The organism is Kitasatospora sp. NPDC087315 (assembly GCF_044744345.1).
GTDB lineage: Bacteria > Actinomycetota > Actinomycetes > Streptomycetales > Streptomycetaceae > Kitasatospora.
The window spans coordinates 274221-325169 of sequence record NZ_JBIUYD010000006.1; the positions used below are offsets into that span (position 1 = coordinate 274221).

General features: G+C 72.9%; 36 protein-coding genes, 1 tRNA gene and 2 pseudogenes (1 of these 39 cut by a window edge). 14 read left to right on the plus strand and 25 right to left on the minus strand.

What is annotated here, in order from left to right; genetic code table 11:
• The 3 genes from ACIO5D_RS11515 to metH all read right to left on the minus strand — a co-directional run.
• Window positions 1-1286 carry the 5' portion of an ABC transporter substrate-binding protein gene (locus ACIO5D_RS11515; protein WP_363608786.1) on the minus strand. It extends 325 nt beyond the left edge of the window, so only the first 1286 of its 1611 coding nucleotides appear in the window; it begins with the start codon at window positions 1284-1286; the stop codon falls past the left edge of the window.
• Between the two features lie 359 nt (window positions 1287-1645).
• Window positions 1646-2344 carry an HAD family phosphatase gene (locus tag ACIO5D_RS11520; protein ID WP_363608787.1) on the minus strand — a complete coding sequence of 233 codons (699 nt, stop codon included), beginning with the start codon at window positions 2342-2344 and terminating at the stop codon, window positions 1646-1648.
• 144 nt (window positions 2345-2488) lie between these two features.
• The gene (gene metH / locus ACIO5D_RS11525) at window positions 2489-5992 is read right to left on the minus strand and encodes a methionine synthase (RefSeq protein WP_400653616.1); all 3504 of its coding nucleotides are present in this window, start codon (window positions 5990-5992) and stop codon (window positions 2489-2491) included.
• Between the two features lie 257 nt (window positions 5993-6249).
• Between metH and ACIO5D_RS11530 the strand changes: the two genes are divergently transcribed.
• From ACIO5D_RS11530 to ACIO5D_RS11540, 3 genes are all read left to right on the plus strand, one after another.
• Complete coding sequence (locus ACIO5D_RS11530) at window positions 6250-7224, plus strand: hypothetical protein (RefSeq protein ID WP_400653617.1); 975 nt, start codon at window positions 6250-6252, stop codon at window positions 7222-7224.
• 157 nt (window positions 7225-7381) lie between these two features.
• Window positions 7382-8209: an SGNH/GDSL hydrolase family protein gene (locus ACIO5D_RS11535; RefSeq protein WP_400653618.1), complete on the plus strand. Its 828-nt coding sequence runs from the start codon at window positions 7382-7384 to the stop codon at window positions 8207-8209.
• Window positions 8210-8458: 249 nt separating this feature from the next.
• Entirely contained in the window at window positions 8459-9412 is a 954-nt protein-coding gene (locus tag ACIO5D_RS11540) for a PAC2 family protein (RefSeq protein ID WP_363608795.1), read from the plus strand.
• A gap of 123 nt (window positions 9413-9535) precedes the next feature.
• On the opposite strand, the gene mshC is transcribed toward ACIO5D_RS11540, so the two are convergent.
• From mshC to ACIO5D_RS11570, 6 genes are all read right to left on the minus strand, one after another.
• Window positions 9536-10765: a cysteine--1-D-myo-inosityl 2-amino-2-deoxy-alpha-D-glucopyranoside ligase gene (mshC, locus tag ACIO5D_RS11545; protein WP_363608797.1), complete on the minus strand. Its 1230-nt coding sequence runs from the start codon at window positions 10763-10765 to the stop codon at window positions 9536-9538.
• A 211-nt stretch (window positions 10766-10976) separates the two neighbouring features.
• Window positions 10977-11849 (minus strand): carbohydrate-binding protein, encoded by an 873-nt coding sequence (locus ACIO5D_RS11550; protein WP_400757502.1) that lies wholly within the window; start codon window positions 11847-11849, stop codon window positions 10977-10979.
• A gap of 129 nt (window positions 11850-11978) precedes the next feature.
• Window positions 11979-12887, minus strand: a complete 909-nt coding sequence (locus tag ACIO5D_RS11555) for a helix-turn-helix domain-containing protein (protein ID WP_363608801.1) — start codon at window positions 12885-12887, stop codon at window positions 11979-11981.
• 203 nt (window positions 12888-13090) lie between these two features.
• Window positions 13091-13888 carry an SCO1664 family protein gene (locus ACIO5D_RS11560; protein ID WP_363608851.1) on the minus strand — a complete coding sequence of 266 codons (798 nt, stop codon included), beginning with the start codon at window positions 13886-13888 and terminating at the stop codon, window positions 13091-13093.
• 44 nt (window positions 13889-13932) lie between these two features.
• Complete coding sequence (locus ACIO5D_RS11565; protein WP_363608803.1) at window positions 13933-14508, minus strand: DUF3090 domain-containing protein; 576 nt, start codon at window positions 14506-14508, stop codon at window positions 13933-13935.
• Window positions 14509-14713: 205 nt separating this feature from the next.
• Window positions 14714-15415: an MSMEG_4193 family putative phosphomutase gene (locus ACIO5D_RS11570; RefSeq protein ID WP_400794847.1), complete on the minus strand. Its 702-nt coding sequence runs from the start codon at window positions 15413-15415 to the stop codon at window positions 14714-14716.
• 133 nt (window positions 15416-15548) lie between these two features.
• Here ACIO5D_RS11570 and ACIO5D_RS11575 point away from each other — a divergent pair, with 133 nt between their 5' ends.
• Window positions 15549-16541 (plus strand): magnesium and cobalt transport protein CorA, encoded by a 993-nt coding sequence (locus ACIO5D_RS11575; RefSeq protein WP_363608807.1) that lies wholly within the window; start codon window positions 15549-15551, stop codon window positions 16539-16541.
• 67 nt (window positions 16542-16608) lie between these two features.
• On the opposite strand, the gene ACIO5D_RS11580 is transcribed toward ACIO5D_RS11575, so the two are convergent.
• Window positions 16609-17655, minus strand: a complete 1047-nt coding sequence (locus ACIO5D_RS11580; protein WP_363608809.1) for an LLM class F420-dependent oxidoreductase — start codon at window positions 17653-17655, stop codon at window positions 16609-16611.
• Window positions 17656-17876: 221 nt separating this feature from the next.
• Between ACIO5D_RS11580 and ACIO5D_RS11585 the strand changes: the two genes are divergently transcribed.
• Window positions 17877-18857, plus strand: coding sequence for an aldo/keto reductase (locus ACIO5D_RS11585; RefSeq protein ID WP_363608811.1), 981 nt, complete (start codon window positions 17877-17879; stop codon window positions 18855-18857).
• A 175-nt stretch (window positions 18858-19032) separates the two neighbouring features.
• Window positions 19033-21300, plus strand: a complete 2268-nt coding sequence (locus tag ACIO5D_RS11590; protein WP_400653622.1) for an ATP-binding domain-containing protein — start codon at window positions 19033-19035, stop codon at window positions 21298-21300.
• A 488-nt stretch (window positions 21301-21788) separates the two neighbouring features.
• Here the strand turns inward: ACIO5D_RS11590 and ACIO5D_RS11595 are convergent, their stop codons facing one another.
• On the minus strand, window positions 21789-22394 hold the full coding sequence (locus ACIO5D_RS11595) for a hypothetical protein (RefSeq protein WP_363608815.1): 606 nt from the start codon (window positions 22392-22394) through the stop codon (window positions 21789-21791).
• A gap of 418 nt (window positions 22395-22812) precedes the next feature.
• Here ACIO5D_RS11595 and ACIO5D_RS11600 point away from each other — a divergent pair, with 418 nt between their 5' ends.
• On the plus strand, window positions 22813-23022 hold the full coding sequence (locus ACIO5D_RS11600) for a DUF5703 family protein (protein WP_363608817.1): 210 nt from the start codon (window positions 22813-22815) through the stop codon (window positions 23020-23022).
• 243 nt (window positions 23023-23265) lie between these two features.
• On the opposite strand, the gene ACIO5D_RS11605 is transcribed toward ACIO5D_RS11600, so the two are convergent.
• The 3 genes from ACIO5D_RS11605 to ACIO5D_RS11615 form a co-directional block, all read right to left on the minus strand.
• The gene (locus ACIO5D_RS11605) at window positions 23266-24159 is read right to left on the minus strand and encodes a chaplin (protein ID WP_400653623.1); all 894 of its coding nucleotides are present in this window, start codon (window positions 24157-24159) and stop codon (window positions 23266-23268) included.
• A gap of 295 nt (window positions 24160-24454) precedes the next feature.
• Window positions 24455-24697 (minus strand): chaplin, encoded by a 243-nt coding sequence (locus ACIO5D_RS11610; RefSeq protein WP_400653624.1) that lies wholly within the window; start codon window positions 24695-24697, stop codon window positions 24455-24457.
• A gap of 278 nt (window positions 24698-24975) precedes the next feature.
• The gene (locus ACIO5D_RS11615; RefSeq protein WP_363608823.1) at window positions 24976-26319 is read right to left on the minus strand and encodes a M20/M25/M40 family metallo-hydrolase; all 1344 of its coding nucleotides are present in this window, start codon (window positions 26317-26319) and stop codon (window positions 24976-24978) included.
• Between the two features lie 292 nt (window positions 26320-26611).
• Here ACIO5D_RS11615 and ACIO5D_RS11620 point away from each other — a divergent pair.
• Both ACIO5D_RS11620 and lysS read left to right on the plus strand, forming a co-directional pair.
• Window positions 26612-26699 (plus strand) — tRNA-Leu (locus ACIO5D_RS11620).
• Between the two features lie 734 nt (window positions 26700-27433).
• Complete coding sequence (gene lysS, locus ACIO5D_RS11625; protein ID WP_400653638.1) at window positions 27434-29107, plus strand: lysine--tRNA ligase; 1674 nt, start codon at window positions 27434-27436, stop codon at window positions 29105-29107.
• A 439-nt stretch (window positions 29108-29546) separates the two neighbouring features.
• On the opposite strand, the gene ACIO5D_RS11630 is transcribed toward lysS, so the two are convergent.
• The 6 genes and pseudogenes from ACIO5D_RS11630 to ACIO5D_RS11655 form a co-directional block, all read right to left on the minus strand.
• Window positions 29547-30824 carry a TIGR02679 family protein gene (locus ACIO5D_RS11630; protein WP_363608825.1) on the minus strand — a complete coding sequence of 426 codons (1278 nt, stop codon included), beginning with the start codon at window positions 30822-30824 and terminating at the stop codon, window positions 29547-29549.
• Entirely contained in the window at window positions 30821-35053 is a 4233-nt protein-coding gene (locus ACIO5D_RS11635) for a TIGR02680 family protein (RefSeq protein WP_400653639.1), read from the minus strand. The genes ACIO5D_RS11630 and ACIO5D_RS11635 overlap by 4 nt, the downstream gene beginning before the upstream one ends.
• Entirely contained in the window at window positions 35050-36393 is a 1344-nt protein-coding gene (locus tag ACIO5D_RS11640) for a TIGR02678 family protein (protein WP_363608829.1), read from the minus strand. The genes ACIO5D_RS11635 and ACIO5D_RS11640 overlap by 4 nt, the downstream gene beginning before the upstream one ends.
• Window positions 36393-38135, minus strand: coding sequence for a TIGR02677 family protein (locus ACIO5D_RS11645; RefSeq protein WP_400653640.1), 1743 nt, complete (start codon window positions 38133-38135; stop codon window positions 36393-36395). The genes ACIO5D_RS11640 and ACIO5D_RS11645 overlap by 1 nt, the downstream gene beginning before the upstream one ends.
• 133 nt (window positions 38136-38268) lie before the next feature.
• A complete protein-coding gene (locus tag ACIO5D_RS11650; RefSeq protein ID WP_400653641.1) occupies window positions 38269-41013 on the minus strand; it encodes an AAA family ATPase in 2745 nt (914 codons plus the stop codon).
• Between the two features lie 70 nt (window positions 41014-41083).
• Window positions 41084-42193 (minus strand): annotated as a pseudogene (locus ACIO5D_RS11655) (2-isopropylmalate synthase); the annotation flags it as partial.
• A gap of 312 nt (window positions 42194-42505) precedes the next feature.
• Here ACIO5D_RS11655 and ACIO5D_RS11660 point away from each other — a divergent pair.
• From ACIO5D_RS11660 to ACIO5D_RS11675, 4 genes are all read left to right on the plus strand, one after another.
• Window positions 42506-43396, plus strand: a complete 891-nt coding sequence (locus tag ACIO5D_RS11660) for a UbiA family prenyltransferase (RefSeq protein WP_400653642.1) — start codon at window positions 42506-42508, stop codon at window positions 43394-43396.
• 147 nt (window positions 43397-43543) lie between these two features.
• Entirely contained in the window at window positions 43544-44638 is a 1095-nt protein-coding gene (locus ACIO5D_RS11665; RefSeq protein ID WP_363608837.1) for a sensor histidine kinase, read from the plus strand.
• Window positions 44610-45311 carry a response regulator transcription factor gene (locus ACIO5D_RS11670; protein WP_363608839.1) on the plus strand — a complete coding sequence of 234 codons (702 nt, stop codon included), beginning with the start codon at window positions 44610-44612 and terminating at the stop codon, window positions 45309-45311. Before ACIO5D_RS11665 ends, ACIO5D_RS11670 begins: the two co-directional genes overlap by 29 nt.
• A gap of 144 nt (window positions 45312-45455) precedes the next feature.
• Window positions 45456-45818: a zinc ribbon domain-containing protein YjdM gene (locus ACIO5D_RS11675; protein ID WP_363608841.1), complete on the plus strand. Its 363-nt coding sequence runs from the start codon at window positions 45456-45458 to the stop codon at window positions 45816-45818.
• A 342-nt stretch (window positions 45819-46160) separates the two neighbouring features.
• On the opposite strand, the gene ACIO5D_RS11680 is transcribed toward ACIO5D_RS11675, so the two are convergent.
• From ACIO5D_RS11680 to ACIO5D_RS11690, 3 genes are all read right to left on the minus strand, one after another.
• On the minus strand, window positions 46161-46868 hold the full coding sequence (locus ACIO5D_RS11680; RefSeq protein WP_400653643.1) for a DUF2278 family protein: 708 nt from the start codon (window positions 46866-46868) through the stop codon (window positions 46161-46163).
• A gap of 214 nt (window positions 46869-47082) precedes the next feature.
• Window positions 47083-47775 (minus strand): TetR family transcriptional regulator, encoded by a 693-nt coding sequence (locus tag ACIO5D_RS11685; protein WP_363608853.1) that lies wholly within the window; start codon window positions 47773-47775, stop codon window positions 47083-47085.
• 132 nt (window positions 47776-47907) lie between these two features.
• The gene (locus ACIO5D_RS11690) at window positions 47908-49059 is read right to left on the minus strand and encodes an acyl-CoA dehydrogenase family protein (RefSeq protein ID WP_363608845.1); all 1152 of its coding nucleotides are present in this window, start codon (window positions 49057-49059) and stop codon (window positions 47908-47910) included.
• Between the two features lie 234 nt (window positions 49060-49293).
• Between ACIO5D_RS11690 and ACIO5D_RS11695 the strand changes: the two genes are divergently transcribed.
• Window positions 49294-49728, plus strand: coding sequence for a hypothetical protein (locus ACIO5D_RS11695; protein WP_363608847.1), 435 nt, complete (start codon window positions 49294-49296; stop codon window positions 49726-49728).
• A gap of 78 nt (window positions 49729-49806) precedes the next feature.
• On the opposite strand, the gene ACIO5D_RS11700 is transcribed toward ACIO5D_RS11695, so the two are convergent.
• The gene (locus ACIO5D_RS11700) at window positions 49807-50769 is read right to left on the minus strand and encodes an electron transfer flavoprotein subunit alpha/FixB family protein (protein WP_400757479.1); all 963 of its coding nucleotides are present in this window, start codon (window positions 50767-50769) and stop codon (window positions 49807-49809) included.
• 83 nt (window positions 50770-50852) lie between these two features.
• Window positions 50853-50949 (minus strand): annotated as a pseudogene (locus ACIO5D_RS11705) (electron transfer flavoprotein subunit beta); the annotation flags it as partial.

Below are 50949 nucleotides of genomic sequence, written 5' to 3' on the forward strand. Positions count from 1 at the left end.
TACGCCTGGTACTTGGCGTCCGCCCAGCCCTTCTTGAAGACGTCCCAGTCGGCCTCGTGCTGGACCGTCACCTGGAAGACGCCGCCGGCCTCCAGCTGCTTCTTGAGCATCTCGCTCTCGGCGCCCTCGGCGCGCGAGCGCGACCAGGTGAGGGTGAGCTTGACCGGCATCTGGACCTTGGCGGTGTTCAGGATCGCCTTGGCCTTGGTGACGTCCTGGTCGCCGTACTTGTCGAAGAAGGCGGTGGTGTGGCCGGTGATGCCGGCCGGGACCATCGAGTACAGCGGCTGGACGGTACGCGCGAAGACGTCGCGGGCGAGCGCCTTGCGGTCGATCAGCTGGGCGGCGGCCTGCCGGACGGCGACGTTGCCGCCGGTCGCGTCCTTGGTGTTGAAGACCAGGTAACGGGTGTCGGTGCTGTCGCCCTCGACGACCTGGAGGTCGGTCTTGCCGCCCTGCTGCTCGGACCGGACCTGGGCCGCGGTGTTGGGCTCCAGGCTGTTGTCGGTCAGGTCGATCTCGCCCTTGTCCAGCGCGTCCTTCAGCTCGCCCGTCTTGTCGAAGTAGCGCAGGGTGAACTTCGTGTTCCGGACCTTGGCGTCACCGCTGTACTTGTCGTTGGGCGACAGCACGACCTTGCCCGGGATCTTCGGGCCGCCCTCGATGGACATGGTCTCGATCGAGTCGATCTTGTACGGGCCGGAGCCGACCAGCTTGTCGTTGGGCAGCGCCTTGTCGGCCGGGTAGACCTGGTGGTCGACGATGGCGCCGGCCGGGCCGGCCAGTTTGGCCGGGAGCGTGGCATCGGCCTTGGTGAGCTGGAAGACGACCTCGTTGTCGCCCTTGGCCTCGACCGACTTGATCGAGTCCAGCAGCCCGGCCGGGCCGTTCTCCGCGGCGATCTTCCGGGTGCGCTCGATGGAGTACACCACGTCGGCGGCGGTGAGCGGGTGGCCGTTGGAGAACTTCAGCCCGGGGCGCAGGGTGCAGTGGTACTGGACCGCGTCGTTGCCGGTGAACTCGCAGGACTGCGCGGCGTCCGGGCTGGGCGCGCTGGAGGCGGCCGGGTAGGACAGCAGCGACTGGAAGGTGTTGCGCAGCAGCAGCCAGGAGCCCAGGTCGTAGGCGACGGCCGGGTCCAGCGCACTGGTGACCGAGGTGGTGCCCATGGTGATCGCCTTGCCGCCGTCCCCCTTGACCGCTTCGGTGACCGAGCCGCAGCCGGTCACCGAGACGGCGACCAGGCCGGCGCAGCCGAGCACTGCCAGTCGTTCAGCTGAAGTCATCACGGATCGCGTCCTTCTGGGTGCGGTCCGGCCGAGGGGGCCGGTGGCCCGCGATGGGGTGCGCCTCCGGGGTTGCTGAAGGCACGCGGGCCGGGCGCCGTGCCACCGCGGGCAGGACGGGGTTGCCCGTCAGCGGCGGTGGCAGGGCTCGGGGTGGGGAACGAACTGGAGTAGCGTGCCATATCGAACACACCCCACCGATACCCGCACAGGTGACAGTTGGGACACGAGGGGACGGTGCGGGACGGGTCCACCGACGAGTTGTCAGTCAATGACCGTTTTCTCCCCGGACACCCGGGTCGACTGGCCGGTTCCGATCGCTTACCGGCCGGTAAGCCCCATGTGCAATGAGACGACAATCACACTCGCGAGGTGACCAGCGAGCGGAGCAGTTCAAGATCGATGTGCTCCAGCGAGGGCAGCACCAGCCGCCCGGGGGCGGGCTCGATCACCGCCACCGAGGGCACCGCGATCACCGGGCAGCCGGCCGCCTCGGCCGAGCGCACCCCGGTCGGCGCGTCCTCGACCACCACACAGCGGCCCGGCTCCGCGCCGAACCGCCGCGCCGCCTCCAGGTACGGGTCCGGGTACGGCTTGGTGCGCGGCACCTCGTCCCCGGCGACCGTGAAGGCGAAGTGGTGGGCGCCCAGCGACCGCAGCACGATGTCGATGATGTGCCGCTGCGAGGCCGACACCAGGGCGGCCGGAACCCCGTGCGCGGCAAGGGTGTTGAGAAGCCGTTCGGCGCCGGGCATGAGCGGTACGCCGCCCGCCAGCAGATCCACGAAGCGCTGGTTGATCAGGACGGTCAGGTCGGCCGGCGAGAGGTCCACGCCGGTGGCGGCCAGCAGGTAGTCGATCACCCGGGTCATCGGGCCGCCGACCACATGGGCGCGGTCGTTCTCGTCCAGCGCGTAGCCCAGCTCGGCGAAGAGCGAGGCCTCGGCCTGCCACCAGAAGTCCTCGGTGTCCACCAGGGTCCCGTCCATGTCCAGCAGCACCGCCTGCAGGCCCCGGCCGTGGTCGAGGGCGCGGGTGGTGGTGGAGATGGTCGTCATGGCGGGGATCCTTCCGTCCGTGCCCCGGGGCAGGCCCCTGGGGATGGCACGGGCCGGCCCGCTGGTGAGCGGACCGGCCCGTTCAGGATGATCCAGGATACGCCCCGCCCACCCGAAAAGAGCGAACGCTGCGCAGCCTCCGGGTTACCGGGCGTTGAAGTACTTGGCCTCGGGGTGGTGGATCACGATCGCGTCGGTGGACTGCTCCGGGTGCAGCTGGAACTCCTCGGAGAGCACCACGCCGATCCGCTCCGGCCGCAGCAGCTCGGCGATCTTGGCGCGGTCCTCCAGCTCCGGGCAGGCCCCGTAGCCGAGCGAGAACCGGGCGCCCCGGTACTTCAGCGCGAACATGTCCTTGACGTCCTGCGGGTCCTCGCCGGAGAAGCCCAGCTCGTAGCGGACCCGGGCGTGCCAGAACTCGGCCAGCGCCTCGGCCAGCTGCACGGAGAGGCCGTGCAGCTCCAGGTAGTCCCGGTAGGAGTTGTTGGCGAACAGCTCGTTCGCCGCCTCGGAGATCCGGTTGCCCATGGTGACCACCTGCAGGCCCACCACGTCCTTGACGCCCGACTCCTCGGGGCGGAAGAAGTCCGCCAGGCAGAGCCGCCGCCCGCGCCGCTGGCGCGGGAAGGTGAAGCGGGTGCGCTCGCTGCCGTCCTCGTTGAAGACGATCAGGTCGTCGCCCTTGGAGTTGGCCGGGTAGTAGCCGTAGACCACGGCCGCCTCCAGCCAGCCCTCGGTCTGCAGCCGGTCCAGCCACATCCGCAGCCGCGGCCGGCCCTCGGTCTCCACCAGCTCCTCGTACGAGGGCCCTTCGCCGCTGCGCGCCGCCTTGAGGCCCCACTGGCCCTTGAACAGCGCGTCCTCGTCCAGCCAGGAGGCGTAGTCGGCGAACGGCACGCCCTTGACGATCCGGTCGCCCCAGAACGGCGGGGTGGGGACGGTGTTGTCGACGGCGACGTCCGAGCGGACCTGGCCGAGGTTGGTCTCGGGCTCCTCCACGACCTCGGTGCGGGCGTGCCGGCGCTGCTTGAGCTCCGGCAGGGTCGCGCCGGGCACACCGCGCTTGACCGCGATCAGCGCGTCCATCAGCCGCAGGCCCTCGAAGGCGTCCCGGGCGTAGCGGACCTCGCCCTCGTAGATCTCGTGCAGGTCCTGCTCGACGTAGGCGCGGGTGAGCGCGGCGCCGCCGAGGATCACCGGGTAGTCGGCCGCCAGCTTGCGCTGGTTCAGCTCCTCCAGGTTCTCCTTCATGATCACGGTGGACTTCACCAGCAGGCCGGACATCCCGATCACGTCCGCCCGGTGCTCCTGGGCGGCGTCCAGGATCGCCGAGACCGGCTGCTTGATGCCCAGGTTGACCACGTTGTAGCCGTTGTTGGACAGGATGATGTCGACCAGGTTCTTGCCGATGTCGTGGACGTCGCCCTTGACGGTGGCCAGCACGATGGTGCCCTTGCCCTCGTCGTCGGACTTCTCCATGTGCGGCTCCAGGTGGGCCACCGCGGTCTTCATCACCTCGGCGGACTGCAGCACGAACGGCAGCTGCATCTGGCCGGAGCCGAACAGCTCGCCGACCACCTTCATGCCGGCCAGCAGCGTGCTGTTGACGATCTCCAGCGCCGGACGCTCCGTCAGCGCCTCGTCCAGGTCGGTCTCCAGGCCGTTGCGCTCGCCGTCGATGATCCGGCGCTGGAGGCGCTCCTCCAGCGGCAGCGCCGCCAGCTCCTCCGCCTTGGACGCCTTCATCGAGGTCGAGGAGACGCCCTCGAAGAGCTGGAGCAGCTTCTGCAGCGGGTCGTAGCCCTCGCTGCGGCGGTCGTAGACCAGGTCGAGGGCGACCTCGCGCTGGTCCTCGGGGATCCGGGCCATCGGCAGGATCTTGGAGGCGTGCACGATCGCGGAGTCCAGGCCCGCCTCGACGCACTCGTTCAGGAAGACCGAGTTGATCACCATGCGGGCGGCCGGGCTCAGCCCGAAGGAGATGTTGGACAGGCCCAGGGTGGTCTGCACGTCCGGGTGGCGGCGCTTGAGCTCACGGATCGCCTCGATGGTCTCGACGCCGTCCCGGCGGGACTCCTCCTGGCCGGTGCCCAGGGTGAAGGCCAGGCAGTCGACCAGGATCGAGCCCTCGTCGATGCCGTACTCGGTGGTGAGCTGGGCGATCAGCCGCTCGGCGATGGCGACCTTGGTCTCGGCGGTGCGGGCCTGGCCCTCCTCGTCGATGGTGAGGGCGATCAGGCCCGCACCGTGCTCGCGGGCCAGCGAGGCGATCCGCCCGAACCGGGTGTCCGGGCCGTCGCCGTCCTCGTAGTTGACCGAGTTGAGCAGGGCGCGGCCGCCGAGCGCCTCCAGGCCCGCGCGCAGCACGTCCGGCTCGGTGGAGTCCAGCACGATCGGCAGGGTGGAGGCGGTGGCCAGCCGGCCGGCGATCTCCTTCATGTCGGCGACGCCGTCGCGGCCGACGTAGTCCACGCAGAGGTCCAGCAGGTGGGAGCCGTCGCGGATCTGGTCGCGGGCGATCTCCACACAGGCCTGCCAGTCGCCGGCCAGCATCGACTCGCGGAACTTCTTCGAGCCGTTGGCGTTGGTCCGCTCGCCGATCGCCAGGTACGAGGTGTCCTGGCGGAACGGCACCGCCTGGTACAGCGAGGCCGCCGAGGGCTCCGGGCGCGGGTCGCGCGAGGCGATCGGACGGCCCTGGACCCGCTCGACCACCTGGCGCAGGTGCTCGGGCGTGGTGCCGCAGCAGCCGCCGACCAGCGAGAGGCCGTACTCGCGGGTGAAGACGTCGTGCGCCTCGGCCAGCTCGGCCGGGGACAGCGGGTAGTGGGCGCCGTCCTTGCCCAGCACCGGCAGGCCCGCGTTCGGCATGCAGGAGAGGCCGATCTTCGCGTTCTTGGCCAGGTAGCGCAGGTGCTCGCTCATCTCGGCCGGGCCGGTGGCGCAGTTCAGGCCGATGTAGTCCACGCCGAGCGGCTCCAGCGCGGTCAGCGCGGCGCCGATCTCCGATCCCAGCAGCATGGTGCCGGTGGTCTCCACGGTCACCTGGACCAGCACCGGCAGATCGAGGCCGGCCTCGGCGAGCGCCCGCTTGGAGCCGAGGATGGCGGCCTTGGTCTGGAGCAGGTCCTGGCTGGTCTCCACCAGCAGCGCGTCGGCACCGCCGGCGATCAGGCCGGCCGCGTTCAGCTGGAAACCGTCCCGCAGCGTCTCGTACGGGGCGTGGCCGAGCGTCGGCAGCTTGGTGCCGGGGCCGATCGAGCCGAGCACCCAGCGGACCCGGCCGTCGGTGTGCGCGTCGGCGGCCTCACGGGCGATCCTGGCGCCGGACTCGGACAGCTCGAAGATCCGGTCGGGGATGTCGTACTCGCCGAGCGCCGAGAAGTTGGCGCCGAAGGTGTTGGTCTCCACGCAGTCCACGCCGACCGCGAAGTACGCGTCGTGGACCGAGCGCACGATGTCGGGGCGGGTGACGTTCAGGACTTCGTTGCAGCCTTCCAGGTTCTGGAAGTCCTCCAGGCTCGGGTCCTGCGCCTGGAGCATGGTGCCCATCGCTCCGTCGGCTACCACCACCCGGGTGGCGAGCGCCTCGCGCAGCGCGTTCGCGCGGCTCTGCTGAGTGATGGACGGGTCGGCTGCAGTGGCCATGGGGCTTCTCCCTGGGTGCGACGGCTGTCGGCTTTGCGGCCCCGCTGACTCGGGGACGCACGTGGCCAGGGTATCCGGCCCACGGCGCGAGCCGGTGGGCATTCCGTATCCTGAGCGCTCTGCCGCAAGGGGGGAGCAACTGCATGGCCAAGTTCCGGACAGGCATTCGGCGGGCGGGAACAATCCTGGGGGTACCGTTCCGGGCCCTCCGGACCAGGTGGCGCGGCTGGTCGCGGTGGCGCAGATCACTCGCGGTGGTGCTGGTCGCGCTGACCGTACCGGTGGCGTCGATCGGCGCGGGGGCGCTGGCCCTGCGGCTGCAGTACACCGGGGACGCCTCCCCCGAGGCCCGCACCCGGGGCCGGGACGCGGTCTGGCTGGGGCACGCCTGGGTGGACGGCCGCAAGACCGAGGAGGACATCACCGCACTCGCCGCCCGGCTCGCCGGCACCGGCATCCGCGACCTGTACGTCCACACCGGCCCGCTGGAGCACGACGGCACGCTGCCGCCGTCCGTCCACCCGAGGGCCCGCTGGTTCACCGACGCCGTGCACCGGGCGATGCCGCGGATCCGGCTGCAGAGCTGGCTCGGCGACGAGGTCAAGCCCGAGAAGGACGCCCTGGACCTGGAGGACGCCGCCACCCGGGACCGGGTCACCGCCTCCGCCCGCCAGGTGCTCGACCTCGGCTTCGACGGGGTGCACTTCGACATGGAGCCGATCCGCCCCGGCTCGGCCGGCTGGCTCTCGCTGCTCGACCAGGTCGGCGAGGTGACCTCCGGGCGCGGCGCGCAGCTGTCGGTCGCCGCCCCGCAGATCGACCCGGTACCCGGGCTGCACACCGCCGGGATCCTGCTCACCGACCACGGCAAGTGGTGGGACCGGGCCTACTTCGCCGAGACCGCCCGCCGGGTCGACCAGATCGCGGTGATGACCTACGACTCCAGCATGCCGACCGAGCCCCTGTTCGGCGGCTACGTCGCCCTGCAGACCGAGCTCGCGCTGGAGGCCACCCCGGAGGACGTGGACCTGCTGATGGGCCTGCCGTTCTTCTGGGAGGACAAGTGGGGCCACTGGGGCAAGGCCGAGACGGTCGACGCCGCCGTGCGCGGCGTCCGGCTCGGCCTCGGCCGGCAGGACCTGCGGCGGCAGAACTTCGGCGTCGCGCTGTACGTGGACTTCGCCGCCACCCCGGAGCACTGGGACTCCTACCGGCGCGGCTGGGTGCGCTGAACCGCGCCCGCCCCGGCCGGCGGTGGATCGTGGCGCCCCCGACCGGGAGGTGGCGCCACCAGGGCGGGATGTGACGATGCGTCATGATTCGGCTACGATCCGTGCCTGACGGGTCGAGGCGGACCGCGCCCGGCCGTCGGACCCCCGGAGAACCGCCGTGCAGCGCCACCGCCCGCCGGCCGCCCTGGCCGCCGCCCCGCTCCTCGCCCTCTGTGTCGCCGTGCCCGCCCACGCGGCCGACGGGTACACCGTCGACACCCCGCCCCGGTACGCCGCACTGGGCGACTCCTACGCCGCCGGGGTCGCGGCCGGCCCCTACGAACAGGACAGCGGCGACTGCCACCGCAGCGCCCGCGCCTACCCCGCGCTCTGGGCCGCCGACCACGGTGCCACCGACGTCCTGGCCGCCGCGTGCGCCGGGGCCACCACGGCGGACGTCCAGCGCGACCAGCTGCCGAAGGTCGGGGCCGACACCACCGTGGTGACCCTCACCGTCGGCGGCAACGACCTCGGTTTCGCCGACGCCGCCGGGAGCTGCCTGCAGCCGCTCACCACCGACGGCCGCTGCGACAAGGCGCTGGACGAGTCCGAGCGCCGGCTGCGCGAGGAGCTGCCCGACCGGCTCTCCGCCCTCTACGACGGCGTCCGGGCCGCCGCCCCGGCCGCCCGGGTGGTGGTCACCGGCTACCCGCACCTGCTGCGGACCGGCACCACCTGCCTGATCGGCACCGACGCCCGCCGGCAGCGGTTCAACGCGCTCACCGACGGGCTCGACGAGCTGATCAACCGTCAGGCCGAAGCCCGGGGCTTCGCCTTCGCGGACGTCCGGGCACCGTTCGAGGGCCACGGCGTCTGCGCGGGCGCGGGGCGGGAGTGGATCACCGGAATCGTGCTGACCAGGCTCTGGGAGTCCTTCCACCCCACCTCCGAGGGACAGTCCCTCGGATATCTCCCGGCCGTCACGGCCGCCACCGGGCCCCGGTAGACACGGCGGCCGGCGGCTGCCGTCGGCGCCCTGCGGATATCCGCTGGATCATGGCGCCCCGCTCCCCCAGACTGTCCCGGTGCCCGGCCGTGCCGCGCATCAAAGCCCGTAGGCTGGGCAGGTAGGGACCATGGAGCGAGGCGTTCCATCGGTGACGAGAGGTTCGACAGTCGGCAGCCGGCCCGTCGGCGCCCCGGCAGGCCAGCCGGGGCGGTGCACGGCCGTCCGCCGACCGGAGGGAGACACTGGGTGATCGAGCTGGAAGATGTTCCCGAGTTGATCGACCCGGTGATGGTCTGCGCCTTCGAGGGCTGGAACGACGCGGGCGACGCCGCCTCCGCGGCTCTGGCACATCTGGACGAGACCTGGGGCGGCAAGGTGTTCGCCGCCCTGGACGCGGAGGACTACTACGACTTCCAGGTCAACCGGCCGACGGTCTGGCTGGACGGCGGCATCCGCCGGATCACCTGGCCCACCACCCGGCTCTCGGTGATCCGGGTGACGGAGCCCAAGACCCGGGACATCGTCCTGGTGCGCGGTATCGAGCCCAGCATGCGCTGGCGCTCGTTCTGCAACGAGCTGCTCGGCTTCGCGCACGAGCTGGGCGCCGAGCTGGTGGTGATCCTGGGCGCGCTGCTCGGCGACACCCCGCACAGCCGCCCGGTGCCGGTCAGCGGGGTGACCTCCGACCCGGAGCTGGCCCGCCGGCTGGACCTGGAGGAGAGCCGCTACGAGGGGCCCACCGGGATCGTCGGGGTGCTGCAGGAGGCCTGCGCGCACGCCGGTGTGCCGGCCGTCACGCTCTGGGCGGCGGTGCCGCACTACGTCGCGCAGCCGCCGAACCCCAAGGCGACCCTGGCGCTGATCAACAAGCTGGAGGACCTGCTGGACCTGCGCATCCCGCCGGGCGAGCTCGGCGAGGACGCCCGGGCCTGGCAGCTCGGCGTGGACCAGCTCGCCGCCGAGGACAGCGAGGTGGCCGAGTACGTCCAGCAGCTGGAGGAGGCGCAGGACACCGCCGAGCTGCCGGAGGCCTCGGGCGACGCGATCGCCCGGGAGTTCGAGCGCTATCTGCGCCGCCGGGAGAACGTCGGCCCGACGGGCGAGAAGCCCATCGCCGGGCACGCGACCACGGCGGAACGGCCGAACGACCCCGAGGCGCCGGGCGCGCGGGAGAGCCAGGACGGCGGCGAGGACGACTGACGCGTCCGCCCGGGTGGACGGGTGGACGGGCTTACGGCATGCCGAAGGGGCGTCAGGACCAGTGGTCCTGACGCCCCTTCGACCGTCGCGGCCGGGCCGCGCCTACGGCTTGTCCGGCACGCCTCAGAGCGCGACGCCGAGCAGGGCGTCCACGGTGCGCGAGACCAGGCCGGGCGCGCCGATGTCCGTCCCGCCCTCGGCGTCCTGGAGGGCGGCCCAGCGGTCGACGGCGGCCAGCGCGGCGGGCGCGTCCAGGTCGTGCGCGAGCGCCTCGCGGACCGCGGCGAGCAGCGCCTCCGCCGGCGGACCGTCCGGGCGGGAGACCGCCGCGCGCCAGCGGGCCAGGCGCTCCACGGCCTCGTCCAGGGTGCCCTTCGTCCACTCCCAGTCCTCGCGGTAGTGGTGCGAGAGCAGGGCGAGGCGGATCGCCGCCGGGTCGACGCCCTCACGGCGCAGCGCCGAGACGAAGACCAGGTTGCCGCGGGACTTGGACATCTTGTGCCCGTCCAGGCCGACCATGCCGGCGTGCACGTACGCCTTGGCGTACGGGTGGTGGCCGGTGGCGACCTGGGCGTGGGCGGCGCCCATCTCGTGGTGCGGGAAGGAGAGGTCGCTGCCGCCGCCCTGGATGTCGAAGGACATGCCGAGGTAGCGCAGGGCGATGGCGACGCACTCGATGTGCCAGCCGGGGCGGCCGTGGCCGAGCTCGGTGTCCCAGGCGGGCTCGCCCGGGCGGGCGGAGAGCCAGAGCAGGGCGTCGAGCGGGTTGCGCTTGCCCGGGCGGTCCGGGTCGCCGCCGCGTTCGGCGAAGACCGGCCGCATGGCCTCGGGGGTGAGGCCGGAGACCTCGCCGAAGTGCGGGTCGGACTCGACCGAGAAGTAGATGTCGCCGTCCACCTCGTAGGCGGCTCCGCTCGCCAGCAGCTTCTGGACCAGCGGGACGATCCACGGGATCGACTCCACGGCGCCGATGTAGTGGGCCGGCGGGAGCAGCCGCAGGGCGGTCATGTCCTCGCGGAACAGGGCCGTCTCGCGCTCGGCGAGCTCCGTCCAGTCCTGGCCGGTGGCGACGGCGCGCTCCAGCAGCGGGTCGTCCACGTCGGTGACGTTCTGCACGTACAGGACGTCGTGGCCGGCGTCCTTCCACACTCGCTGCGCCAGGTCGAAGGCGTTGTAGGTGGCGGCGTGGCCCATGTGGGTCGCGTCGTAGGGCGTGATGCCGCAGACGTAGATCCGGGCGGTGCCGTCCTGCGGCACGACCTCCCGGATACAGCCCGCTGCGGTGTCGTGGATACGAAGGGGGAGCCCCTGACCAGGCAGGGCGGGAACCTCGGAGGCGGGCCAGGCATGCATGGAACTGACTTTAACCTCGCGAACATTTGAAAGCCTAACCAGTACGCAAGATCGACTGGATTCGCTTCCAGGCGTTGCCTGAGCGCTTCCCGACTGATACGGACCGGCTCTTGACCCGGTCCGAACGGGGCCGTACACCCCGGCGGTGAGCGCCCGGCCGACCCTGCCGCCGACCGGGCGCCCGGCTCCTCGGGGAAGGCGGCCGGAGCCGCTACAGCCGCTTCCAGAGGGCCGGCACGTTCGGCGGCTCCCAGCCGGTGACGGCGGTGTGCCCCTGGAGGCACTGGTAGGAGACGCCGGAGTAGGTGACGCGGTCGCCCGCGTTGTAGAGCGTGCCCACGGTCCAGCTGCCGCCGGGCGGGGTGGTCGGGGGCGTGGTGGGCGTGGTGCTGGGGCCCGGGCTGGTCGGCGGGGTGGTGGGTGTCTGCGGGACGTTCAGGACGAAGTCGTAGGTGCCCTCCTTCGCCGAGCCGACCTGGCGGACGTTCATCAGCAGCCGCGCGTCGTAGATGGTGTCGGTGCTGTTGCGCGGCTCACCCGGGAAGTAGAGCTGGGTGGTGAGCACCGGGCGGCCGGGCGCCTGGAGCTTCACGTGGATGTGCCGGGTGCGGCCCGGGTAGAGGCCGGGGACGATGGTGGTGAGGCTGAACGCGCCCTGGGCGTCGGTGAACTGGTGGCCGCGGAAGGTGAACCCGACGTTGTCGTAGGCGCCGTTGACGTCGGCCTGCCAGAAGTCGAGCAGGACGCCCGCGATCGGCAGGCAGGCCCGGCCGAAGACGTAGCCGCTGACGGTCAGCCGGGTGCCGGGGGTGCTGTTGGTGATCAGCGAGGTCCGCAGCGGGGAGTTGGGCTTGAAGTAGGGGCCCTCGGTCTGCTCGATGGTGGGATCGTCGCCGTCGTGGCAGGCGGGGGTGAGGCCGGGCGCCTCGCCGGTGCCGGCCCGGTCGCGGGCCAGCGCGGCCCCGCCGCCGACCAGTAGCGGGGCGGTGCCGAGCACCGCGGCGGCCCTGAGGACCGTCTTGCGGCTGATCCGGCGGTCGATCAGGCCCTCCGGCCCGGGGGTGGGCTCTTCGGATGCGGGCATGCGCCGACTCCTTCGTGGGGGTGGGACTGGAGATGGGTGGGCGGTCCTTGCCATGGTGGGGGCATGACAAGGACCGGGCCGGCGGTCGCCCGGACGGACCGGGCCGGCCACCGGCGGCCAGCAGTCAACCTACGGGGCGTCCGGGGCCGCGGCGATGGACGCGATCCGGGGATCGTGGTGATTTCCTCCGACCCGGGCCCGGAACTCCCCCGGCGTCATCCCGGTCTCCCGGCGGAAGAAACGGCAGAAGTAGGCCGGATCACCGAAGCCGGCCTCCCGAGCGACCTGACGAATCGTCAAATCTGTGCAGGCCAGCAGCCGTTTGGCCTCCAGGGTCTGCTGCTGGCGGATCAGCCGGCCCGGCGTCCGGCCGGTGACCTGCTTGACCAGAGTCTGCAGATGGCCGGGCGAGACGCCCAACTCCTGCGCACAGGAGGCCACCGAGCGCTGCTCCCCGCCCGGCAGACCGATCAACCGGGTGAAGGCGGAGGCCAGTTCGGCCGACCGGCCGGGCGCCGCACCGCCCTCGCCGGGGACCGCGGCCCGCAGCGCGCGGACGATCAGGATGTGCAGGCTCGCCCGCAGCACACCCGCGTAACCGGGCGCCCTGGTCCGGTACTCGTGCTCCATGTCGGCCAGCAGCGCGCCGATGGCGCCGGCCTGTTCACCGAGCCGCAGACCGGGCCGGGCGGCCAGGGTGCGCAGCGCGGTGAGGTCCTTCGGCTGCGAGAACAGGAAGTCCTCGTTGAACAGCACGACCTGTCCGGTGAGACCGTCCGCGTCCGCCCAGTAGTGCACCTGGCCGGGCGCGATCACGCACAACTGGGGCGGCCGCAGCGGCCGGTGGACCAGGTCGAGCACGTGGGCACCGCGGCCTCCGGTGACGAGGACGATCTCGTAGAAGGAATGCCGGTGGGGGAAGCCCGCGCGGGAGAGCGGGCCGATGGTGTCGAAGCTGCCGATCGCGAAGGGCAGCAGGTGCGGCAGCGGGACCTGGAGACGGTGCATCGGCAGGTCCAGCGTGCGGGTGTCGCTCATCGGCCGGTCCGGTGGGGCGCGGTCGGCGGGTTGGGGGTGGTCCGTCGCTCGTCCATCGGAGCAGTCTGCGGCCGCTCGCGCCACCGGTCCAGACCACTGGGGTGCCGTCCGGCCGGTCGTGCGCCCGGCGGCACCGGCCTGGCCGGGCCCGGGAGATCATGCGCCCGGCGGGACGGGCCGGACCGGGCCCGGGGCACGGGCGGTCAGATCGGCGGCCAGGGGATGGACGGCCACTCCTCGGACGGCAGCGGGTGCCGGCCGGTGCGACGGAGTTCGGCCACCCGGGCGCGGGCGGCGGCGAGTTCGGCCGCGGTCAGGTGCGGGGCGAGCCGCTCGCCGAGGGCACCGTCCAGCTGCTCGGCGAGCCCGGCCAGCACCTCCAGCGCCTCGTCGGGCAGCGGCTGCCCGGCCCAGCCCCAGAGCAGGGTACGCAGCTTGCCCTCGGTGTTGAAGGTGACGCCGTGGTCGATGCCGTAGATCCGGCCGTCGGCGGCGGCGATCAGATGACCGCCCTTGCGGTCGGCGTTGTTGAGGACGGCGTCCAGCACCGCCATCCGGCGCAGCCGCCGGTCGTCGGGGTGGACCAGCAGCGCGGTCCGGCCGTCGCCGACCTCCGCGCGGACGATCGGCAGCCAGCCGGCCTCCGGGCCCCGCGGATCCTGGAGGGCGAGCAGCGGATCGGCGCCCGGGTCCGGCTCGACCCAGAGCTGCACCATGCCCGTCCCGTACGGGCCCTCGCGCAGCACCGTGGGCGGTATCAGCGCCCAGCCGGTGGCGGCGGCGAGCTCGTACGCGGCGACCTCGCGGCCGGCCAGCGTGCCGTCCGGGAAGTCCCAGAGCGGGCGTTCACCGGCGACCGGCTTGTAGACGGCCTGCGCGGTCAGCGAGTCCAGCGTGACGCTGCAGTAGAGCGCCGCGTTGGAGGCGTCGGTGAGCCTGCCGTGGACGGTCAGCTCGCCCTCGCGCAGCAGCAGCAGAGCGGTGGGCACGTCGGCGGCCAGGGCCGCGGCGGCGGCCGGGTCGGCCTCGGGCGGGGTCTCGGTGTTCAGCGCCGGTAACCGTTCGCGCGCGGGCACAGATGGCCCTCCGGGTCGAGCGGCAGGTTGCAGAACGGGCAGGGCTTGCGGCCGGCCGCGACCAGGTCCAGCGCCCGCTTGGCGAACACCCGGGCCATCGCGCCGGAGAGCCGCACCCGCAGCATGTCGGGGCCTTTCTCGTCGTCCTCGAAGACCGCCTCGGCGGCGTCCCCGCCGTCCTCCTCCTCGTCCTCGATCACCGCCTGCGCCTCGACCACCAGGCAGCCGTCGATGCTGTCCCAGGCCAGGGCCATGGTGCCGACCCGGAACTCCTGCTCCAGCGGCAGGTCGAGCGGCGCGGTGTCGAGCAGGTCCTGCGGGGCGGCGGCCGGGATGGCGGCGTCGCCGCCGCTGCGCCGCAGGGCCTCGTCGAGGACCTCCTCGATCCGCTCCGCGAGCGCGGCGACCTGGGTCTTCTCCAGCAGCACGCTGGTGATCCGCCCCCGGGCGCTGGCCTGCAGGTAGAACGCCCGGGCGCCGGGCTGGCCGACGGTGCCGGCCACGAACCGTTCGGGCTGGTCGTAGAAGAAGACCTGACGGGGCACGCTCTCGCTCCGGATCGTGTCGATCGAGTCGATCGTATGGATCGTTATGACGTCATGGGTTGGGCTGTGGCGGGGCTCGCTAGTCACCCTACGACCTCCCGGCCGGGGCCGGGGAGCCGAGTCGGTGACCGGCGGGTGGCCGGGCGGTGGCGGCCGGGTCGCCGCGGGCGGACCCGGCCACGGCGACCCGGCCGCGGGACCGGCCTCAGGCGGTGCCGGTGGCGCCGCCGACCACCGCGTCCCCGGCCGGAGCGCCCTGGCCGCCGCCCGTTCCGGGGGCGAGCGAGGAGAGGTCGCCGGTGTCGCCCATTCTCAGCACGAAGGGCCGCTGCGGGGTGTAGCGGATCGCGGTGACCGAGCAGGGCTCGACGCTGATCCGCTGGAAGTGGTCGAGGTGCAGGCCGAGGGCGTCGGCCACCACGGCCTTGATCACGTCGCCGTGCGAGCAGGCGATCCAGACCGCGTCCCCGCCGTGGTCGGCGGCGATCTTCTCGTTCCACTCGCGGACGGCGCTCACCGTACGGTGGCTCAGCTCACGCAGCGACTCCCCGCCGGGGAAGGCGGCCGCGGCAGCGTGGTCCTGGACGGTGCGCCAGAGCGGCTCCCCGGCCAGCTCGGCGAGCGGGCGGCCGGTCCACTCCCCGTAGTGGCACTCGCCGAGGCGGTCGTCCTCGGTGGGCGCGCCCAGCTCGGGCCGGGCGGCGAGCAGCGGCTCCAGGGTCTGCCGGCAGCGGTCCAGCGGGCTGCTGACCGCCCGGGCCAGCGGGATGCCGGCGAGCCGGCCGGCCAGCGCGGCGGCCTGGGCGCGCCCGGTGTCGTCGAGGTCCACCCCGGGCGTCCAACCGGCCAGGATTCCGGCGGTGTTCGCGGTGGAGCGGCCGTGGCGGACGAGCAGCAGGGTGGGCATGGGGCCTAGCGTACGACCTCCCGGCCGGGATCCGCTCCGGGCCCGGACCGGTACGACGGGCGGGGACGGCCGGGGCCGGACCGGTACGACGGCCGGGGCGAGGTGGCCCCACGACGGCCGTGCAGGGGTCAGAATGTCCCGCATGATCGTCCACTGCGCCATCTACCGCGACGGCCTCCGGATCGAGGCGCCCGCCGACCACACCGGCGCCCTGGCCGCCGCGCGGGCGGCCGGCCGGGGCAGCTTCGTCTGGATAGGCCTGTTCGAGCCGACCGCCGAGGAACTCGACCAGGTCAGCAAGGAGTTCTCGCTGCACCCGCTGGCCGTCGAGGACGCCGTCAGCGCGCACCAGCGCCCCAAGATCGAGGCCTACCAGGGCTCGCTGTTCGTGGCGCTCAAGACGCTCGGCTACCACCCCGGCGGGCACGCGGTGACCAGCGGCGAGGTGATGGTCTTCGTCGGCGAGGACTTCGTGATGACGGTCCGCCACGGCACCGACAGCCCGCTCAGCGGCCTGCGGGCCCGTCTGGAGGAGCAGCCTGAGCTGCTGCGGTACGGCCCGAGCGCGGTGCTGCACTCGGTCTGCGACACGGTGGTGGACGGGTACGCCGACGTCGCCACCGGGCTCCAGGCCGACCTGGACGAGCTGGAGGCCGACGTCTTCGCCCCCGGCCGGGTCGGCCGCGACAACGCCGGGCGGATCTACGGCTACAAGCGCCAGCTGATGACGGTCCGCCGGGCCACCGGCCCGCTGCTGGAGCCGATGCTGCGGCTGGAACGCGGCGGGGTGCCGTTCATCACCCCCCGGGCGCTGCCGTACCTGCGGGACGTCGCCGACCACCTGGCCCGGGCCAACGACCAGGTGGACGGCATGGACCGGCTGCTGTCGGACATCCTGAGCGCCAACCTGGCGCAGGTCAGCGTGCAGCAGAACAACGACATGCGGAAGATCTCGGCCTGGGCGGCGCTGGCCGCCGTGCCGACCATGATCGCGGGTGTGTACGGGATGAACTTCGCCGACATGCCCGAGCTGCGCCAGCCCTGGGGGTACCCGGCGGCGCTGTCGCTGATGGTGGCGGTCTGCGTGGTGCTGCACCGGGTGTTCAAGCGGCACGACTGGCTGTAGCGCGCGGCCGGCCGGGCCCGCCCCGAGTCCCCGGGGCGGGCCCCGGCCGGCGCCGGGGCGGTCGGGCTCAGGCCAGCCCGGCGCGCTCCAGGGCCGCGACGCCGGTGCGCAGCGCCGTGATCCGCTCGTCCAGGCCGAACCCGGACGGGGCCAGGGTGAGCGTGGTGACGCCCGCGTCGGCGTAGGCCTGCATCCGGTCCGCGATCCGGGCGGTGTCGCCGATCAGCGAGGTGGCGTCGATCAGGTCGTGCGGGACGGCCGCGGCGGCGCCCGCGTAGTCCTTGGCGAGGTACCTCTGCTGGATCTCGTCCGCCGCCTGCTCGTAGCCCATCCGCCGGGCGAGCTGGTTGTAGAAGTTCTTCTCCTTGCTGCCCATGCCGCCGATGTAGAGCGCGGCGTACGAACGCTGGGCGTCGACGCCCGCGGCGACGTCCTCGCCGACCGCGATGGTGACGGTCGGGCAGAGGTCGAAGCCGTCCAGGCTCTGACCGGTCCTGGCGCGGCCGGCCCGCAGCGGGTCGACGGAGAGCGCGGCGTGCTCGGGCGAGAAGAAGATGCCGAGCCAGCCGTCGGCGATCTCGCCGGTCTGCTCCAGGTTCTTCGGGCCGATCGCGGCGATGTACAGCGGGATGTGCTCGCGCACCGGGTGCACGGTGAGCTTGATCGGCTTGCCGGGCCCGCCGGGCAGCGGCAGCGTCCAGTGGGCGCCCTCGTGGACCAGGCGCTCACGGGACATCGCCTTGCGGATGATCTCGACGTACTCGCGGGTGCGGGCCAGCGGCTTGTCGAACTTCACGCCGTACCAGCCCTCGGAGACCTGCGGCCCGGAGACGCCCAGGCCGAGCCGGAACCGGCCGCCGGAGAGGGTGTCCAGGGTGGCCGCCGTCATCGCGGTCATCGCCGGGGTGCGGGCCGGGATCTGGAAGATGGCCGAGCCGACGTCGATCCGTTCGGTCCTGGCCGCGACGAACGACAGCACGGTGGCGGCGTCCGAGCCGTACGCCTCGGCCGCCCAGCAGACCGAGTAGCCCAGCCGGTCGGCCTCTTCGGCGACCGCGATGTTGTCGGCGTCCATGCCGAGTCCCCAGTAGCCGAGGTTGATGCCCAGTCGCATGTGCCATGCCTTCCAGTCGGGTTGTCCGCGAGGGTAGCCGTGCGCCCGGCGGTCATGCTACTGGCCGGTAGTCGTGGGCCTGGTCACATTCGGGCGAGCCGGGCGAGTAGTGATCGTTCTGCGGGTCGGCCCATCTGTCCGGGCACCGGCCGCTACGCTCAGCCGACGTGGAGAAGCCTCTCCCCACCTGCACGTTTACCGGCCAGTGGAGGGCCCGTCCGATGGAAAAGCGTCACCTCGGCCGTACCGGGCTGCAGGTCTCCCGGCTCGGCCTCGGCACCATGGCCTGGGGCCGCGACACCGACGAGCACGAGGCCGCCGAGCAGCTCAAGGAGTTCGTGGACGCCGGCGGCAACCTGGTCGACACCGCCGATGTGTACGCCGACGGGGGCGCCGAGTACCTGCTCTCCCGGCTCACCGAGAACCTGATCCCCCGCTCCGAGCTGATCATCGCCACCAAGGCGGGCAGCGTCCCGGAGTCCGGCCGCCGCTTCGACGGCTCCCGCGGCCACCTGCTCACCGCCCTGGACGCCTCGCTCCGCCGCCTCGGCACCGACTACGTGGACCTCCTCCAGGTGCACGCCTTCGACCCGGCGACGCCGATGGAGGAGACGCTCAGCGCCCTCGACATCGCCGTGGCCTCCGGGCGCGCCCGGTACGTCGGCGTCTGCGACTACAGCGGCTGGCAGCTCGCCAAGGCCGCCACCTGGCAGCACGCCCACCACGGCCGCACGCCGCTGGCCGGGGCGCAGCTGGAGTACTCGCTGCTCCAGCGGGGCATCGAGCGCGAGGCACTGCCCGCGGCCCGGGACGCGGGCGTGGGCGTGCTCGCCTCCTCGCCGCTCGGGCGGGGCGTGCTCACCGGCAAGTACCGGCACGGCGTGCCGCAGGACTCGCGCGGCGCCTCGCCGTACCTGTCCGGCTTCGTCCAGCCGTACCTCGGGGAGCGCTCGCGGCGGATCGTGGACGCCGTCGCCACCGCCGCCGACGGGCTGGCCAGCAGCCCGCTCGCGGTGGCCCTGGCCTGGGTCCGGGACCGGCCCGGGGTGGCCAGCGCGCTGGTCGGCGCCCGGACGGTGGCGCAACTGCAGGCGGCACTGTCGGTGGAGGCGCTTACGCTTCCGGGTGAGATCCGTGGTGCGCTCGACGACATCTCGTCGCCGGTGCACCGGTACCCGGACCAGGGGTGGACCGAGCTGTAGAACGGCCCGGGTGCGGTCCGCCTGTTCCCGGCCGCTCACCGACCAACTGAATCGACCGATCGACCGACCTGACCGACCGGGCCGCCGCGCGCGGCACGGCCGGCCCGACCACGCCGGCCGCGCCTGCGGCGGAGGCCCGGCGCCAGCAGTGGAGTGACCTTTCTTGGAGCGAACGATGAGTGACACGGAGAACGGCGCTCAGGAGGAGACCTCGGCGGGCGTGGACGGCGGCGACCAGGCGGGCGCGGACCGCGGCGACAAGGCGGCCGCCGTCGCGGCGGTGGCGGCGGCGATCCGGGCGATCGGGGCGACCGGGAAGCAGCAGATCGGCCCGGCGTCCGGAATCCCGGCACCGCAGGCCCCGGCACCGCAGGCCTCCTCCTCGCAGGCCCCGTCCTCGCCGAGCGCGGCGCCGCAGAGCACGGCGGCCCAGGGCACGGCGGCCCAGGGCCCGTCGTCCCCGACTCCGGTGGCGGCGGCCCCGGCCCCGGCCGGTGGAACCGCGCCGGCGGAGGCGGCCGGGCCGACGCCGCCCCGGGCGCACGCCGTGACGGACGAGCAGCGGGCACAGGCCCTGCGGGCCACCGCCGAGGTGCTGACCGCGGGCGGCGCACCCGCCGATCTCGCGTCCGCCGCCGTGGCCGAGTTCGGCGACGGCGCCGCCGAACAGCTGCGTGCCGATCCGTGGGCGGTGCTGTCCCTGCCCGGTGTCCGCCCCGAGCACGCGGACGGCTTCGCCCGCGGCCTGCTCGGCCCCGCCGCCGGCCCTGGCGACCCCCGCCGGGCCCAGGCGCTGGTGCCCTGGCTGCTGGAGCAGTCGGCGCTGCGCGGCCACTCCGCCGTGGAGATCGGCGAGGTCGCGGCCGGGCTCGACCGGCTCGGTCTGCCGGACTCCGCCACCGCGCTGCAGTCGGCGGTGGTGGACGGCCGGGCGATGGCCTTCCAGGAGGAGCTGACCGGGCCCGAGGCGCAGGCCGCCGTCGGCGGCGACGAGGACGACGAACCGCCGACCCGGACGCTGCTCACCCTGGAGCGGCTGGCGCTGGCGGAGGAGAGCCTGGCGGACGGGCTGGTCCGGCTGATGTCCACCTTCGCCCCCGGGGAGGACGTCGACGTCGAGGCGGAGGCGGGCGAGGCGGAGGCGGAGGCGGGCGAGGCAGCGGAGGCCCACGAGGTGGCGGAGGACGCGCCCGAGGAGGGCGCGCCGGAGCCCGTCGCCCCCGGCCCGGCCGCCTGGGAGGCGGCCGCCGAGGCGGCGCCCTCGTCCTCCGCGACCGCCCTGATCCGCGCGGCGGCCGAAAGCGCCCTGGTCACCCACACCGGCGGCGAGGCCGCCCGGGCCGAACCCGCCGCCCTGCTGAACGCCGCCACCGGCCTCGGGCTGCGCGCCTGGGCCGCCACCTGGACCGACCAGGGCCGGGACAGCTTCGCCGCGCTCGTCACCGCGACGGGCGGCACGGCCGACGGCGCGGCCGACCACCCGCCGGTGCCGGTCGCCACCCTGGCCGAGCTGCTCTCCGGGGTGTCCGGCCCCGGCCGCTCCTCGGACGGCGCGCTCGCCCTGGACGTACTCGTCGTCCTGGACGCGCCGCTGCTGGACGTCGAGCTGGCCGCCACCCTGCTGGAGTCGCTGGCCGACGGCACCCGTCTGGTCCTCAGCGGTGACCCGGGTCAGCTCTGGTCGGCCGGCCCGGGCCGCTTCTTCGCCGATCTGCTGGCCGCCCGGGTCTGCCCCTCGACGGCCTCCCGCACCCCGGACTTCGGCCCGATCGGCGAGCTGGTCTCCGGCGTCGGCATCGGTGAACTCCAGCCGGTGGAGGCGCCCGACAAGGAGGTGGTCATCCTGACCGCCAAGGACGGCGGCGAGGCCGTCCATCGCGCCGTCCAGCTGCTCACCGACTCCATTCCGCGCGCGCTCGGCATCCCCGCCGAGCAGGTGGTGCTGCTCACCCCCGGCCACGGCGGCACCGCCGGCACCCGGGCGCTCAACGCCGCCGCGAAGGCCCGGCTCAACCCCGGCCCCGGCCGCTTCGGAGGCTTCGACCCGGGCGACCGGGTGGTCGACTCCCCCGCCCCCGGCATCACCCGCCCGGCCCGGGTGCTCGACGGCGACGCCGCCGGCCTGCACCTGGAGTACGCCGACGGCGCCCGGCGCACCGTCCCGCCCGCGGAGGCCGGCCGGCTGCGGCACGGTTGGGCGCTGACCGTCCACCAGGCGGCCGGCCGCCGCTGGCCGGGCGCCGTGGTCGTGCTGCCCGACGACGCGGCCCAGGCGCTCACCCGGCAGTGGGTCTACACCGCCTTCGGTCGCGGCGAGCGCCATCTCTCCGTGGTCCACGCGGCCGGTCCGGCGCTCCCGCAGGCCGTCGCCGAGCGCCCGGCGCTGCCCCGGACGACCCGCCTGCGCGCGATCCTCGCCGAGAACGCCGCCCAGACGTACTGACCGTCGCTCACCACACCACGGGCGGGGCCCACGCGGGCCCCGCCCGTCGGCATGCCCGCCCCGGATGCGGGCCGGGGCGGGACTGTCGCCGGGGCGGGACTGTCGCCGGGCCGGGGCTCGGGGCTCGGGGCTCGCCATAAAGCAGGCTCATGGCAACGGTGGATCGAACCTTGGACGCATGACCCAGACCGGCGGAGCACTGCGCCGGCTCTGACGCCGCCCGCGTTGCGAAAGAAACGTCCGAAACCACGCGCCCCCGCAGAAACGTTCGGGCACCATCGCGGCCGGCCTCGCCGGTCTGCTCGTCGCCGGAGCTGTCGTCGGCACCGCCCGAGCCGCCGCCGCGTCGCGTGCCTTCCGCTTCGAACGCCTTGTCGGATCCTGGCCGCGCGCTGTCGGACGAACGGCCGGGGGCGGTACCCGGACCTTCCGTCCCGGTACCGCCCCCGACCGTGTGGCAGGCGCAGGCGCACCCGCGCCCGCCCCGGTCAGTCGTCGGGGTCCTCGTCGTCGTAGACCTCGCTGACGTCGAACCGGCAGATCAGCAGCTGCGGGTCGGCGTGCTCGAACGGCTCCGGCAGCCACTCCCCCGGCTCGGTCGGCTCGGCGGCGGCGACCCAGAGCGTCGAATCGGCCTCCTCCAGGCCGAACTCCTCGCTTCGGGCGGCGATCTCGTCCGGCTCGTACTCGCCGAACAGCACACCGATCGCGGCGTTCACCCCGCTCGTCCCGCCCCCGCCCGGGGTCAGCGAGTCGTCCAGCCGCTCGGCCTGGGCGCGCAGCCGCTTCGAGTCGACGATGTGGTAGTCGCGGCGGATCAGCACGCTGATCGCCTCGGGCTGTTCGGGGCCATGGAAGCCGCCCGGGCCCTCGTCACCGGGGACCTCGAAGGGGGTCACCTCGTCGTAGACCTCGTAGAGGAGTTGGTCGTAGGCGATGGCCGCCGTCGCGAGCTGCTCGTAGGCGGCGAACACAGCGGGATCGTCCGCTGCGCTGGGGCTTGACACCGCTTCCAGATGACGGTCGATGGCGGCCTTGACCGCCTCGGCGGCGGCGCGTACCTCGGCAATGGTGGGCTGCGCGGCATCAGACATGGTGCAGACGCTATCTCCCCTCGGCGTCACCACGCACAGCGGTTGTCACCTACACCCGCGATTTCACCGCAACTTCCCCCCTGATGTCCGATCCGCGTGCTTCTGTGCCCGCGCACGCCCTGTGCGAGGGGCGCGAAACGGCACTGCGGGGTCCGCCCGGTGCCGCTTCGCGAGCCGTGTTCCGGGTATCCCGTCAGCAGGAGAAGCAAAGCTGACGAACAGTCAGGCGGGCGGGTGGCCGACGGACGGAAAGCGGCCGGCAGCGGGCCGGCCCACGGACGGCTGCGGGCCCGCTGCGGGCCGACGGGCTCCGGAGGGAGCGCGCGAGGGGCGCGTGGGGAGCGAGGCCGAAAATACCCGGCCGGTTGTCGGAGGCAGGCCGTAGGCTTGCCCGCAGGTGTCCCTCAGGAGGAGCGTTTTGACCCCACCGAAGCCGGTCCGGCAGCCGGAGTACGAGTACCAGTCGCTGCGCATGCCGCGCGGCACCAGCCGCAACGCGGCACGCCAACTGCTCACCGAGCACGCCGAGTACGGGCACTGGGAGCTGGACAGACTACGCCTGTTCCCCGACGGCAGCCGGACGGTGCTGCTGCGGCGGCGGATCATCCGGCAGGTCAGGAGCTGGTGACGGGCGCACCGCCCCGAACCTTTCCCACCCCGGGCACTCCCCCCGGGCGTTCACGGTCTGGGTGTCACTGCCCGGCCGCCCTGCCCCAACCCTTCCGGCCCCGGCCCGTCCGACGCCGACTTCCCAGGTGCCGAGCCCGTCCTGAGGGCTCCCTGAGCATTCACGCGCCCTGCGGCCGTCCGTTCTGTCCGACGGCCGCGGGGCGCGCGACATCGACCGCCGCCTCCGATCGAGGCGCCCGGCTCAGCGCGCGCCGGCGCGGGAACGGCGGTAGAGGACGCCACCACCGAGCAGCAGCGCCAGACCGGCCGCGCCGAGCAGCTCGGTGCTGCCCGCGCCGGTCGCCGCCAGCTGGCCACCACCGGGCGTGGAGCCCTTGGTGACGCCCGAGACCGGAGTCGCCGAGCCGCTCGGGCTACTGGCCGGGGTCGTGCGCGTGCCAGGGGTCACCGGCGGGGTGGGAGTGGGGGTGACCGACCGCGGAGTGGGCGGCGGGGTCTCCCCGGTGGGCGGAGAGGTCGGCGTGCACGGCTGGCCGGGGCAGGGCGTCGGCGAGGGCGAGACGCACTCCTCGGAGCACTCGTGGTGCGGCGGGGCCACCGGGGCACTCACATTGCCGCAGCCGTTGCCGAACGCGGGGTTGCCGACGCCGACCACGTCGACGGTGTTGCCGCAGGCGTTGACCGGGATGTCCACGGGCGCCTGGACGCTGTTCCCGGAGAGCACACCGGGCGAGCCGGCCGCCGTTCCGGAGGCCGACGCCCCGGAGGCGGTCTGGCCGGAGGAGGCCTGGCCCGCGCCCGCGCTGCCCGAACCCGCGTGACCGGAGCCCGCGTTGCCCGAACCCGCGGTGCCCGAACCCGCGTGGCCGGATCCGGCCCCACCGGGGTGCCCGCTGACGTTGGCGCAGTGGTTGCCGTACGCCGGGTTCAGCAGGCCGATCACGTCGACGGTGTTGCCGCAGGCGTTGATCGGCACCTCGATCGGCACCTGCACCGAGTTCCCGGAGGCCACGCCCGGCGAACCGGCCGCGACCCCCTGCGCGTCGGCGCCCGCATAGGCGTAGCCGGCGGCCGAGGCCAGAACGCCACCGGCGGCCACAGCCGTGAGGAGCCCCTTCTTGGCTACATTCCTCATATTTTCCCCTGACATATTGAGACGACAGGACGACCTGCTGAAAGTCGGAATTTCCGAATGGATAGCAAGGTCTCCGCGTGCACACGGAATAACGAAGGTCCGGCGGAGAAGTTGGGAGAAACAAACCTCTTTCACCCGATCGAGGGATGACCCCGACCACCCCTGAGGGAACCCCGCCCGGCCCTGAGCAGGCAAGCGCCCCCGGTGCGGCGTTTCCGCCACCCGGGGGCCGAGCGAGTCGATCCGATGATCAGCCGATCATGCGGTCAATCGGGCGCTCAGAAGCCTGCGCGACTCAGAAGTTGGCGCAGTGGTTGCCGAACGCCGGGTTCAGCACACCGATCACGTCGATGGTGTTGCCGCAGAGGTTCACGGGGATGTGCACCGGGACCTGGATCTGGTTGCCCGAGACGACGCCCGGGGAGCCGGCGGCCACACCGTTGGCGGCGGCGCCACCGTGAGCGGACGCGATACCGGCGGCGGCCAGCACCAGGCCGCCGGTGGCGGCGGCAACGGCGGCGATCTTCTTGACCTTCATCATTCCTCCTGTATGGATAACGCGACCCGTTCGGCGGGCTGCATAGGAGTGAACGAGAGTGTGGCAAACGGGGTACGGAGCGCTCCGCCCATTCACCCGCAACGGTGATTCACCGCACAGATGATCGACCCGAATAGTCAAGCAGAATCGTTTCTGTCGATCTCCTCCTCGCTGTCCCAAATCATTAGCTCGGACAATGCGGTCGGCCCGCCCCCGGCACTCCGGGAACGGGCCGTCCGGTCACTGCGCCCGGCTCGCGCCGGCCCGGCGGACCTCGGTCAGCAGGCGTCGATGAACCGGTCCAGCACCCGAACGCCGAACTTCAGACCGTCCACCGGCACCCGCTCGTCGACACCGTGGAACATCCCCGCGAAGTCCAGCTCCGGCGGCAGCTGGAGCGGCGCGAAGCCGAAGCAGCGGATGCCGAGGTCCTGGAACGACTTGGCGTCCGTGCCGCCGGAGAGGCAGTACGGCACGGCCCGCGCGATCGGGTCCTCCGCCCGCAGCGCGGTCTGCATCGCCTCGACCAGCGCCCCGTCGAAGCTGGTCTCGATCGCCTTGTCCGAGTGCAGGCTCTCGCGCTTCACCCGCGGGCCGAGCACGCTGTCCAGCTCGGCCAGGAACTCCTCCTCGTAGCCGGGCAGGAAGCGCCCGTCCACGTGCGCCGTCGCCTGCCCGGGGATCACGTTCACCTTGTAGCCGGCGCCGAGCATGGTCGGCTGGGCGGTGTTGCGCAGCGTGGTGCCGATCATCTTGGCGATGCCGCCCAGCACCCGCAGCGTCTCGTCCATGTTCTCCGGGTCGAGCTTGACGCCGAGCGCGTCCGACAGCTCGTCCAGGAAAGCCCGGACGGTCTTGGTGATCCGCAGCGGGAAGGTGTGCCGCCCGAGGCGGGCCACCGCCTCGCACAGCTCGGTGATGGCGTTGTCGTCGTTCTCCATCGACCCGTGCCCGGCCCGGCCCTCGACCGTGAGCCGCATCCAGTGCATGCCCTTCTCGGCCGTCTCCACCAGGTACAGCCGGACCTGGTCGTTGACGGTGAAGGAGAAGCCGCCGACCTCGCCGATGCCCTCGGTCACGCCCTCGAACAGGTCCGGGTGCTTGTCCACCAGGTACCGGGCGCCGTACGTGCCGCCCGCCTCCTCGTCCGCGACGAAGGCCAGCACCAGGTCACGCGGGGGCTTGCGGCCGGTGCGCAGGCGGTCGCGGACCACCGCCAGCGTCATCGCGTCCATGTCCTTCATGTCGACCGCGCCGCGCCCCCAGACACAGCCGTCCGCGATCTCGCCCGCGAACGGGTCGTACGTCCAGTCCGCGGCATTGGCCGGCACCACGTCGGTGTGGCCGTGGATCAGCAGACCCGGGCGCGAGCGGTCCTCCCCCTCGATCCGGACGACGGTCGAGGCGCGGCCCTTGGCCGACTCGAAGATCTGCGGTTCGATCCCGAACTCGGCAAGCTGCTCGGCCACGTACTCGGCGGCCTTCCGCTCCCCCGGCCCGGAACCGTCACCGTAGTTGCTGGTGTCGATCCGGATCAGATCGCGGCAGATCCCGGCGACCTCCGACTCGGCCGTCACCTTCGGCGCCGCCGCCCGCTCCGTCGACTCGCTCCGCTCGCTCACGGTCACTCCTCGTCTCTGCCCGCACGGACGCGACAGCGCGCCACCCCCAGGACCTGCACCCAGGTCGTACGAGCACGTCCGCCCATCCTCCCCCAGCCCCCCACCCGGATCCACCCCGCGAAGCCCGCGGACACCTCCCGAAACCCCCTGGTCACACCCCCGCCACACGCCACCACCAGCCCCCGTCACCGGCCCCGCACTCCCACCCCCGGCCGTTTTGGGACCGCCAGCCGATCTTTGCTACAGTTACATCTGTCAGCGCGACCGACAAGGCCGCAAAGACAAACACCCGGTCCGGGTGGCGGAATGGCAGACGCGCTAGCTTGAGGTGCTAGTGCCCTTTATCGGGCGTGGGGGTTCAAGTCCCCCCTCGGACACCAGCAAGGCCCCTGTTTATCAGGGGCCTTTTGCTTTTCCTGGCTGCGGCGTGACCACCCGCGCGACCAACCGCCCGGCGAATCCCCTGTGAGACCGGGGCAGACAGGTCAACCCTGCCAGCATTGCTCGCGACCGGCTTTCCGGCCCCGTCCTCACGACAGTGCCCGCACCGGGCCATCGTGTAGCCCGGCGAGCAATGCCGAACGTTCGCCGACACCTCCCAGCCGCAGATGTCTCTCGGACCCACGCCATCAGGTCGAAGTCCTCGGCTTCATCGGCCAGCTCGCGCACCCCGGCGCAAGAGGCCTTGGCCGCGGTGGACCTGTCGGCGTTCACCGCCTTGCGGAGGAGCCGCGCGAAGGGTGCCGACGTCCCAACCCGCCACGGTCTCGACGATCCGGGCGTCCTGTCAGAGCGCCTCCTCGACCCGCACCTGCCCGAGACATGCAGAGCATCGTTCTCCGGAGTTGTACCGGCTCAACAGCGCCCGGCACCCCCCGCAGTGGCGTCCACTCATCTCGGCCACCACCCAACCCCCTTCGGAACGAATCTTGCTCAGGCCGGCATGCCACCGCCTTGCGGGTCATGCGTTCCGCTCGGGAACTCCAATTATGTTGCTGCTGACAGATTCTGACGGCCAGAATGGTCAAGAGCCGTCCGAGTGGCGGGCGGTTCGCCGAACCCCTGGCAGCCCGTATTCTTCTGGTTGTTCATGCAGCACATATCGACAGGAGGCATGACAGTGGCCGGCGTCAAGCAGGGCGATTGGGTGGTCGGTGCAGCGGACCAGGTCGTCGCCGAGGGCAAACGCCGCGGCCCTGGTACGCCCCTGGTGTGCGCCTCCGGGATCAGCCCGTCAGGCCCGATCCACCTGGGCAACCTGCGGGAGATCATGGTTCCGCACTTCGTCGCCGATGAGATCCGACGGCGCGGGTTGGAGTGCGAGCACATTCTCTCGTGGGACGACTACGACCGGCTCCGCAAGGTCCCGGCGGGTCTTCCGGCCTCGTTCGCCGAGCACATCGGGCGGCCCCTGACGGCCGTGCCGGACCCCTGCGGTGAGCACGAGAACTGGGCGGAACACTTCAAGAGTCCGTTCCGGGCAGCGCTCGCGGACCTAGGCGTCGAAGTCACCGAGATCAGCCAGACGCAGATGTACACCTCAGGCGCCTATCGCGAGCAGATCCTGCACGCGATGCGGAACCGGGAGAAGATCGATGCCGTCCTCGGCCGCTACCGCACCAAGCAGGCGCAGGCCGCAGAAGCCGAGGTGGACGAGGACGAAAGCGACGAGGGAGCCACCGACAGTGGTTACTACCCGTACAAGCCGTACTGCGCGGCATGCGGGCGGGACACCACGGCCATCAGCTCCTTCGACGAGGACAGCACCGAGATCCGCTACACCTGCCAGTGCGGCCACAGCGACGGCTCCGCGCTCTCCGAGGGCAATGGCGGCAAGCTGGTCTGGAAGGTCGACTGGCCGATGCGCTGGGCGCACGAAGGCGTCACCTTCGAGGCCGGCGGGGTCGACCACTCCTCCCCCGGTTCAAGCTTCACCGTCGGCTCCCAGCTGGTGCGGGAGGTCTTCAGCGGCCATCCCCCCACCTACCTCGGATACTCCTTCGTCGGCATCAGCGGTGCCGCCAAGCTGAGCGGATCGGCCGGCGGTGCTCCGACGCCCACCAACGCCCTGCAGATCCTCGAAGCACCGCTGCTTCGGTGGCTGTACGCCCGGCGGAAGCCGAACCAGGCGATCACCGTGGCCTTCGATCAGGAGGTCAACCGGCTGTACGACGAGTGGGACGCACTCGGTCGTAAGGCCGCCGCCGGGCAAGCCGAGCCGACGGAACTGGCGGTGAGGGAGCGGTCGATCGGTTCCGCGACTCGGACACTGCCTACCACCGAGTTGGTCCTGCCGTTCCGGACACTCGCCTCGGTGGTGGACATCACCACCGGCGACGAGGAGCAGACGCTCCGCATCCTCCGGGACTTCGCTGCGGAGACGCCGCTGGCAGACCTGGACCAGGCCCGACCTCGGCTCGACCGCGCACAGGCCTGGGTGACCGGCTATGTTCCGGCCGAAGAGCGCACGCAGGTTCGGACAGAGCCCGACCTCGCGAGGCTGGAGCAGTTGTCGCCGGCCGAACGCGAGGCGCTGAAGCTCCTGATCGACGGGCTGGACGAGCACTGGTCACTGCCCGGGCTGACTGCCCTCGTCTACGGGGTGCCGAAGCTGCAGGCCGGCCTGGAGCTGGACGTACCCGCGACGCCGGAACTGAAGACGGCTCAGCGTGCGCTCTTCTCGTTGCTGTACACGCTGCTGGTCGGGCGGGACACCGGTCCGCGGCTTCCCACGCTCCTGCTGGCCCTCGGCGCGGAACGCATCAGGTCGCTGCTGACCGTCGCATGATTCGATGGGGCGGGGTCCGACATGGCCCCGCCCCGTCTCCACTCGCTCCTACGCCACAGTGCCGGGGGACCGGCGGAGGCCGGTGAGGCTGAGGATCTCGTCTGCTACGGCCCGGGCGCTGCGTTCTGCGGTCTCCAGGTGCGTCGCGAAGAGGGGCTCGGAGAGAGCGGCAAGGCAGCGTTCGACCTGCAGGCCCTCCCAGCTGAGTTCACCCCACTTGTCCGGGCCTTCGCCCCGGGCGCGGAGGCGGTCCCGGATGGTTGCGGCGTCGGCGAGCAGGGTGAAGTGGTGTACCTCTTGGCCCTGTTCGCGCAGCGTCCCGACAACCTGGGCGAAGACGGTAGTGCGGCATCACCTCTGGGGCATCGCTGGTCGACTACCTCGCCGAGCAGGTGGAGGCCACGGAGGAGACAGAGGCCGGACGGGCTGTCAGGTCAGGTCAGGTCAGGTCGTCGAGGAGCAGGTGCAGGGCGGACTCCTCGTGCAGGGCGGTGCCGAGGGTGGTCATCGCGGGAGCGAGGGAGTGGTCCCAGGTCGCGGGCACGGGTGGGCCGGACAGTGGGAGGGGCGGGCTGCCCTGGGCGCGGGTGTGGGCGGCGAGGTGGGTGTAGTCGGCGGCGGTCATGCGCCAGGGGTGGGCGCGGTAGCGCTGGATGAGGCGGTTGGCGAGGGCGATGCCCGGCCAGTCGAAGTCTCCGTGGTAGGCGAGTTCGCAGCCGGCGGCGGCGAGCGCGTCGAGGAGTTCGAGGACGACGGTGGCCGCGCTCCCGGAGGTGCAGACCAGTGGTGCCGTGCGGGCGGCGTCGGCGGCGGCTTCGACGACCCGCGGGTTCTCGCAGATGTGGATCCGCGTGCCCGGTGCGGGTGCGGGGTCGAGGGAGCGGAGTTCCCGCAGGGTGAGGTGGGTCTCGGTGTGGTGGTCCGCCCGCTCGCGCAGGGCCCGTTCGCGCCAGCCGTTGGAGACGGGGCGCAGGCCGTAGGTGAGGACGGTGCTGGACACCTCGTCGGGCGAGACGGACACGAGGCGCCAGAGGGAGCGGCGGCTCGGGGCGTCGGGGGGCGGCGGTTCGTCGTGAGCGAGAGCGATGCCACGCAGGACGAACCGGGAGAGCAGGGTGTCGTCGTCGAGACCGTGTGCGGTGCCGGTGACGAGGGAGGCGAGTTCGCCTCGCCCGCGGGGCTGGTCCGCGGCGTCCCCGCCGGTCAGGAGCAGACCCAGGACGTGGATCGCCTGCCGGAGGAGGTCCTTGGCGTCCTCGTGCCCGAGACGGCCCGGGGTGCCGCCGCGGCGGATGTCGGTCAGCCAGCGGTCCGCCCACTCCTGGCCGGCGAGGGGGGAGGAGGCCAGCGTGCCCGCCGCCGACTCCCAGAGGTCGGCGCGCTGCGCGTGGACGGTGGCGCGGGCGGCGCGACGGTCGGTGAGGGGGCCGCCGAGTTCGCCGGCCGCGTGAACCAGGCCGCACTGGGCCGCCGTGACGCGCAGGCGGGTGTCCAGGTCGGCGAGCCGTACGGTGGCCTCGGTGCGGGTGACCGGACGGCCGAGCAGCAGGGAGAGCGCCTCGCGTTCCGACGGGTCGAGCCCGGTGAGGCGGATGCTTCCGGTGGCCTGGAGGCCGTTGCGTTCCAGCCGGGCGCGGACGGCGGCCCACAGCCGCGCGAGGCCGGGCCTCGACAGCCAGTCCCTCACCTCCGCGGGCAGCGCGCGGGGGCTGTTCACACGTCCACCAGTCGGCGGCTGCGGCCGTTCCAGGTGTAGTGGAGGGTCGCGACGCCCCGGTGGTGCGGGTCCCGCAGGCATTCGTAGATGTGCAGGGACGGCACGTCGGGCCAGTTGCCCATCAGCCGCTCGCTGGTGAGGACGAAGTCCAGGTCGAGGTCGACGAGGATGCGGCCGAGCCGGGCGTGGGTCGGCTCGTCGACCTTGGCGAAGGCGTCGTCGAGCAGTATGAGGCGCGGGGCCTGGGGGGCCGACTCCGCGAGGGTGGTGAAGTGGGCCGCCGCCGCGGCGAACAGCACCAGATAGGACAGGACGCGCTGCTCGCCCTGGCTCAGGCCGGTGCGCCCGGTGAACTTGCGTCTGCGGACGGCCGCGGAGTCGTCGATGACCCACGGCTGGAAGGTGAACCAGGAGCGGTAGTCGAGCGCGGTCCGCAGGTGGGCGGCGTACCCGGCGGCGGGGTCGGCCCGGCGGGCGTCCTCGATGCGCCGCTGAAGCACCTCGCGCAGTTGCTCGGACTGCTCACGGGTCCGCAGACCGGACGGGCCGCGCAGCAGTTCCACCGCCGCCCGGACGTCGGCGTCCACGGTGTCGGCCAGCCGCCAGTCGAGTTCGACGCCGAGGCCGTGCGAGGTGCGGACCGAACGAAGGGTGTCGTTCAGGGCGTTGACGAGGGCTCCGGCGGCCAGCACCTGGCTGGAGAGGTTGTCGCCGAGCTCTCCGGTGAGGAAGCGCTGGAAGACGTCGCGTTCGCGCTCGGTGAGCCGGGCCCGGGCCTCGCTCGCCTGCGCGGCGATGCGTTCACCGACCAGCGCGACGTCGTGCTGCCCCGTGTCGTCGACGAGGCGGCAGACCTTGACTCCGTCGGGTTCCTCCAGCGCGGCGTCGTAGCCGCCGGCGAGTTGGTCGCGCAGGTCGTTGAAGCGGTTGAGCAGCGTGGTGTCCGAGATGTCGCGTCGTTCGGGATCGAGTGAGCCGCGGAGGTGGTCGAGGAGTCCGCGCAGCGCCTTGAGCCGGGTGCGCGCGTCGTCGTGTGCCGGGTCGGGTGTCGTCAGTTCGGCGGTGCGGTCGGCCAGGCCGGCGCCGCGCAGGACTTCGGGGGCCGCGAGCGCGGTGCGCAGTTCCCGGCCGCGGTGGATCACGGCCGTCTCCTGGGTCGCGAGGTCGCTGCGGCGGACGTGTTCGTCCTGTTCGGCCCGCACCCGCTCGTCGTGGAGGTCCGCCGCTTTGGCCTCGGCCCTGGGCAGTTGGTCGGCGGCGGCCACGAGGCGGCGGCGGATCGTGTCCTCGGCAGCGAGGAGCTGTTGTTCGGAGGCGCCGACGGTCTCCTCGAGCGTGCGGATCTCGCGCCGGGCCTCGGTCAGGTCGGCACGGCGCCCCGCATAGGCGGAGTCCGCGGCCGAGCGACGGGTACGGGCTTCTTCGAAGCCGTCGCGTTCCGCCCGGTGGTCGGTCACGGTCCGCGCCGCGGCGAGGAGGTCGCGGCGCAGGCGCACCGTGCCGGCCGTCAGGTCGCGGAGGGCGTCGCGCACGGTGTCCAGCAGGGCCGGGTCGACCGGCAGGGCGTGTGCGGTGGCGGTCGCCTCGGCTTGCCGCCGGGCCGCCACGCTCGCGGCCCGGGCCTCGGCCGCCTTCGTCGCCGCCCTGGCCGTGGCCTGGACGAGAACGTCCTCGGCGAGTTCGGCCGCGGCCAGGTGGGCCCAGGCATCGGTGAGCGGCCGGGTTCGCGGCAGGTCACGGAGGGCGGTCGTCAGCGCGCCGAGCCGTTCCGACAGCTCGTTGAGGCGGGCTTCCTCCTCGGCCAGCGCGTCCTGTGCGGCCGCGATGCGGTCGGCGAGTTCGGCGATGTGCCGGCGGCGGGTGGCGGCCCGCTGCTCCGCGCCGACGTACTCGGCCCGCGCCTTCGTGTACGCGCCCTGTGCGACGCCGAGCCGCCACCGGCCGTCGGGGCTGATCGCGCTGTGAGCGGTCGCGTCGAAGGGCGTGCCGGCCGGTACCAGGTGGATGGAGGCCAGCAGGGCCTCGATCCGGCCGGCCGTCACGGCGCTGCCGGGTGCGACGACCGGGCGCAGCGCCGCGGCGAGGGTCGGCCCTTCGGTGACCTCGGCGCCGGGGCGGAGCAGGGTGTCCTGGGTGAGCGGGTCGAGCAGGGCGCCCTCGGCGGTGATCCAGGCGTCGAGAAGCCCGCCGGCTTCGAGTGCCGCCTCCAGTCCGGCCTGGTCCGGTGCGGTCAGGCCGTCCGCGAAGTCGACGGCCCGGTACAGCGGTGCTCCGGTCGGCCCGGACCGGGCGGAGCCCCGGTGCGCGGGGCGCGGCGGTTCCGGGTCCGTCCGCTGTTCCCACTCGCGCTTCTCACGGACCAGGGCGTCGAGCGTGAGGGACAGGTTGTGAACCCGGGGGGTCGTCCGGTCGCGTTCCCCCGCGAGCCTGTCCAGGACGGGGTTGACGCTCCGCTCGGCGGTCTGTGCCACGTCCTCCCAGACCTCGGCGGGGAGCGCGCGGTCGGCGAAGGACCCGTCGCCGGACCCGTCGCTGGACTCATCGCGCGCGACCACCGCGCGGACATCGTCCAGAGGCACCCCGGCCAGGCGCTCCAGGCGCTCCGCCCAGGCGGAGACCTGCGCCGCGTACCCGTCGCCGGCTGCGAGCACCGCCCGGCGGCGCTGCCCGGCCCGCTCGGTGGCCTGCTCGGCCTGCTCGCCCAGGCGTTCGCGTTCCACATCCGCGTCGCGCGCCGCGACGGCGGCGTTACGGGACTCGGCCAGCAGACCGGCGAGCTCGCCGACCGTTCTCATCCTGGCCTTGGCGACCGGTTCCGCGGCCGCCAGCGACGCGTCCCACCGCCGCAGCTCCCCTGCCAGCGCCACCGTGTCGTACGCCGCCACCCGGTCCCGGCCGACCGGATGGGCGACGCCGTCGGGATCGAGGATCTCCTCCTCGCCGGCGGGTGTGAGGACGACCGGCGGGACCGCGGCCGGCTCTCCCAGGTGAGCCGGACCGATGCCGGACCTCTCCGCCGCGTCGCGCAGCTCCCGGTGTGACTCGCCCAGTCGGCGCAGCCCGGTGCCGACCCGTTCCGCTCCGGCGGACACGGCGGCGCCGGCGGCATGCTCCCCTTCGTGGGCCACCCGCAGCATCTCGAACGCCGTCCAGGCCGCGACGCGCACGGCCTCCACCGTCCGGCGGCGCTCGCCGAGTTCCTGCAGGCTGCGGTAGCCGGTGCTCTGGCGCAGGGCGGCGAGGTCGGCCCTGGCCTCCTCCTGCTCCGTGCGCAGCTGGTTCCGGATCTCCGTGGCCGCGGTCTCCTCGGCCCTCAGCCCGCCGACGAGTTGAGCCGCTTCGCCGGCCGCTCTACGCCGGGCGGCGAGGGTGTCCAGCTCACTGTCGACGGCGCCGGCACGCCGGCGCAGCACCCCGTGCAGGTAGCCCCGGTAGCCGCCGAGGAAGTGCCGCAGCGCGGCGTCGGTCTTCTCCAGCCGTCCGAGGTCGTCGCGGACGCTGTCGAGGTCGTCGAGGTTGCGGGCGACCTTCTCGACCACGTCCTCGTCGAGTGCGGGGAGGGTCTCGCTGAGGACGGTGACCAGGCCGCCGGACTCGATGCGGTCGCCGATCGTGGGGCGGCGGAGCCGGTGGAGCAGCTGGGTGAGGTTGCGGTAGCGCGCGCTGTCGGTGAGGCCGAAGAGGTCCCGGGCCACTCTCGCCCGGTGGTCGGCGGGCCGTTCCAGGACGTTCTCCGCGCCGACGGCGGCGCGCAGCCGGTCGAGCGGCAGCGGCTGCCCGGCCTCGGCGAGGAGCAGTTCCTCGCCCACGCGTCGGGTGGTGGTGAAGAAGTGCGGCTTGGCGGTGCCGGTGGATTTCGAGGCGCGGACGGCGGCACCGACGGTGAGGAACCGCTCGGTGCCCTCGTCGTCGGTGCGGCGGAACTCGACCCACAGATAACCCATGCGGTTGGTCTGTTCGAAGCCGTCGAGCATCAGCCAGGCGAGGGTGGTGCGGCCCGTTCCGGTGGCGTCCAGGGCCCGGGCGTCGCCGTCGAGGAGATAGGGCAGCAGCATCTCCAGGGCTTTGGACTTCCCTGCGCCGTTCTTGCCGCGCAGCAGCAGCCGTCCGTCGCCGAAGCGGAACTCCTGTTCGTCGTACTGCCAGACGTTGCGGATGCCGGCCCGGTGCAGCCGGAAGCGGTGGGTGGCGTGGTCGTGCGGTGCGGCGGGCGCGGACTGGCGGCTCACGAGGTCGGGTCTTCCTGAATCGGTGCTGTCTTCGGGCCGGTGCCGGCCGGCGGGCGTTCGGTCTGCCGGACCGAGACGGTTGTGGCGTAGCGTGCGGCCGCGGCGAGCAGCACCTGGCCGCCGGCGGGGTGGCCGCGTGCGGCCAGTACCTCCGTGACGGGTCTGCCGTCCGACGAGCCGGTCCCGTAGTCCTCCGGGACTCCGTGGCCGTCGGAGCGGAGCGGGCCCGCGGGAGCGACCAGCCGCATCCGGGTGAGCAGGTCGAGCGCGTCGGCGCGCAGTGCGGCCGGGTCGTCCAGGTAGCCGCGCTGCCAGTTGCCGCGCCGCCCGTACTCCTCGATCAGATCGCGGAGGATCTCGTCGGGGAGCCCCGGCGGGATGGGCACGCCGATGGCCAGCCGGCCGCCGACGGCCGGGTGGCCGGCGTGCTCGGGCCGGAGGTGGCGGACGAGCCGTTCCACGAGCAGGAGCGCGGCCTGGGCGACCGTCCCGGTGCCGGGGAAGGGGAGGTCCGTCAACTCGTCGTCCGCGTCGACCAGGGCGACTCCTTCGGCCCGGATCTCGGCCTCCAGGCCCAGCAGTTCGGAGAAGGCCTGTGCCTCCCTGCGCTGTCGGGTGCGGAGCCACTCGCGCTCACCGTCGGTGAGATCGTCGAGGTAGACGACCGGTGTCTCGACCAGGCGCCGCCGCACATAGGTGCGTGGTCCGCCGAACCCGGGATCGGCGGCGCGCCGGATCAGGTCGGCGCCGTCGCGGCTGCGCGCCAGCGGGCCGGCGGTGATCGACCTCGCGATCTCGCGGTCCACCGTCAGCAGTGCCTCGCCCCCGAGCTCCTCCGTCACCGACCCGACGCTGCCCTCGGTCTCGGTCAGCACGCCCCAGTCGACCAGTTGTCGCAGCGCGGCGGCGAGAGTCCGCTTCTCGGCCTGCCGGCCGGTGTCGGCGAGTTCCAGGCCCGCGTCCACCGCTGCCGCGCGCAGGTCCGCCACCAGGTGCGACAGCAGGATCTGCTCGGGTGCGGTCACCAGGACCGCGAGGGCGAGGGTGAGGTAGGCGTAGGTGCGGGGGGTGAACGGCGTACCGGTGGAACGGACCAGGCGGTGGCCGGCTCCGGGGCCGAGCCCGGCTTTGAACAGGCGGGCGAACGAGGCCTCCACCAGCAGCCGGTATCCCAGCACCTGTTGGAAGCGCTGGGAGAGCCAGTCCGCGTGCCGCCGGATCAGGGGGAAGGTGTCGGAGTGGGGTCCGTCGGCCGTCACCAGCGGGTGGGCGAGGAGCAGCCGGGCGGCGGCCCGGCGCTCGGCGGCCAGGGCGACATCGTGTGCGGAGGGCAGGACCATCAGGCGCCCACCTCCGCCGCGGCGGTCGGCCGGGCTGCGTCCGGGAAGGCGGGACCCGGCAGGGCGGAGCCCGGGAAGGCGGGGCCCGGCAGGGCGGGAACGCCGTACCCGGTGACCGCGATCTCCAGATCGTCCACCGTCAGATCGCCGTCCACGGAGTACAGCACCGAAGCGGCGCCGGTGACCCGCCGGGCGGTCAGCCCGATGTCCAGTTCGGCGTCGCCCGCGGAGATGTCGTCCAGTGCGAAGTCGGGCGCCCCACCGGCTCCGTGAACGGATCGGCGCAGCTGGGCGTTGCCGAGGGCGGAGGCCAGCAGCTCCAGCAGCAGCGCCATCGCGGCGGCCGTCAGCCGGACCTGCCCGAACCGGCCGGAGGCGCTGCGCAGTTCGTCGGCCGCGGCCTGCCGGGCGGCCGCCCGGGCCTGGGCCTCCTCCAGCAGACGCCGCTTCTGCGCGGAGTGGTCCTCGACGGCGGCGGTACGGCCGCGCTGGGCACGGCTCCCCCGCTCGCGCAGGGCCACCGGCACGTCGGCGACCGGCCCGCTCCACCAGCTGACGTAGGCGGGCACGGCCCCGTCCGGGTCCGGTGCCACCCCCAGGTGGCGGGCCCCGTAGAGGCCGAACGCGGCGACCGCGAGATCGTGCGCGCCGTCCGGGTCGGCGGCGTCGAACCAGGCCGCGAGCCGGAGCAGGTCCCGGCGCCTCGACATCTCTCCCGACGCCGAGCGCAGCATGCGCTTGGCATTGGCCAGGAGGGACTGAAGGGCCCGGAGCGTGGCGTCCCGGAGCTGGTCGACCTGGCTGCCCTGGCCGTCGGCGGCGACGAACCAGCCGCGCAGGCCTTCCCAGTCCGCGAGCTCCCGCCCGCGACTGCGCTGGACCTTCGTCGCCGCCGGCCCCGGGGCTCCGGACGGTCCCGGGGCTCCGGACTGGCCCGACGGGAGCCCGGTCAGGCCGACCGCGTGCTCGTCGATCCGCTGGAGCAGCCCCGGCAGAGCGGGCCAGAGCTCCGCCAGGCTCGCCGCGATCCTCGGTGACCGGAAGGACACGTCCTCGGTGATGGCCTCCACGTAGTCGAGCAGCAGGCCCTTGAATCCCTGGTACTCGCCTCCGTCCAGGTCGTAGCGGGTCAGCACCTGACCGAGGTACGCGTAGAAGTCCCGTACGGACTCGGCGAACTCCGCGAACTGCACGAACAGGGTGCTGACCTGCTCCAGCGCCTCCTGCGGATCGGCCCCGCCCGGCCGCCGCACGGCGGAGACGAGCTCGCGCAGCCCCCGGTCCACCAGTGCGAGCAGCTCACTGCTCACCTCACGGGCGGCATCCGCTCCCGCGAGCACCTCGTCGGCGTCCCGCTGTACCCGCTCGCCGAGCTTCGAGAGCTGGTACCGCGCCCGCGAGCGCTGGTACTCGGTGATGCTGGCCGCCTTGACGGCGTGCGTGCTGCGCAGCAGGTTGCCCCACTTCACCAGCTGTTCCAGCCTGGCGGTGACCGTCTCGGAGTCGAGCGGCCCGGTCGGGGCGCCGTCCGCCGCGAGCTTGGTCAGGACGTCCGGGACCGCCAGATCGGCGAGCAGGGTGGAGCAGAACACCCGCATGACCGCCACGTACTCCTGGCGCTCGGGCGCGCTCAGATAGGCGTACGCGGTCAGACGCTGCCAGAGCCGGTCCTCGTCGGCCCCGCCCTCCGGCGGCACCGCACCGTCTGAGTGACTCCGTGGCTGGTGGGACTGCTGCTCCATGCGGGTGAGGGTAGCCTCTGACGCCGACGATTCGGGCCCGACCGATGGAATCGGACGCATTCCAGCGGAGCCGAGCTCCGCCGGAACACCCCGGTCCGGCCCTTGGGTCCCGCTGTCCGACCCTGCCGGGAGGTCAGCCGGCCCGGGTCAGCGAGCCCATCGCCGTGGGCAGGTCGCCCCGCGAGCTGACCCGCAACTTCCGGTAGGCGCGGGTCAGATGCTGTTCCACGGTGCTCACCGTGACGTACAGCCGCTTGGCGATCTCCCGGTTGGTGTGGCCGTGGGCGGCCAGCTCGGCGACCCGGCGCTCGGCGTCGCTGAGCACCGCGTCGGCCACGGCCGGGGCGCTCTCCCGGACCGGCCGGTCGCCACCGCTCCAGCCGAACTCCACGCCCAGCAGCCGGGTGAGCGGCCGGGCCTGGCACTCCTCGGCCAGCATCCAGGCGCGGCGGGCGGTGAGCCTGGCCCGGCGCAGCTCACCCAGGTCGTGGTAGGCCCTGGCCAGGTCGGCGAGCGCCCGGGCGAGCTCGTACCGGTCGCCGGCTTCTTGCAGGATGTCCGCGGCCTTGCGCAACAGGGCCGGGCGCTGGCGCAGTTCACAGGTGGCGGCAAACTGACGCATCGTCACACCACGGGCCCGCGGCTCGGACTGGCCGAACATCGTGAGCTGCTCCTCCAGCAGGCGGCGGGCCTCCTCGCGGTCGCCCAGCTGCAGCATCGCCTCGGCGGCCTCACCGCGCCAGGCGACCAGGCCGGGCACGTCCAGTCCCCACTGGCCCATCAGGTCGCCGCAGGCGAGGAAGTCCCCGAGCGCGGCGTTCAGGTCCCCGGTGGACAGCTCGTACCGGCCGCGGGCCTGGAGGTAGTGGAGACCGTAGCGGCTCTGCAGCATCGCCTCCGGGACGGGCAGGTTGAGCTGGTCGGCGGCCTCGTCGTAGCGGCCCATCGCGGTCAGCGCGGTCAGCAGGCTGGCCAGCGAACCGCCGACCGCCACACCCCAGCTGCCGGCCGGGATGATCTCCAGCGCCTGCCGGGCGTGCCGCTCGGCGCCGGGCAGGTCGCCCTGCCGGACGCTGATCTCGGCCCGGATGGTCGCCAGCCGCGCCTGGCGGCCCGGGGACTGGCGGGAGATCGCCTCCGCGATCAGGCCGTCGCACCAGGGCGCGGCCCGGTCGGCGCGGTCGCCGTAGGTCAGCGCGAGCAGCGCCGACTCGACGGTGTCCATGCCCATCTCGTCCAGCCGGGAGGTGCGCAGGATCCGCTCGGCCTCGGCGACCACCTGCTCGGACGGGCCGCTGCTGAGCACCGAGTCCAGCGCGGTGGCCGCCTCCAGCCGCCGGCTGACCGCGGTGAACGGCCTCGGGCGCGGGCCGGGAGCCTCCTCGGCGGACGGCACATAGGCCAGGAACGGCGCGTACCAGCAGCGCAGCCACGACCGGGTGGTCCGCAGCTCGGCCGCGGTCTCCGGGTCGTGCCGCCCGTTCTCCAGGCCGAGTCTGGACAGCACGTCCCTGGCGTCCTCGAAACGGCCGTGCCACAGCAGGGCCTTGGCGAGCACCAGGCCGTCACTGGGGCGCAGGTGGCCGCGGTGCAGGGCGTTGGTGAGCTCGGCGAGGTGCGGGGTCGGGGCGCTCGGGTTGATCCGCCACTCGGCGCGGACCAGGGCGGTCCTGATCCGGGCCAGCCGGGGCTCGTCCTGGCAGACCCGGCAGGCCAGCCGCAGGTACTCGACGGCCTGGCCGACCCGGCCCTCGGCCAGCGCCAGCATGGCGGCCTCCTCCAGCACCGGGACGGTCCAGGGCTCCTCGACCCGCCCCGAGGCCAGCAGATGCTCGGCCGTCGCGGCCGCGGCGCCCCCGTTCGCGTACAGCAGTTCGGCGGCCCCGCGGTGCAGTTCGGACCGGCGCCCGGGGTCCGCGTCGAGCAGGACGGCGGTCCGCGCGACCGGGTGCCGGAAGTCGCCGGAGTGCAGCAGGCCGCACGCCTCCAGCTCGCGCAGACCGCCCGCCACCTCCGCGCCGTCCAGGCCGAGCATCCGGCCGACCCCGCCCGGGGCGCCGAGCACGGCGAGGCCCTGCGCGAGCGGGAGCAGCCCGGGGGCGCTCCGGTGCAGCAGGCTGCGGACCGCCTGCCCGTAGCCGTCGGCGACGGTCAGCGCGTCGTCGGCGGCGCCGGCCCGCACCGCGGCGAGCTGGCCGTCGAGCAGGGCGGTGAGCAGCAGCGGGTTGCCACCGCTGATCCGGTGGCACTCGGCGGCGAGCCGGTCGGCGGCCTCCCGGCCGAGCCGCTCGGCGACCAGCCGGTCCACGCCGCCGGGGGTGAGCAGCGGCAGGACCAGGCTGTGGCACCCGGGGCGGCGCAGCAGCTCCAGGTGGAACTCGGCGGTGCGGTGGGCGGCCTGGCCGGAACGGCCGAGGACGATCATGATCCGGGAGCGGCCCAGCCGGCGGGTCAGGTAGGAGAGGCAGGCCAGCGAGTCCGGGTCGGCGTGCTGGACGTCGTCCACCACCAGGGCGAGCGGCCGGCGCTCGGCCAGGTCGAGCAGCAGTGCGCTCAGGTCCCGGGCGGCCGAATGCCGTCCGTCCACATCGGCGGCGAGCAGCTCACGGACGGTGGCCCGCTGCTCGGCCGGCACCGGCGCACCGCGCAGCAGCTGACCCAGTACGCCGAGCGGGAGGCCGGCCTCGGCGGCCGACCCGACCGCGGTCAGCGGCAGCGCGCCCGCCTCGGCCGCCTGCTCGACGAACTCGTCCAGCAGTGCGCTCGTGCCGGTGGCCGCCGGGCCGCTCACCACGGCGATCCGGCCCCGGCCCCCGACCGCCTCGACCAGCAGGCCGGCCAGGAAGGCCAGTTGCTCATCGCGTTCGACCAGCATCATTGCTCAGGCTTCCTCTCGTACGTCTGTGGGGCGGGGTGGCCGGTCAGCGGTGCTCGGCGGCGGCCGGGCCGGGGCCCGCGGTCCGGGCCGGGTCGGGTTCGGCGGCGGCGGCCTCGGCCTCGGCCTCCAGCGCGGCGAACCCCTTCCCGATGGCGTCCTGGTGCGAGCCGGAGAAGGCGGCGTGCACCAGTTCGCCGCCGTAGGGGTGGCGGCGGGAGACCGGCAGCCCGGAGCAGTGCTCGACGGTCCGGCGTATCCGGTCGATGTCGGAGAAGTCGATGCCCGGGTCGATGCCCCGGGTCAGCAGGTTCAGGCCGAGGGTGACCAGGCAGACGTTGCCGGCCCGCTCCCCACCGCCGAACAGGCAGCCCTCGACCCGCTTCGCCCCGCCCAGCAGGGCCAGTTCGGTGGCGGCCACCCCGGTGCCCCGGTCGTTGTGCGGGTGGATCGAGAGGCAGCGGTACTCGGGGCGGGAGAGGTTGCGGTCCAGCCACTCGATCTGGTCGGCGAACACGTGCGGCATCGAACGCTCCACCGTGGCCGGGAAGTTCAGCACGATCTCGCGGCCCGGGCCGGGCTCCCAGAGGTCCATCACCGCCTCGCAGACCTCGACCACGAACTCCGGCTCGGTCTCGTTGAACAGCTCCGGGGAGTACTGGTAACCGACCTCGCAGCCGGCCGGCAGCCGCTCGGTGTACCGCATCATCGACCGGGTGCCGCGGACGGCGAGGTCGACGCACTCCTGCCGGCCGATCCCGAAGACGAGGTCGCGGAAGACCGGCGCGGTGGCGTTGTACACGTGGACGGTGGCGCCGCGGGCGCCGCGCAGGCTCTTGACGGTACGTTCGATCAGTTCGTCGCGGGCCGGCACCAGCACCGAGATGCGGACGTCCTCGGGTATCCGGTCCTGATCGATCAGCAGTCTGACGAAGTCGTACTCGTCCTGGCTCGCGACCGGGAAGCCGACCTCGATCTCCTTGTACCCCAGGTCCACCAGGAGTTCGAACATGGCAAGCTTGAGAGCCGGTGTCATCGGGCGGACCAGGGCCTGGTTCCCGTCCCGCAGGTCCGTGGAGAGCCAGCGCGGCGACGCGGTGAGGGTTCGGTCCGGCCAGGTGCGGTCGGGCAGGGTCATCGGAACGAACGCCTGGTAGCGCCGGGGCAGCCGGTCAGCCTTCACAGTCTGATTCCCTTCACAACTGTTTCCGTTGCGGGCATGCGGGAAGTACCGGGCCGGTTGCGGCCGACCCTGCCATGCTCACGCTAGAGAGCCGCCGGAGCCCCGGACAACGGTGTGGAGAGCGCTGTCGGTCCATCCGCACCGGAGGGATGAGCAGAGGGGTATCGAAGGGAGTACTGGCCGGGCCACCCTCGGGCCACTCCTCCTCGACGCCCGGACCACCTGCGGTGCGGCTGCCCATACTCGGAACGGGAAGACGACTTCCCGTCGCCGACGACGACGGGGCACGACAGGGCCTTTGAGGGGAAACCGGTGGCGACACATATCCGAGAGACCGTCTGGAACTGCCTCCGTGAGGCCCGCCCGGCGGTGCAACTGGCCTTCCTGCTGCGCTACCTGGCCGGCGCCGTGCTCGGCGATCCGAGTGGCTTCCCGCACCTGGGCCGGGTGGCGGTCGGCGCGTCGGGCTGGTGCCTGGCCACCACCGCGGTCTACCTCTTCAACGGCGTGGCCGACCGCCCCGAGGACATCCGCAACGGCTCCACCCGGCCGATCGCCGACGGCCGCCTGCCGGCCCGCACCGCGACAGCCGCGGCCGTCCTGCTCTCAACGGCCGGGCTGGGCTGCTCCTTCACCCTCGGGCCGGGCCCGGGCGTGCTCGCCGCACTGTACCTGCTGCTCGGCTACGCCTACTCGGGCCCGCCGTTCCCGCTGAAGAAGACGTACTACACCTGTACCGCGACCGGCCTGGCCGCCGGACTGGCCACCTATCTGGCCGGCTTCCTGGCCGGCGGGCACGGGCTGGACGACTCGCTGCTGGTGTTCGCCGGGATGATGACGCTGTGGATGGGCGGAGTCGGCGGGGTGGCCAAGGAGTTCTCCGACATCGAGGGCGATCGCAACGCCGGGCGGCTGACCTGGCCGATCGCCTTCGGGGTGGCCGGCGCGACCCGGCTGCTGCGGCTGCTCGCGGTGGGCGTGGCACTGGCCTTCGGGGCGTTCGCGGGGCTGTACTCCACCGGGCTGCTCTGGTGCGCGGTGACGGTGCTGGCCGGCGCCGTCGGAGTGCTGGCGACCAGTGGGGGGCTGCGCGACCACGGCGGGCGTCCGCAGCGCCGCCGGCCGTACGTGGCCTTCATGTGGACCCAGCACGCTACCCATTTGGTCCTCGGTCTCACCATTCTGGCCAAACCCTTGAGTTAGTTGAAGATTCGAACACGCTCGACCGGCAAGGGCCACTGGCTGAATCCATGTTCATGCCCCCGAATTTCCATGGGGTTCTGGTATCTTGACCCCGCTTGGCCAAGGCGACACGGGGGCCGGCACGTGACCGGTTTGGAGAAGGCAGCCTTGACGACTCGCCAACAGGTGGCGGACCTGATCGAACAGCGCACGCCCGAGATAGTCGAGGCCTACGAGACCGAGCTCCGGGCGGTCGGCAATGCCATCGCGCAGAACCCGGTCTCACTGAACCAGGCCCTGGTCAACGCCCGGCAGATCATCGCCGACGTGGTCAACAGCCTGCGCGCGGGGCAGGTCGAGGTCGACCAGACGTACAAGCTGCTGGCCTGGGACATCGGCGCGACGCGGGCGGCGGACGGGGTGCACCCCCGGGAGTCCGTCCAGGCCTCCTCGGTCTTCTTCCACGCGGCGCTCTCCACGATATTCAGCCATCTGCCGCAGGGGCCGCGGCCGCTGGACACCTTCACCCTGATCACCCTGGCGCTGGAACGCAGCATCACCCTGCGGATCCGCGAGTCGGTGGTCGCGTACACCGGCTTACTCGTCGACAAGATCCACGAGGCGCAGCTCGACGAGCGGCGCCGGATCGCCCGTGAGCTCCACGACCGGATCGGGCACGGGATGAGCGTGACCCACCGTCAGCTGGAGCTCTACACGCTCTACCTGGACAAGCAGCCGGACCGGGCGAGCGTCAAGCTGGCCACCGCCCAGCAGGCCATCCAGGAGTCGATGCACCACCTGCGCGCGGTCACCTCCGACCTGCACACCCACCAGCCGCTGAAGAGCCTGGAAAAGGCCCTGCTCAGCGACCTGGAGTCGGTGGACTCCGACGAGGTGACGGCCCGGCTCAGGGTGAACGGGGACGAGGCCTGGGCCCCGCCGGAGGTGCTCGACGAGGTGTTCCTGATCCTCCGCGAGGGCGTCCGCAACGCCCTGCGCCACGCCAGGGCCACAGTGCTGCTGGTGAACGTCGAGATCACCCCCAACGAGCTCCGGGCCTCGGTGGAGGACGACGGCTGCGGCCTGCCGCAGGAGCGACCGGCCGACGCCGGCGTCGGCCTGTCCTCGATGCGCGAGCGGGCCGAACTGCTCGGCGGCCGGCTGCTGGTCAACGGCCGTCCGAGCAACGGCACCAGGGTGGATCTCTCGGTACCTCTCAAAGGACGGCTCCTCGATGAACCCGCGCGACGCCAGAGCTGCTGACTCCGCGGCCGCCGTCACCCGCGTCGCCCTGGTCGACGACCACGCGCTGGTCCGCGAGGGGGTGCGCGAGATCCTGGAGTCGCAGGACGACATGGTGGTGGTGAGCGAGGCCGCCAACAGCGGCGACGCGATCGCCCAGGTCGCCCGGCACCGACCGGACGTCGTCCTGCTGGACGTCGAACTCCCCGACGGCGAACCGACCGACACGGTGACCAGGATGCGGGCGCTCTCGCCGTCCTCGCAGATCATCATGCTGTCCATGTACGACGGCCCGCAGTTGCTCCGGCGGCTCATCAACGCCGGTATCCGGGGCTACCTGCTGAAGAGCGTGGACGGCCAGGAGCTGCTCGCGGCGGTCCGCAGCGTCCACCGCGGCTCGGACCGGATGGTCCTGGCCGTCTCCCGGGAGAGCCTGGCCCAGATGCAGGGCGTCACGGAGAGTGTGCTGTCCGCCCGGGAGCTGGAGATCCTGGAGCTGGTCGCGCGGGCGCTGAGCAACGGCCAGATCTCCACCCGGCTGGTGATCACCGAAGCCACCGTCAAGCGCCATCTGCGCAACATCTTCGTCAAACTGGGTGCGGTCTCCCGGATCGACGCGGTGAACAAGGCGATCGGCGCCTCGCTGATCGCCCCTCCGCACGACCAGTCCTGCCATCGCCACCGGGCGGGCTGAGCGCGGGCGGCCGGGGCATGGCGGAATTCGAGGCCGAGGGCGGCTTCGACGACCACGAAGCGTTTCCCCCGTACCCGCCGTCATCTGCGATTGCCACCTGCCCACGCGGCGGGGCGCTTGCCGGGGTTCGGATATTCTGGACGAATGAGCGAAAACCCGCCCCCGTGCCCGAAGTGCTCCAGTGAGTACACCTACGAGATGAACGCTCTGCTGGTCTGCCCGGAGTGCGGCAATGAGTGGGTGCCCGCCGGAGGTGGCGACGCGGGTGACGCCACCGGCTCCGGGGATCGGGTGATCAAGGACGCCGTCGGCAATGTGCTGAACGACGGCGACACCGTGACCGTCGTCAAGGCCCTCAAGGTCAAGGGCAGCCCTTCGGGGATCAAAGCCGGCACCAAGGTACGGAATATCCGTCTGGTCGACGGTGTCGACGGCCACGACATCGACTGCAGGATCGAAGGATTCGGGCCCATGCAGCTCAAGTCGAGTGTGGTCAAGAAGGCCTGATCCATTCGGCCGTCATGAAATGCGGGTAAGGAGCCGTCCTGGCCCGCATTTTTGCATTGCGGGCGATCGCCACGGCATTGCGGGCGGGGGGCGACCCGAAAACCGCGGTCGCGCGGGTCGGCGGCGGGGGTGTGACGGGCCGGGGGGCCGGTGCGGACCGGGCGGGGGCCCGGGTCGGGGTGCGGTGAAGGGGGGCCGGGCGGGGGCGCCGGCGGCGGGGGGTGGGGTTGCCCCGACGGTTCGGGCGGTTACCGGTTGTGGTCACGGGACGAGACTGCCCCGCCCGTTCCGGGTGAATGCGGGGCTCACCCGGATGAGTGATCGGGGCGGGGCGGTCCCGGTTCAGTGGGTGCGGGTGGGGTGTTTCGGGCCGGTCGGGTGGGGCACGGTCGCCGGGAGGGCGTGGCCGGTGGTGTCGTCGGTGCGCCAGGCCTGGGACTGGAAGGCGAGGAAGACCGCGACCCAGCGGTTCTCGGCGGGCAGGTGGATCAGCAGGCCGCCGTCCTGGTAGACACCGTCGTCGGAGCGGAAGCGGCCGCTGTTGCCCTGGTTCAGGTGGATGTCGTGGACGCCGTTGCCGGGCAGGAAGCCGAACACCTTGTCGGGGACCCCGGGTTCGGGCCCGAAGCGCTGGCCGAACAGGTAGACGGCGGCGGCCGGATCGTGGATCGCGCGCTGCACATGGCGGTCGAGCAGGTCGGCGAGGTCGTTGTCGGCGCCCGGCCGGTCGGGCGGCAGGACGCGCAGGCCGGCCGGGTCGAAGAGCCCGCCGCGGACGAAGTCCAGGGCGGCGGTGCCCGGTTTCGGGGGGAGGCCGGTCCAGCCGCTGCCGGCCGCCGGGAGCAGCGCGGTGACCGGGTGCCGGAAGTCGTCCACGGCGATGTAAAGCAGGTCCGAAGGGGACTGCTGCGACTGGACGTTGACCGCCGCCCGGTAGTGCGTGCCGTGCGCGTCGCGGAGGTGGATCTGGTAGTGCGGGGTGTCGGTGGCGCCCTCGCGGCGCCGGTCGACGGCGGTGGCGGCGAGCACGCCGTAGTTCTTGATGGGCATCGATGAGGTCCTTCGGCCGGTCAGGTGGGCGAGCCCCTCCGTTATCCCGTACCGGCCGCCGCCGGTACGGGCGAATCGACAGATGTTCATCCGGCGTACGCCGCAAGGGATTTCCGGAGCGGTCGGCGAACAGGGCCAGGCCGTCGGGCGGGAGGGCGGGCGGACGAAGGCGCCCGGCCCCCCCCGAGGGGCCGGGCGCCGCGCCGCGTACCTGCTACGGCTGGATCCGGTGGGACTCCCCCAGCGCGCCCTCGATGCCCTGCACCATCCGCCAGAGCGGCGCGCGCCGGCTGGCGACCAGCACCACCACGTCGTCCTGCTCCGCGTCGCCGTCGGGCGCGCCCTCGGTGGACCGGTCGCTCCAGGTGCCGGTGACGAAGGCCATCGCCGCGTCCACCTCGGCGATCCAGTCGCTCTCGCCGCCCGAGCGCAGCCAGGTCCGCAGCGCGTGGTTGTGCGCCGAGACCACGGCGGCCGCGATCACGTCGGCCCGCAGCGCGCCGTCCGGGCGCTCGGCGAAGCGGCCGCGCAGGTAGTGCGCGAGCGTGTGCTCGTACCGCCAGACCACCGACAGCTCGTACGCGCGCAGGCCGGGCACCTTGCGGGTGAGCCGGTAGCGCTGGACCGAGAAGGACGGCTGCTCGGCGTACATCCGCAGGACGAGGCGGGCGGCGTCGCAGGCGTGCTTGACCGGGTCCTCCTCGCCGCTGCCGGACTCCAGGAACTCCGTCATCTCGGCGAGGCTGCGCTCGTGGTCGGGGAAGACCACGTCCTCCTTGGCCGGGAAGTAGCGGAAGAAGGAGCGCCGGCCGACCCCGGCGAGCGAGACGATGTCGTCGATGGTGGTCTGCTCGAAGCCGCGTTCCAGGAAGAGCTCGAAGGCTGCGGCAACGAGCGCCTCGCGCATCGCCGGCTTCGACGGCCCGTCGTTCATGGGCTGGTCCTGTTCTTCCTTCTCGCTCATTCCCGGGAACATAGCATCGGCTTTTCCGCCCGGTCGGACCGCGGCACCCGGTGGCCGGGCGGCACCGCCCCAGGGCTACGGGAGGTTGCGGGCCATGACGATCCGCTGGATCTGGTTGGTGCCCTCGTAGATCTGCGTGATCTTCGCGTCCCGCATCATCCGCTCCACCGGGTAGTCCCGCGTGTACCCGTACCCGCCCAGCAGCTGCACCGCGTCCGTGGTGATCTCCATCGCCGCGTCCGACGCGAAGCACTTCGCCGCCGCCCCGAAGAACGTCAGATCGCCGTCCCCGCGCTGCGACCGCGCCGCCGCCGCGTAGGTCAGCTGCCGCGCCGCCTCCAGCTTCATCGCCATGTCCGCCAGCATGAACTGCACGCCCTGGAAGTCACCGATCGGCTTCCCGAACTGCCGGCGCTCCGCCACGTACCCCTTCGCGTAGTCCAGCGCCCCCTGCGCGATCCCCAGCGCCTGCGCCGCGATCGTCACCCGGGTGTGGTCCAGCGTCCGCATCGCCGTCGCGAATCCCGTCCCCTCCGCACCGATCATCCGATCCGCCGGGATCCGCACATTGTCGAAGTACACCTCACGCGTCGGGGACCCCTTGATCCCCAGCTTCCGCTCCGGCGCACCGAACGACACCCCCTCGTCGCCCTTCTCCACCACGAACGCCGAGATCCCCTTCGACCGCAGCTCCGGGTCGGTCACCGCCATCACCGTGTAGAACTCCGACACGCCCGCGTTGGTGATCCACCGCTTCACCCCGTTCAGCACCCAGGAGTCCCCGTCCCGCACCGCCCGCGTGCGCATCCCCGCCGCGTCCGAGCCCGCCTCCGGCTCCGACAGGCAGTACGAGAACATCCCCTCCCCCCGCGCCAGCGCCCCCAGGTACTTCGTCTTCAGCTCCTCCGAGCCCGACAGCTGCACCGGCATCGAACCCAGCTTGTTCACCGCCGGGATCAGCGACGACGAGGCGCACACCCGCGCCACCTCCTCGATCACGATCACCGTCGCCAGCGCGTCCGCCCCCGCGCCCCCGTACTCCTCCGGCACGTGCACCGCGTGCAGATCGTTCGCCCGCAGCGCCTCCAGTGCCTCCTGCGGGAACCGCCCCTGCTCGTCCACCTCCGCCGCGAACGGCGCGATCTTCGCCTCGGCCAGCGAACGCACCGCCTCACGGAGCATCCCGTGCTCCTCGGAGATCCGGAAGAGGTCGAAGTCCTGGGTCATGATCGGCACTCCTGTTTCACGACGGCACTCAGTACCCTTCATTATGCATGTGTGCAGCAAAAAGGGAACTCAGTGCCTTCACAGGGCGGCACTGAGTTCCCTATTCTTTTTCTGCGGTACGCGGGCCGTACAGCGGGTGTACAGCGCCGCCGTCGTGCGGACTCCAGAGCCGGGCCGCCCCCGGCCGCACCGCGCCGCAGCGGAAAGCCCAGTCCGAGCGCAGGGAGAGACAGCGTGGTCCACTCAGCCATCGACACCGACACCGGGAGCACCCCGCTGTACTTCCAGCGCTGCACGTGGTGCCGCAACCCCACCTTCCAGCGGCTGCTCTGCCCGACCTGCGGCTCCACCGACCTGAGGCTGGAGCGGAGCGAGGGCACCGGGGTGGTGCGCAGCTGCGCGGTCGAGCAGGCGCGGACGCCGCTGGCCCGGCAGAAGTCGCTGATCAGGATGAACGAGGGCTTCGACGTCTGGTACATCGTCGGCGGGCTGCGCAGCACCGTTCCGGTGGGCACCCGGGTCCGGCTGACGCCCTCGGCCGGCTCCGACCACCCCGAACTGACCCTGCTGCCGCAGGAGGAGGCCGTACCGGCACAGCCCGCCGAGCCGCGCCCGCTGCCACCGAACCAGGGCGGTTTCACCCAGCATCTGGCGGCGTACGCGGAGTAGAGCCGCCCCGGCCTGTACGGCGGAGGGCGCACCCGGAAGTCTCCCGGGTGCGCCCTCCGTCGTACGAGCCGGGGCGGGTCAGCCCTTGCGGGCCTTCACCTCGCCGGTGAGCTGCGGGAGGACGGCGAAGAGGTCGCCGACCACGCCGTAGTCCGCCAGCTCGAAGATCGGGGCCTCCGGGTCCTTGTTGACGGCCACGATGGTCTTCGAGGTCTGCATGCCGGCCCGGTGCTGGATGGCGCCCGAGATGCCGTTGGCGACGTACAGCTGCGGCGAGACCTGCTTGCCGGTCTGGCCGACCTGGTTGCTGTGCGGGTACCAGCCGGCGTCCACGGCGGCGCGCGAGGCGCCGACGGCCGCGCCGAGCGCGTCCGCGAGCTCCTCGACCACGCCGAAGCCCTCGGCGGCACCGACGCCGCGGCCGCCGGAGACCACGATGGCGGCCTCGGTCAGCTCCGGGCGGCCGGTGGAGACCCGCGGGGTGCGCGAGGTCACGGTGGCGGCGTTGCCGGTGAACGCCACGGTGACGTTCTCCACCGCGCCGGCCGCCGGAGCCGTCTCGGGGGCCACCGCGTTCGGCTTGACCGTGATCACCGGCACGCCGTGGCTGACGCGCGAGTCCACGGTGTACGAGGCGGCGAACACCGACTGGGTGGCGACCGGACCGTTGTCGCCGGCCCGCAGGTCGACGGCGTCGGTGATGAGGCCGGAGCCGAGGCGCAGGGCGACGCGGGCGGCGACCTCCTTGCCCTCGCCGGAGGAGGTGACCAGGACGGCCGCGGCCTCCGCGCCCTGGGCGATCTGGGCCAGCGCGTCCACCTTGGGGACGACCAGCTGGTCGGTGAACTCGGCGCCGTCGGCGACGTACACCTTCGCCGCGCCGTACTCGCCGGCCTTCGCGGCGATCTCGGCGGCGGCCGCACCGGCACCGAGGACGACGGCCGACGGCTCACCGATCCGGCGGGCCAGGGTCAGCAGTTCGAGGGCCGGCTTACGGACCACACCATCGGCGTGGTCCACCAGGACGAGAATCTCAGCCATTGCGCTATGTCTCCGTACGTGGGTGGTGGGAAGGCTGGGTGGGGGCCGGGTGGAACCGGCTCAGACGGCTCGGGTGCGCCGGCTCAGATGAACTTCTGCGCGGCGAGGTACCCGGCGAGCGCCTTGCCGCCCTCACCCTCGTCCTTGACGACCGTGCCCGCGGTCCGCGCCGGACGCGCA

Coding starts and splice junctions, on each gene's coding strand:
- ACIO5D_RS11610 (WP_400653624.1), bottom strand. CDS start 24,697: ATGAAGGTCAAGAAGATCGCCGCCGTTGCCGCCGCCACCGGCGGCCTG.
- ACIO5D_RS11520 (WP_363608787.1), bottom strand. CDS start 2,344: ATGACGACCATCTCCACCACCACCCGCGCCCTCGACCACGGCCGGGGC.
- ACIO5D_RS11675 (WP_363608841.1), top strand. CDS start 45,456: ATGAGCGAAAACCCGCCCCCGTGCCCGAAGTGCTCCAGTGAGTACACC.
- ACIO5D_RS11700 (WP_400757479.1), bottom strand. CDS start 50,769: ATGGCTGAGATTCTCGTCCTGGTGGACCACGCCGATGGTGTGGTCCGT.
- ACIO5D_RS11585 (WP_363608811.1), top strand. CDS start 17,877: ATGGAAAAGCGTCACCTCGGCCGTACCGGGCTGCAGGTCTCCCGGCTC.
- ACIO5D_RS11685 (WP_363608853.1), bottom strand. CDS start 47,775: ATGCGCGAGGCGCTCGTTGCCGCAGCCTTCGAGCTCTTCCTGGAACGC.
- ACIO5D_RS11650 (WP_400653641.1), bottom strand. CDS start 41,013: ATGATGCTGGTCGAACGCGATGAGCAACTGGCCTTCCTGGCCGGCCTG.
- metH (WP_400653616.1), bottom strand. CDS start 5,992: ATGGCCACTGCAGCCGACCCGTCCATCACTCAGCAGAGCCGCGCGAAC.
- mshC (WP_363608797.1), bottom strand. CDS start 10,765: ATGCATGCCTGGCCCGCCTCCGAGGTTCCCGCCCTGCCTGGTCAGGGG.
- ACIO5D_RS11605 (WP_400653623.1), bottom strand. CDS start 24,159: ATGAGGAATGTAGCCAAGAAGGGGCTCCTCACGGCTGTGGCCGCCGGT.
- lysS (WP_400653638.1), top strand. CDS start 27,434: ATGACAGTGGCCGGCGTCAAGCAGGGCGATTGGGTGGTCGGTGCAGCG.
- ACIO5D_RS11595 (WP_363608815.1), bottom strand. CDS start 22,394: ATGTCTGATGCCGCGCAGCCCACCATTGCCGAGGTACGCGCCGCCGCC.
- ACIO5D_RS11575 (WP_363608807.1), top strand. CDS start 15,549: ATGTCCCGCATGATCGTCCACTGCGCCATCTACCGCGACGGCCTCCGG.
- ACIO5D_RS11640 (WP_363608829.1), bottom strand. CDS start 36,393: ATGGTCCTGCCCTCCGCACACGATGTCGCCCTGGCCGCCGAGCGCCGG.
- ACIO5D_RS11680 (WP_400653643.1), bottom strand. CDS start 46,868: ATGCCCATCAAGAACTACGGCGTGCTCGCCGCCACCGCCGTCGACCGG.
- ACIO5D_RS11645 (WP_400653640.1), bottom strand. CDS start 38,135: ATGGAGCAGCAGTCCCACCAGCCACGGAGTCACTCAGACGGTGCGGTG.
- ACIO5D_RS11570 (WP_400794847.1), bottom strand. CDS start 15,415: ATGCCCACCCTGCTGCTCGTCCGCCACGGCCGCTCCACCGCGAACACC.
- ACIO5D_RS11550 (WP_400757502.1), bottom strand. CDS start 11,849: ATGCCCGCATCCGAAGAGCCCACCCCCGGGCCGGAGGGCCTGATCGAC.
- ACIO5D_RS11580 (WP_363608809.1), bottom strand. CDS start 17,655: ATGCGACTGGGCATCAACCTCGGCTACTGGGGACTCGGCATGGACGCC.
- ACIO5D_RS11555 (WP_363608801.1), bottom strand. CDS start 12,887: ATGAGCGACACCCGCACGCTGGACCTGCCGATGCACCGTCTCCAGGTC.
- ACIO5D_RS11590 (WP_400653622.1), top strand. CDS start 19,033: ATGAGTGACACGGAGAACGGCGCTCAGGAGGAGACCTCGGCGGGCGTG.
- ACIO5D_RS11670 (WP_363608839.1), top strand. CDS start 44,610: ATGAACCCGCGCGACGCCAGAGCTGCTGACTCCGCGGCCGCCGTCACC.
- ACIO5D_RS11690 (WP_363608845.1), bottom strand. CDS start 49,059: ATGACCCAGGACTTCGACCTCTTCCGGATCTCCGAGGAGCACGGGATG.